This is a genomic window from Streptomyces coeruleorubidus (assembly GCF_008705135.1).
In the GTDB taxonomy this organism is placed as follows: Bacteria; Actinomycetota; Actinomycetes; order Streptomycetales; family Streptomycetaceae; genus Streptomyces; species Streptomyces coeruleofuscus.
This window is the reverse complement of sequence record NZ_CP023694.1, coordinates 9,142,621-9,197,643: the sequence shown is the minus strand read 5'-3', so window position 1 is coordinate 9,197,643 and position 55,023 is coordinate 9,142,621. Positions and strand designations below refer to the sequence as shown.

Annotated in this window: 55 protein-coding genes and 7 pseudogenes (2 of these 62 cut by a window edge); 25 read left to right on the top strand and 37 right to left on the bottom strand. The window is 68.7% G+C overall.

Going from position 1 to position 55,023, the window contains the following annotated elements:
• The 4 genes in view from CP976_RS41930 to CP976_RS41920 are tightly spaced (at most 12 nt apart) and all read left to right on the top strand, a layout consistent with a single transcriptional unit that may run on beyond the window.
• Positions 1-166, top strand: the 3' portion of a protein-coding gene (locus CP976_RS41930; protein ID WP_150485054.1) for a DUF6338 family protein. It extends 485 nt beyond the left edge of the window; only the last 166 of its 651 coding nucleotides appear in the window; the start codon falls outside the window, past its left edge; the stop codon is at positions 164-166.
• Positions 166-330, top strand: coding sequence for a hypothetical protein (locus CP976_RS43170; RefSeq protein ID WP_167537518.1), 165 nt, complete (start codon positions 166-168; stop codon positions 328-330). The genes CP976_RS41930 and CP976_RS43170 overlap by 1 nt, the downstream gene beginning before the upstream one ends.
• Before the next feature lie 3 nt (positions 331-333).
• A complete protein-coding gene (locus CP976_RS41925; protein ID WP_150485053.1) occupies positions 334-3,852 on the top strand; it encodes a CHAT domain-containing protein in 3,519 nt (1,172 codons plus the stop codon).
• A gap of 12 nt (positions 3,853-3,864) precedes the next feature.
• The gene (locus CP976_RS41920; protein ID WP_150485052.1) at positions 3,865-4,152 is read left to right on the top strand and encodes a hypothetical protein; all 288 of its coding nucleotides are present in this window, start codon (positions 3,865-3,867) and stop codon (positions 4,150-4,152) included.
• Here CP976_RS41920 and CP976_RS41915 read toward each other — a convergent pair.
• Genes CP976_RS41915 through CP976_RS41895 form a run of 5 tightly spaced genes read right to left on the bottom strand, consistent with a single transcriptional unit; the run spans position 4,133 to position 8,191 of the window.
• Complete coding sequence (locus CP976_RS41915; protein ID WP_190146966.1) at positions 4,133-4,723, bottom strand: hypothetical protein; 591 nt, start codon at positions 4,721-4,723, stop codon at positions 4,133-4,135. The genes CP976_RS41920 and CP976_RS41915 overlap by 20 nt on opposite strands.
• On the bottom strand, positions 4,720-6,030 hold the full coding sequence (locus tag CP976_RS41910; protein ID WP_150485051.1) for a hypothetical protein: 1,311 nt from the start codon (positions 6,028-6,030) through the stop codon (positions 4,720-4,722). The genes CP976_RS41915 and CP976_RS41910 overlap by 4 nt, the downstream gene beginning before the upstream one ends.
• On the bottom strand, positions 6,027-6,821 hold the full coding sequence (locus CP976_RS41905) for an ABC transporter ATP-binding protein (protein WP_150485050.1): 795 nt from the start codon (positions 6,819-6,821) through the stop codon (positions 6,027-6,029). Before CP976_RS41905 ends, CP976_RS41910 begins: the two co-directional genes overlap by 4 nt.
• Before the next feature lie 33 nt (positions 6,822-6,854).
• Positions 6,855-7,655, bottom strand: a complete 801-nt coding sequence (locus CP976_RS41900) for a hypothetical protein (RefSeq protein ID WP_150485049.1) — start codon at positions 7,653-7,655, stop codon at positions 6,855-6,857.
• On the bottom strand, positions 7,652-8,191 hold the full coding sequence (locus CP976_RS41895; RefSeq protein WP_150485048.1) for an RNA polymerase sigma factor: 540 nt from the start codon (positions 8,189-8,191) through the stop codon (positions 7,652-7,654). The genes CP976_RS41900 and CP976_RS41895 overlap by 4 nt, the downstream gene beginning before the upstream one ends.
• A 214-nt stretch (positions 8,192-8,405) precedes the next feature.
• Between CP976_RS41895 and CP976_RS43345 the strand changes: the two genes are divergently transcribed.
• Positions 8,406-8,666, top strand: a complete 261-nt coding sequence (locus CP976_RS43345; protein WP_229876011.1) for a hypothetical protein — start codon at positions 8,406-8,408, stop codon at positions 8,664-8,666.
• Between the two features lie 566 nt (positions 8,667-9,232).
• Positions 9,233-9,422 (top strand): annotated as a pseudogene (locus tag CP976_RS43340) (IS5/IS1182 family transposase); the annotation flags it as partial.
• A 9-nt stretch (positions 9,423-9,431) separates the two neighbouring features.
• On the opposite strand, the gene CP976_RS41880 reads toward CP976_RS43340, so the two are convergent.
• The 4 genes and pseudogenes from CP976_RS41880 to CP976_RS41865 all read right to left on the bottom strand — a co-directional run bounded on the left by CP976_RS41880 (position 9,432) and on the right by CP976_RS41865 (position 12,009).
• Positions 9,432-10,118, bottom strand: coding sequence for a haloacid dehalogenase type II (locus CP976_RS41880; RefSeq protein WP_150485047.1), 687 nt, complete (start codon positions 10,116-10,118; stop codon positions 9,432-9,434).
• Positions 10,119-10,316: 198 nt separating this feature from the next.
• A pseudogene (locus CP976_RS41875) lies at positions 10,317-11,114 on the bottom strand (IS5 family transposase).
• 5 nt (positions 11,115-11,119) lie between these two features.
• On the bottom strand, positions 11,120-11,299 hold the full coding sequence (locus CP976_RS41870) for a hypothetical protein (protein WP_150485046.1): 180 nt from the start codon (positions 11,297-11,299) through the stop codon (positions 11,120-11,122).
• 275 nt (positions 11,300-11,574) lie between these two features.
• The gene (locus CP976_RS41865; protein WP_150485045.1) at positions 11,575-12,009 is read right to left on the bottom strand and encodes an Rrf2 family transcriptional regulator; all 435 of its coding nucleotides are present in this window, start codon (positions 12,007-12,009) and stop codon (positions 11,575-11,577) included.
• A 128-nt stretch (positions 12,010-12,137) separates the two neighbouring features.
• Between CP976_RS41865 and CP976_RS41860 the strand changes: the two genes are divergently transcribed.
• The 3 genes and pseudogenes from CP976_RS41860 to CP976_RS44170 form a co-directional block, all read left to right on the top strand.
• Complete coding sequence (locus CP976_RS41860) at positions 12,138-12,893, top strand: SDR family NAD(P)-dependent oxidoreductase (RefSeq protein ID WP_150485044.1); 756 nt, start codon at positions 12,138-12,140, stop codon at positions 12,891-12,893.
• A 271-nt stretch (positions 12,894-13,164) separates the two neighbouring features.
• Positions 13,165-13,479: pseudogene (locus CP976_RS44775) on the top strand (phosphotransferase); the annotation flags it as partial.
• Positions 13,480-13,538: 59 nt separating this feature from the next.
• Positions 13,539-13,646: pseudogene (locus CP976_RS44170) on the top strand (DUF6221 family protein); the annotation flags it as partial.
• An 18-nt stretch (positions 13,647-13,664) separates the two neighbouring features.
• Here CP976_RS44170 and CP976_RS41850 read toward each other — a convergent pair.
• The 4 genes from CP976_RS41850 to CP976_RS41835 all read right to left on the bottom strand — a co-directional run bounded on the left by CP976_RS41850 (position 13,665) and on the right by CP976_RS41835 (position 15,441).
• On the bottom strand, positions 13,665-14,249 hold the full coding sequence (locus CP976_RS41850) for a hypothetical protein (protein WP_150485043.1): 585 nt from the start codon (positions 14,247-14,249) through the stop codon (positions 13,665-13,667).
• The gene (locus CP976_RS41845) at positions 14,246-14,623 is read right to left on the bottom strand and encodes a PadR family transcriptional regulator (RefSeq protein ID WP_150485042.1); all 378 of its coding nucleotides are present in this window, start codon (positions 14,621-14,623) and stop codon (positions 14,246-14,248) included. Before CP976_RS41845 ends, CP976_RS41850 begins: the two co-directional genes overlap by 4 nt.
• Before the next feature lie 192 nt (positions 14,624-14,815).
• Positions 14,816-15,187: a fic family toxin-antitoxin system, toxin component gene (locus CP976_RS41840; protein ID WP_150485041.1), complete on the bottom strand. Its 372-nt coding sequence runs from the start codon at positions 15,185-15,187 to the stop codon at positions 14,816-14,818.
• The gene (locus CP976_RS41835; protein ID WP_229876008.1) at positions 15,184-15,441 is read right to left on the bottom strand and encodes a hypothetical protein; all 258 of its coding nucleotides are present in this window, start codon (positions 15,439-15,441) and stop codon (positions 15,184-15,186) included. The genes CP976_RS41840 and CP976_RS41835 overlap by 4 nt, the downstream gene beginning before the upstream one ends.
• Positions 15,442-15,491: 50 nt before the next feature.
• Here CP976_RS41835 and CP976_RS41830 point away from each other — a divergent pair, with 50 nt between their 5' ends.
• Positions 15,492-15,809, top strand: a complete 318-nt coding sequence (locus CP976_RS41830; protein ID WP_229875995.1) for a lamin tail domain-containing protein — start codon at positions 15,492-15,494, stop codon at positions 15,807-15,809.
• A gap of 910 nt (positions 15,810-16,719) precedes the next feature.
• Here CP976_RS41830 and CP976_RS41820 read toward each other — a convergent pair.
• Entirely contained in the window at positions 16,720-16,947 is a 228-nt protein-coding gene (locus CP976_RS41820; RefSeq protein ID WP_150485039.1) for a hypothetical protein, read from the bottom strand.
• Positions 16,948-17,188: 241 nt separating this feature from the next.
• On the opposite strand from CP976_RS41820, the gene CP976_RS44165 reads away from it, so the two are divergent.
• Together CP976_RS44165 and CP976_RS41810 are read left to right on the top strand one after the other, a co-directional pair.
• A complete protein-coding gene (locus CP976_RS44165; protein WP_229875993.1) occupies positions 17,189-17,359 on the top strand; it encodes a hypothetical protein in 171 nt (56 codons plus the stop codon).
• Between the two features lie 335 nt (positions 17,360-17,694).
• The gene (locus CP976_RS41810; RefSeq protein WP_150485038.1) at positions 17,695-18,588 is read left to right on the top strand and encodes an alpha/beta hydrolase; all 894 of its coding nucleotides are present in this window, start codon (positions 17,695-17,697) and stop codon (positions 18,586-18,588) included.
• A 206-nt stretch (positions 18,589-18,794) separates the two neighbouring features.
• On the opposite strand, the gene CP976_RS41805 is transcribed toward CP976_RS41810, so the two are convergent.
• Positions 18,795-19,295, bottom strand: a complete 501-nt coding sequence (locus tag CP976_RS41805) for a hypothetical protein (protein ID WP_229875990.1) — start codon at positions 19,293-19,295, stop codon at positions 18,795-18,797.
• A gap of 701 nt (positions 19,296-19,996) precedes the next feature.
• Between CP976_RS41805 and CP976_RS41800 the strand changes: the two genes are divergently transcribed.
• Positions 19,997-20,992, top strand: a complete 996-nt coding sequence (locus CP976_RS41800) for a DUF7847 domain-containing protein (RefSeq protein ID WP_150485037.1) — start codon at positions 19,997-19,999, stop codon at positions 20,990-20,992.
• 349 nt (positions 20,993-21,341) lie between these two features.
• Here CP976_RS41800 and CP976_RS41790 read toward each other — a convergent pair whose 3' ends face one another.
• From CP976_RS41790 to CP976_RS41780, 3 genes are all read right to left on the bottom strand, one after another.
• Positions 21,342-21,884 (bottom strand): GNAT family N-acetyltransferase, encoded by a 543-nt coding sequence (locus CP976_RS41790; RefSeq protein WP_150485036.1) that lies wholly within the window; start codon positions 21,882-21,884, stop codon positions 21,342-21,344.
• 423 nt (positions 21,885-22,307) lie between these two features.
• On the bottom strand, positions 22,308-23,297 hold the full coding sequence (locus CP976_RS43165; protein WP_167537517.1) for a hypothetical protein: 990 nt from the start codon (positions 23,295-23,297) through the stop codon (positions 22,308-22,310).
• Positions 23,294-23,824 carry a SigE family RNA polymerase sigma factor gene (locus CP976_RS41780; protein ID WP_150485035.1) on the bottom strand — a complete coding sequence of 177 codons (531 nt, stop codon included), beginning with the start codon at positions 23,822-23,824 and terminating at the stop codon, positions 23,294-23,296. Before CP976_RS41780 ends, CP976_RS43165 begins: the two co-directional genes overlap by 4 nt.
• Positions 23,825-24,989: 1,165 nt before the next feature.
• Between CP976_RS41780 and CP976_RS41775 the strand changes: the two genes are divergently transcribed.
• A complete protein-coding gene (locus CP976_RS41775; protein ID WP_229875988.1) occupies positions 24,990-25,343 on the top strand; it encodes a matrixin family metalloprotease in 354 nt (117 codons plus the stop codon).
• An 11-nt stretch (positions 25,344-25,354) separates the two neighbouring features.
• Positions 25,355-25,744, top strand: a complete 390-nt coding sequence (locus tag CP976_RS41770) for a DUF6281 family protein (RefSeq protein WP_150485034.1) — start codon at positions 25,355-25,357, stop codon at positions 25,742-25,744.
• A 275-nt stretch (positions 25,745-26,019) separates the two neighbouring features.
• On the opposite strand, the gene tpg is transcribed toward CP976_RS41770, so the two are convergent.
• The 3 genes from tpg to CP976_RS41760 all read right to left on the bottom strand — a co-directional run bounded on the left by tpg (position 26,020) and on the right by CP976_RS41760 (position 29,931).
• Entirely contained in the window at positions 26,020-26,328 is a 309-nt protein-coding gene (gene tpg, locus CP976_RS44770) for a telomere-protecting terminal protein Tpg (protein ID WP_373304890.1), read from the bottom strand.
• Between the two features lie 180 nt (positions 26,329-26,508).
• Positions 26,509-26,685: a hypothetical protein gene (locus CP976_RS43160; protein WP_167537236.1), complete on the bottom strand. Its 177-nt coding sequence runs from the start codon at positions 26,683-26,685 to the stop codon at positions 26,509-26,511.
• A gap of 6 nt (positions 26,686-26,691) precedes the next feature.
• On the bottom strand, positions 26,692-29,931 hold the full coding sequence (locus tag CP976_RS41760; RefSeq protein WP_167537516.1) for an nSTAND1 domain-containing NTPase: 3,240 nt from the start codon (positions 29,929-29,931) through the stop codon (positions 26,692-26,694).
• Positions 29,932-30,362: 431 nt separating this feature from the next.
• On the opposite strand from CP976_RS41760, the gene CP976_RS41755 reads away from it, so the two are divergent.
• Positions 30,363-30,728 carry a hypothetical protein gene (locus CP976_RS41755; protein WP_150485032.1) on the top strand — a complete coding sequence of 122 codons (366 nt, stop codon included), beginning with the start codon at positions 30,363-30,365 and terminating at the stop codon, positions 30,726-30,728.
• A 422-nt stretch (positions 30,729-31,150) separates the two neighbouring features.
• Positions 31,151-31,246, top strand: a pseudogene (locus CP976_RS41750) (IS5/IS1182 family transposase); the annotation flags it as partial.
• Between the two features lie 16 nt (positions 31,247-31,262).
• Here the strand turns inward: CP976_RS41750 and CP976_RS41745 are convergent.
• From CP976_RS41745 to CP976_RS41735, 3 genes are all read right to left on the bottom strand, one after another.
• Complete coding sequence (locus CP976_RS41745; protein WP_150485031.1) at positions 31,263-31,796, bottom strand: CbrC family protein; 534 nt, start codon at positions 31,794-31,796, stop codon at positions 31,263-31,265.
• Between the two features lie 194 nt (positions 31,797-31,990).
• On the bottom strand, positions 31,991-32,209 hold the full coding sequence (locus tag CP976_RS44155; RefSeq protein WP_229875978.1) for a hypothetical protein: 219 nt from the start codon (positions 32,207-32,209) through the stop codon (positions 31,991-31,993).
• A 191-nt stretch (positions 32,210-32,400) separates the two neighbouring features.
• Positions 32,401-33,366: a helix-turn-helix transcriptional regulator gene (locus CP976_RS41735; protein ID WP_150485029.1), complete on the bottom strand. Its 966-nt coding sequence runs from the start codon at positions 33,364-33,366 to the stop codon at positions 32,401-32,403.
• Positions 33,367-33,458: 92 nt separating this feature from the next.
• Between CP976_RS41735 and CP976_RS41730 the strand changes: the two genes are divergently transcribed.
• On the top strand, positions 33,459-33,824 hold the full coding sequence (locus tag CP976_RS41730) for a VOC family protein (protein ID WP_150485028.1): 366 nt from the start codon (positions 33,459-33,461) through the stop codon (positions 33,822-33,824).
• Positions 33,825-34,243: 419 nt separating this feature from the next.
• On the opposite strand, the gene CP976_RS41725 is transcribed toward CP976_RS41730, so the two are convergent.
• Complete coding sequence (locus tag CP976_RS41725; RefSeq protein ID WP_150485027.1) at positions 34,244-34,846, bottom strand: tetratricopeptide repeat protein; 603 nt, start codon at positions 34,844-34,846, stop codon at positions 34,244-34,246.
• Positions 34,847-35,295: 449 nt separating this feature from the next.
• Positions 35,296-35,889, bottom strand: coding sequence for a hypothetical protein (locus tag CP976_RS41720; RefSeq protein WP_150485026.1), 594 nt, complete (start codon positions 35,887-35,889; stop codon positions 35,296-35,298).
• Between the two features lie 387 nt (positions 35,890-36,276).
• Here CP976_RS41720 and CP976_RS44765 point away from each other — a divergent pair, with 387 nt between their 5' ends.
• Positions 36,277-36,360, top strand: a complete 84-nt coding sequence (locus tag CP976_RS44765) for a DUF6207 family protein (RefSeq protein ID WP_359038108.1) — start codon at positions 36,277-36,279, stop codon at positions 36,358-36,360.
• 426 nt (positions 36,361-36,786) lie between these two features.
• Here the strand turns inward: CP976_RS44765 and CP976_RS41705 are convergent, their stop codons facing one another.
• From CP976_RS41705 to CP976_RS41690, 4 genes are all read right to left on the bottom strand, one after another.
• The gene (locus CP976_RS41705) at positions 36,787-37,605 is read right to left on the bottom strand and encodes an ABC transporter permease (RefSeq protein WP_150485025.1); all 819 of its coding nucleotides are present in this window, start codon (positions 37,603-37,605) and stop codon (positions 36,787-36,789) included.
• Positions 37,602-38,594, bottom strand: coding sequence for an ATP-binding cassette domain-containing protein (locus CP976_RS41700; RefSeq protein WP_150485024.1), 993 nt, complete (start codon positions 38,592-38,594; stop codon positions 37,602-37,604). Before CP976_RS41700 ends, CP976_RS41705 begins: the two co-directional genes overlap by 4 nt.
• A gap of 60 nt (positions 38,595-38,654) precedes the next feature.
• Positions 38,655-39,503 carry a DUF4097 family beta strand repeat-containing protein gene (locus tag CP976_RS41695; RefSeq protein ID WP_150485023.1) on the bottom strand — a complete coding sequence of 283 codons (849 nt, stop codon included), beginning with the start codon at positions 39,501-39,503 and terminating at the stop codon, positions 38,655-38,657.
• 81 nt (positions 39,504-39,584) lie between these two features.
• Positions 39,585-40,109 (bottom strand): toxin-antitoxin system HicB family antitoxin, encoded by a 525-nt coding sequence (locus CP976_RS41690; RefSeq protein ID WP_150485022.1) that lies wholly within the window; start codon positions 40,107-40,109, stop codon positions 39,585-39,587.
• Between the two features lie 524 nt (positions 40,110-40,633).
• Here CP976_RS41690 and CP976_RS41685 point away from each other — a divergent pair.
• Positions 40,634-41,158, top strand: coding sequence for a hypothetical protein (locus tag CP976_RS41685; RefSeq protein WP_150485021.1), 525 nt, complete (start codon positions 40,634-40,636; stop codon positions 41,156-41,158).
• Positions 41,159-41,818: 660 nt separating this feature from the next.
• Here the strand turns inward: CP976_RS41685 and CP976_RS41675 are convergent.
• Positions 41,819-42,313: a GNAT family N-acetyltransferase gene (locus CP976_RS41675; protein ID WP_150485019.1), complete on the bottom strand. Its 495-nt coding sequence runs from the start codon at positions 42,311-42,313 to the stop codon at positions 41,819-41,821.
• Between the two features lie 461 nt (positions 42,314-42,774).
• On the opposite strand from CP976_RS41675, the pseudogene CP976_RS44150 reads away from it, so the two are divergent.
• Positions 42,775-43,074, top strand: a pseudogene (locus CP976_RS44150) (aminoglycoside phosphotransferase family protein); the annotation flags it as partial.
• 266 nt (positions 43,075-43,340) lie between these two features.
• Here CP976_RS44150 and CP976_RS41665 read toward each other — a convergent pair.
• From CP976_RS41665 to CP976_RS41640, 6 genes are all read right to left on the bottom strand, one after another.
• On the bottom strand, positions 43,341-43,835 hold the full coding sequence (locus tag CP976_RS41665; RefSeq protein ID WP_229875977.1) for a GNAT family N-acetyltransferase: 495 nt from the start codon (positions 43,833-43,835) through the stop codon (positions 43,341-43,343).
• A gap of 147 nt (positions 43,836-43,982) precedes the next feature.
• A complete protein-coding gene (locus CP976_RS41660) occupies positions 43,983-44,921 on the bottom strand; it encodes a MerR family transcriptional regulator (protein WP_150485017.1) in 939 nt (312 codons plus the stop codon).
• A 172-nt stretch (positions 44,922-45,093) separates the two neighbouring features.
• The gene (locus tag CP976_RS41655; RefSeq protein WP_150485016.1) at positions 45,094-45,711 is read right to left on the bottom strand and encodes a DUF1707 SHOCT-like domain-containing protein; all 618 of its coding nucleotides are present in this window, start codon (positions 45,709-45,711) and stop codon (positions 45,094-45,096) included.
• 235 nt (positions 45,712-45,946) lie between these two features.
• Positions 45,947-46,858, bottom strand: a complete 912-nt coding sequence (locus CP976_RS41650) for a helix-turn-helix domain-containing protein (protein WP_229875975.1) — start codon at positions 46,856-46,858, stop codon at positions 45,947-45,949.
• A gap of 82 nt (positions 46,859-46,940) precedes the next feature.
• Positions 46,941-47,924, bottom strand: coding sequence for an aldo/keto reductase (locus CP976_RS41645; protein ID WP_150485735.1), 984 nt, complete (start codon positions 47,922-47,924; stop codon positions 46,941-46,943).
• Between the two features lie 44 nt (positions 47,925-47,968).
• Positions 47,969-48,991 carry a zinc-dependent alcohol dehydrogenase family protein gene (locus tag CP976_RS41640; protein ID WP_150485014.1) on the bottom strand — a complete coding sequence of 341 codons (1,023 nt, stop codon included), beginning with the start codon at positions 48,989-48,991 and terminating at the stop codon, positions 47,969-47,971.
• A 165-nt stretch (positions 48,992-49,156) separates the two neighbouring features.
• Between CP976_RS41640 and CP976_RS41635 the strand changes: the two genes are divergently transcribed.
• The 4 genes and pseudogenes from CP976_RS41635 to CP976_RS41620 all read left to right on the top strand — a co-directional run.
• Entirely contained in the window at positions 49,157-50,044 is an 888-nt protein-coding gene (locus tag CP976_RS41635) for a helix-turn-helix transcriptional regulator (RefSeq protein WP_150485013.1), read from the top strand.
• 851 nt (positions 50,045-50,895) lie between these two features.
• Positions 50,896-53,664 (top strand): alpha/beta hydrolase, encoded by a 2,769-nt coding sequence (locus CP976_RS41630; RefSeq protein WP_150485012.1) that lies wholly within the window; start codon positions 50,896-50,898, stop codon positions 53,662-53,664.
• A 129-nt stretch (positions 53,665-53,793) separates the two neighbouring features.
• Positions 53,794-54,054, top strand: a pseudogene (locus CP976_RS44760) (IS5/IS1182 family transposase); the annotation flags it as partial.
• Positions 54,055-54,390: 336 nt separating this feature from the next.
• Positions 54,391-55,023: the 5' portion of an oxidoreductase gene (locus tag CP976_RS41620; protein ID WP_150485011.1), read on the top strand. It continues 183 nt past the right edge of the window; the window shows 633 of its 816 coding nt (coding positions 1-633); it begins with the start codon at positions 54,391-54,393; its stop codon lies beyond the right edge, outside the window.

The following is a 55,023-nucleotide window of genomic DNA, read 5'->3' as shown; positions in this document are numbered from 1 at the left end:
CCCGGCCGAGCTGTACCTCGAATCGGCGCGCGTGATGGGTGCCGACGGGGCGTTCGGCGCGCGCGTGCACGGGACGGCGGGCCTGCGGCTGCGGGCGGAAGACTTCGATGTGCTGGAGTTCGTCGAAGCCGGAGAACCGGCGGCCGTGCCGGGAGAGGAGCGATAATGGCGCACGAACCCGAGCTCTCGCACGAAGCCGAGCTCACGCCCGAAGAGGCGGCGCTGCTGCAGGAGGCCGCGGGACGCGGCTACACCCCGAAACGCACGGTCGCCGAGCCGGACGAGGCGCCCGGCGGCCCGGCCGGCACCTCGAACGGCAACGAGGACTGACGCGTGGGCGGCGGGCCCGCGAACGGTCCGGCCGAGCGGTTCTGGGAGGCGTTCCAGGTGGCCCGGCACAGCGCGGACCCCGCGTCGGTCGAGAAGGCGATCGAACTCGGCCATGCCCTGCTGGCCGCCGAGGACGTGGCCGAGCGCCGCTCGGTCCTGTCCGATCTCGGGGGCCTGCTGCAGACCCGCTACCACCAGACCGGAGACTTCGAGTTCCTGCAGGAAGCCGTCCGGGCAGTCACGGAGGCTTACCTCCTGGCGTACGGAAGCCCGGAGGATTCGGCGAGCTACGCCAACAACATCGGCATGCTGCTGCACACCGCCTTCCAGCGGAACCAGGACCGCGGAACCCTGGCCGACGCGCTGGACTGGAGCAGGACGGCCGTCGACGAGGAACCATCCACGAGGAAGGCGTTCTACCTGGACAACCTCGTTGTCGCGCTGCGGACGGCGTTCACCGTGACGAAGGACCTCGCCCCCCTGGCGGAGGCCGCCGAGCACGCGCGGGCCGCCGTCGCATGCTCCACCGATGACGTGTCCACCGCCAGGAGTCTGCACTTCCTCGCCGTCGTCCTGCGCGACTGGTCCCATGAGACCGGGGAGACCGGTGTCGTGGAGGAAGCCGTCGACGCCGCGCGGCGAGCGGTGGAGCTCACGCCGGCCGGGTCGTCCGACGTGCTCGAACGGTTGAAGATCCTCGCGTACCTTCTCGACGACCGCTACCGGGCTCGCGGAGCGCGGGATGATCTGGCCGAACTGCTTCGCGTCCGGCAGACGTTGGTGGCCCATACCCCGGTCACCGATCCGCGGCACTCGCAGAACCTCGTCGAGCTGACGACCACGGAACGAGACTGGGCCGCGCTCACCGGCGAGGGCCCGAAATCGGACCGTGGCTGGGAACGCGCCGACACCGAAGCCGAAATGTGCGGCCGGTACGCCGCCGAGTTCGAGCAGACCCGGGACTCGGCCCTGCTCGAGCGGGCGATCGAGCTCGGACGTTCGGCGGCGGCGGCGACCCCCGCCGGGCACCCCCGCCGCGGCGTGCGGCTGGACCACTTCGCCACGGCGCTGGCCACCCGGGGTGAAGCGTTCGGGGACCGCGCCGCGCTCGCGGAGGCCGTCATCATCGAGCGGGAGGCGGTCGCGTGCACGTCGGCGGGCCATCCGCTGCGCGTCCAGTTCATGGGCAACCTCGCCGTGAACCTGAACGCGTTGTTCCACGCGACCGGAGACCTGGCCCACGTCATGGACGCGATCGACGTCGCTCGCCGTGCCGCCGAGGCCACCGCCGGGCAGGGTGACCACCCGCGTTCGCTCGGGATCCTCGCCGTCGTGCTGCACAAACGGTTCAGGGTGACCGGCGAACTGCAGGTGCTGTCGGAGGCGGTCGACCGCGCGAGGGAGTCCGTCCGCCTCGGCGCGAGCCTGGTCGCCGGGCAGGCCCAGCGGCTCTCCAACCTTGGCACCATGCTGTCCGACTTGTTCACCAGGACGGGCGAGGCGAGCGTGCTCGACGAGGCGATCGACGTGCACCGCGCGGCCGCGGATGTGACGGCGGACGACGACCCGGGCCGGGCCGTGCGGCTGGCCAATCTCGGCGGTGTCCTGGGGATGGCCTACGAGAGGTTCGGCGACCGGAACGCTTTGCAGGACGCGATCGCCGCGCGTCGCGCGTCCGTGGCCGCGACTCCGCAGGACAGCCCGCACTGGCCCGGGTACACCGCGAGTCTGGCCGCCGCGCTCGGCGACTGGTGCACGAACCCCGTCGCACCCGCCGCCGCGCGACGGGAGCCGCCGGATCCGCAACTCCTCGCCGAGGCGGTCGGCCTGGCCCGGAGTGCGGTGCAAAGACCCGAGCAGGACGCCTATTCCCGGGCGGGTTTACTGACCCTCGTCGCCAACGTCCTGGCGCTCGGCTTCCGGCACCTCGGCGACGGCGACGCGCTGACCGAGGCACTCGGCTGCTACCGGGAGGCCGCGGCGTCTGCCGGATCGCCGGCGGAAAGCCGGGCGGAAGCGGCGGACCGGTGGGGCGATCTGGCCGCCGAGGCCGGGCATTTCGACGTGGCCGCCGAGGGGTACGCCGCCGCGGTCCGGCTGCTGCCCCGGCTCGCCGGGCGCCGCCTGGGCCGCGAGGACGCCCAGTACTGGATCGGCCGGTTCGCCGGGGTCGCCGCCGACGCGGCCGCGTGCGCGCTGGCCGCCGGCGACGAGGTGAGCGCGGTGACCCTGCTCGAATCCGGGCGCTGCGTGCTCGCCGCCCAGGCACTCGACAGCCGCGGCGATCTTTCCGACCTGCACGAGCGGGCACCCGAGCTGGCCGAACGCTTCCAGACGCTCACCGCGGAGTTCGAAACCGACACCACAAGCGACCGCGTGGCCCTCGCCGACGAGCTCGACGCGGTGACCGACCAGATCCGCGCGCTGCCCGGGATGGAGCGGTTCCTACGGCCCCCGCTGCTCACCGACCTCACCGAGCAGGCACACGAGGGCCCGATCGTGTACGTCAACGTCAGCCGGCACCGGTGTGACGCGCTGATCATCACTCCGGACGGGGTCCGGTCACGCGCACTGGACCGGCTGAGCGAAGAGGCCGTGAGCCACCGCGTACGCGCTCTGGACACCGCGTTCACGAAGGGGCGGCTGGCCGCCGAGCAGGCGATCCATGACACGCTCGAGTGGCTGTGGGACACCATCGTGGGCCCTGTGCTCGGCGAACTGGGGCTGACGGCGGAACCGACGGCGGATGGTCCGTGGCCAAGGATCTGGTGGGCTCCGGTCGGGCCGCTCAGCCTGCTCCCCCTGCACGCGGCGGGTCACCACCGCGACGGCGGACCTGTGCTCCTCGACCGCGTCGTCTCCTCGACGACGCCGACGATCCGCGCCCTGGGTCACGCCCGCGCGGGCCGCCGCGACGACCGGAACGAGCCGCGGCTGCTGGTGGTCGCGATGCCGCACACTCCGGATGCCCCGGACCTGCCCGGCGCACAGGCCGAAGCCGACCACCTGGCCGCTCTCATGCCCGGCGCCACGGTCCTGGTCGGCGCGGACGCGACTCGTGACGCCGTTCTCGACGCCTTGCCGGCCAGTGGCTGGGCGCACTTCGCCTGCCACGGGTACAGCGACCCGGACAACCCTTCGGACAGCCACCTCGCGCTGCACGACCACGACCGCGCGCCGCTTCGGGTGCTGGACCTTTCCCGGCTGCGTCTGCGGAACGCGGAGTTCGCGTTCCTGTCGGCCTGCGACACGGCCCGCACGACTGCGCGCCTGTCCGACGAGGCGCTCCACCCGTTGGCGGCTTTTCAGATAGCCGGTTTCTCCCAGGTGGTCGGCACGCTCTGGCGCGTCGACGACGTGGTGGCGCCAGCCTTCAGCCGGCAGCTCTACGGCAAGTTGATCGCGGACCGATCCGGTGCGTTGTGCGCGTCGGCGGCGGTCCATCGCACGGTCAGGCAGCTCAGGGCGAAGTATCCGAACCTGCCGTCGGTGTGGGCCGCACACGTCCACGCGGGCGCCTGATGACGCGCAAAGGTGAAGACGAGGGTCAAGGCGGAGGGTCGCCCGGCAGTGCTGGTGCTGTCGGGCGACTTCGACGCGAGCGGCATGGACATCAGCCGCTCCTTCGTCGAGATGACCAGCTGCTGGAAGAAGGTCCACCGCATCGGCCTGGAAGAGGGGCTGATCACCCGGCACGGCCTGCCGGTGCTGCGGGGCAAGGCCACCGACTCCCGGGCCGCTGACTTCATCGCCGCCCACCCGGAGATCCACGCCCGAGGTCAACGACACCACACGAGCTCCGTCACAGATCTCCGGCTGTAGTACGTGGGCCTCGGCTGACGTAGGCGGCGGTTCCGGCGGCGGTGAGTGCCGCTGCGACCACGGCCGCGGGTCGGCTGTCGGAGGCCTGTGTCTGCCAGGTCAGCGCCTCCCCCGCGGTGCCCATGCCCGGGAACGCCGCCGCGCCGAGCGTCCACCCGAGAGGCAGGAACCACGAGCGAGCGGTGCCGACCGTGGCCGTCCCCAGGGCGGTCAGGCCCAGCAGGCCGGCCGCGTCGCGGACGACACATCCGAACGGCCCGAACCGCGTGCCGGTGAGCAGTGTGGCCAGCAGCAGCATGAGTACGCATCCCAGGGCCGTGGCCAGGTGGGACATCCGCAGCCATCCCCACGGCCTCGCCGCCGTGCGGTCCAGGGTGTCGTCGGGGCCTCCGAGCGTGGTGGTGGCGACGGCTACGAGGAGCAGGACCGTCAGGGCGAGTACGGTGCTGCTCACCTCGCCCTTAACGCTGAAGGCCGTCGCCAGCAGCCAGGCGATGGCAGTGCCCGCGACGGCCGCGCCGAGCGCCGCCGGCACCTGGCGCGAGCGGACGTAGAGCGTCAGTCCTGTCATCGGGCGCCTCGGCTGAGGAGGTCGGTGGTGTCCTGGCACTTCTGGGCGGCCTGATAGACGGCGATCACCCGGGCTTCGGCCTCGGCTCCCGACAGTGCCTGCAGTCCCTTCCAGAGCTTGACGGCGTCCGGGTCATGGAATTCGAGGCCATCGGGACCGGCGGTCGGCTCCCGGTCGAGCAGCCAGTAGGCCGCAGCGGTGGCGACTGTGAAGTTCCGGTTGTCTCCGCAGCTGAGAGGGCTGGTGAACACTCCGGTGAGCATCGTCGGTTCGAGCCGTCCCGGGTTGGCGAGGTGACCGTGCTTGTCGACCGTGATACTCATCAGCGCGGTGTCGGCCCGCGACCTCGGTGACGTAGGAGGAGAGAACGTGGAGGTGTCCTCATGTGCCTCGACGATTGATGTTTTCGTCAGGAGTTCCAATGCGTGCCGGGCCTTGGGGGTTACCTCGGGCAGCAACCCTTCGTGCGCCCGGCTGACGCAGACCCGCGGGGTGTCGTCGGTGCACACCAGTTCCTGGGCGACCGGGTCGAGCGTCCCTTGGTCGTAGGCATCGCCGGTCGGCACCACCAGGGCCGTGGCCGTGGCCCCGATGGCCAGTGGCAGCAGCGCGGCGAACGCGAACTTACGGTCCTGGACGGCGAAGAGCACGACGCCGGCCACCGCAACGGCGGCCATCCAGAGTGCCTGGGCGGCGCTGACTCCGCCGTCGACGGTGTCGTAGTCGCTGAACATGCTCATCCCCATGGCCGGGGAGAACGCCGCCGTGAATCCGCCGTCCGGAAGGGCGTGGGGCGCGAGGATCAGTAGTGCGAAGCCGATCACGGCCAGCGCGGGTGCGGTGGCGAGCGCCGGCACCAGGCGTCCGACGGCCAACCCGAGCCAGACCGAGGCGATCATCGCGACCAGCCCAACGGCCACGACGACAAACGCGGCCGGCGGCAGGTAGCGCGCCGTGTCGGCGATCCGTGGTGCCGCCGCGAGGAGCGTGACCAGGTAGGCGACGAGCACCGCCAGGGCCGTCGTGGCCAGGATCGGCACCATGCGCTGCGGTCTTGGGCGGGGCACAGCGGCGAGCAGTTCGGCGACGTTCGCCCGGTGCTCGCGATAGGACTGCCAGGCGCCGGCGGCCATCGCAAGGGGCGAGAGAACCGCGAGGTATTCGCGCTGCGTCATGGCCAGCGCCATCCACCCCGTGGACCATCGCCCCGCGGTGGCGTGGAGGACGATCGTGCCGGCGACGGCGATCAGGAGCGCGGCGCCGAGGGCGGCCGAGCGCCGGAGCTCGATGCCGAGGATGCGGTTCATGCGTTGCTCCGGTGCTGGCGCAGGAGTGCGGAGTAGCCGCGCTCCGCCGGGCTGTCGCCCGCGTCGCCCTGCCCACCGCGGGCGATCAGGTCGTCGGGGGTGCCCTGGAAGAGGAGTCGGCCTTCGTTCATGAGGATGACGTCGGTGCAGGCAGCGACGACGTCCTCGACGAGGTGGGTGGAGACCAGGACACAGCTGTCGGCGCCGAGGTCACGCAGCAGGTCGCGAAAGTCGAGACGTTGTTCGGGGTCGAGTCCGACGGTGGGCTCGTCGAGCAGTAGCAGTTCGGGGTCGTTCACGATGGCCTGGGCGATGCCGGCCCGGCGCAGCATGCCGCCGGACAGCGTCTTCATCTTGGCGTCGGCCTTGGTCGTGAGACCCACCCGATCGATCGCGCGTTGTACGGCGTCGGGTATCGCGGTTTTGGGCATATCCTTGAGCCAGGCCATGTACGCGACGAACTCGCGGACAGTGAACCGCGGGTAAAAGCCGAACTGCTGCGGCAGATACCCCAGTTTGCGACGCACCTCGCGCAGGTCGGCACGGCCGTCCACCTCCGCGCCGAGCAGCGTCAATGAGCCGCTGGCGGGCTTGACGACGGTGGACAGCGCGCGCATCAGCGTGGTCTTGCCGGCGCCGTTCGGGCCGAGCACACCGTGCACGCCGGCAGTCAGCGTCAAGTCGAGTCCATCGACGGCCAGGTGCCGGCCGGCCCGGACACGCAGTTCTTTTGCGTGGACGAGCCAGGGATGAAGGGTGGGAGCCGTTTCGGCAGCACGCACCGCTCGCATGAGTCTCTCCTGTTGATCCTGTTGATGGGGGGGTCAGTTGCCACTGGTCAGGCGGCGGAAGTGCGTGGCGGCGAGCGGTGTGATCGCGGCAAGGGCCACGGTGGCCACCACCCAGTCGGCGGTGCTGCCCGGCTGCAGTACCGGGGACAGGGACTGGGCCGCCACACTCGGCAGCAGGACTGCCGCGGACCAGACCACCGCGAGTCCGATCGCCGCGCGCCGTACGCCGATGAGGGCGCCGAGCACGAGGGTGGCCCCCGTGAACGCCAGGCACGGCAGCAGAGTGAGGGCCAGCGAGGTTCCGGTGCTTACACCCGCCACCAGCAATGCCGGAAGCACGACGACGAGCACCGCGAGCGTCCGCCGCAGCACCATGGCCAGGCCGGCTGCCGGTGTGGTGGCGATCAGTTCCCAGGCGGGGTCGATCCGCCGGCTCCAGGCCACCGCGACGCCGGGTAGCGGAGCCACCGGGGCCAGCAGCAGCACGAGCGACGGCATGCTCGGCTCGGCGGAGTCCAGGAGTACGCCACAGCCCAGCACCGCGACGGTCACCGCGAGCCAGGGCAGCAGCGTCCACGCGAGCCAGCGTCGGTGCACGGCCGCTGCCGGTGTGCATTGCCGGGTCGGCGACGGGCTCGCTTCGATCGCCTGGCCGAGCGAGACGGCGACACGGTCGAGCAGATCCGTCGTGGCAGGGGTGGCCTTGGCGGCCAGTGACTCACGGCAGTGGGCGCACGCGTCGAGATGGACCTCGATCGACCAGAGCGCGGCGTCGTCGAGTCCGTGCCCGCCGTCCGCGTAGCGGGCCAGGATCGTGGTGGTGGGATGAGTCATGAGAGCGCCTTCCGCAACGCGATCCGAGCCCGCCGCGCGCGGGTTTTCACCGTGCCCTCCGGCATACCGAGCAGCACCGCCGTCTGACGGACCGACAGGTCATCGAGCACCATCGCCTGCAGCACCTGCCGCAACTCCGGTGGCAGCCGCAGCAGCGCCTGTTCGAAGTTCTGGTCGACGCGGTTCGCCATCACTTCGTCCTCGGCGGCCGGCGCGGTCGTATCGAGCAGGGCAACCGTCGGCACCCGCTCCTGCCGGGCACGTCGGCGGAACGCGTCGACGAGACGGTTCGCGGCGATCGTCCAGAGCCAGCCGACCGCACTGCCCTCGGTCACGGAGCCCGCATAGCTGCCGGCCGCACGCCAGACCGCCAGGTAGGTCTCCTGGAGCACGTCGGCGACGACGTCGTCGTCGGCGCAGCGGCGGCGGAGCCGCACCGCCAACCAGGGCGAAGTACGCCGATACAACTCGTCGAACGCTGCCCGGTCACCACCGGCGACGCGACGCACGAGTTCTGCCTCGTCGAGGTCTGCCATCCGTTTCACGATCAGGGAGACGAAACGACCGTCCATTCAGGTTCTCGGACGCTTCGGCGGGCTACCGAAAGCAACAGCGCTTCACGCCGAGCGCGAGGTCGTCCAAATCGCCGACCGGCCCGAATCGCACCGTGGGCAGCTGCCCTGGATAGCCTCGCGTACGCGGGCCCCGCGCTCGCCGGCGTCGTTACCGGGCGCCAAGTCGACCCTCACTGTGCAGGGGTTCGCCGAATTCGCCGGAGTCGTCGGCCTCGACGACAGCGCCCCCGACGCCCACCCGGCCGTGATCACTGGTTACACGGCCGCCCGGAACCGCCCATTGACCCGCGGTCAGAAACTGTCCGACAAGGCCCTCGCCGCCGTCCGAGCACCGGTCGAGCACGGCTTCGCCCACCTCAAGAACTGGCGGGTCCTCGGCAAGTCCGCACCGACCCGAAGTGGGCGACCGCCCTGGTGCGGGCCCTGCTGGTGCTGACGAACCGCGAAGTCTCCCGGTGACCGATGATCTACGCCGAAGTCATCCGCCCACGATCAGGACGAGCACTCCGGCCCCCGTCACACCAGACCCGTGACCAGCAACTTCACGATGCACAGTGCTCATTGGATGTATCGCCAGAGAGTTAACCGATGATCGTCAGGATGATTCCGATCACTCCCCACGCGATGCCGGTCCAGACGAGAATGACGGCCTACCGTGCCAGTGCCGTACCATCCGGCGCCGAGGCTGCGCCGGTCGGGTGGGCCGTAGGCGATGCCAAGGCGGCGGCTGCGATGGTGGCGGCCGCCATCGCAGCGAGGGCCTGCACGAGTTCCGCCCCCGGCGCCGCCAAGGGTTTCAGCGAGGGTGTCGATCGCACCGGGGACGCCCTCGCTCAGAACAGGACATTCCACGGTGGCGCGGCGCGAACAGTAGGAGACCAAAGGCGTCAGCCCAGAGGATCGAGCAGCTCGCGCTGGGCGCTAACCCCGGGCCCAAAATCTAGTGCTGTCCTTGTCCTCATCAACCCGGCCGCCGACCTCGACGAGCTAGCCGCGCGCACCCCGCGCAGCGGAATCGAGTCCAGCGAACGCCTTGGCCGCCGCAGGTGGGTGATCGGGCCGAGATGTCGTGGCCTTCGGCTACCGCAAACTCACCCACCGCTACGAGCGTAATTCCCGCAACTACCTGGCCTTTCTCGGGCTGGCCGCCGCGCTCTGCTGCTACAAGCGCCGCGTCCGCCCCACCGGTTAGGACACGGTCTTAGGCAGTAGGGTGCGGCAGGCCGAAGAGGACCGGGAGGTCGGCGATGTCGGTGATCCGCTCGTAGCCGAGCCAGTGCTCGTCGTGCTCGAAGCCGCGGTCGACGTACACCTTGTTCTTGATGCCCATGATGGCCGCGGAGCGGTGGTCATACATCGGGCTCGCGGAGACGTGCACGAGCTCGTCGGGTGTCACGCCGAGCTTGTCAAACATGTACTCGAAGGCGCGGAGTCGCGGCTTGTAGACGCCCATCTCCTCGGCGCTGATGACGACCTCGAACGGGGCCTTGAGGTTCTCCGCGAGGCGCCCGGCGTGCGCGGTGTCACTGTTCGTGATGATGACCAGCGGGACCTCCTCGGCCAGGCGGTTCAGCGCCTCGGTGACACCGGGGTACGGGCCCCAGGTGGGGATGATCTCGTACACCGCCCGCGCGTCGTCCTCGCGGTACTCGAGACCGACGCTGCGCGAGGCGCGTTCCATGGAACGCGCGACGACCTGGTGGAACGGCTGGTACGCGCCCGTGCACTCGTCGATCCGGTACGCCTTGCAGATCCGCAGGTACTCATCGGCGACCTCGGCTGGCAGTCGGTCGCCCAGGACCTCACGCATCGTGTCGTTGATGCTGAACTTGATCAGCGTTCCGTTCATGTCGAACGTCACGAACTTGGGCTTGATGTCGAATCCCACTGGTCCTCCTGGTGCTTCAGCGGAGCAGCCTGGCGCCGCTTTGTCGATTGTCGACCATGTGCATCGAGTGTCGATTAGGTGGAAACGATTGTCAATACCTTGAGGGGGCGCTCCCTCGAACCGCTGTCCCCCTGTCCTACTGTGCTCCTCTCCGTCGTAGCCATGAGGCTCCTTTCTGTTTGGTGACCAGACGTCGTGTCAGTTGGTGAGTCGGCGTTGGCCGATGAGGACTGCGGCTATGCCGACGAAGGCGAGGAAGCGCTCGGCCTTGCGTTCATAGCGGCGGTGCAGGCGTCGGCATCCGGCCAGCCAGGAGACCGTCCTCTCGACCACCCAGCGGCGGCGACCCAGCCGCTGCGAGGACTCGATGCCTTGCGCGCGATGCGGTGACGGACGCCTCGCTTGCGGAGCCATCGGCGCAGGTGGTCGTAGTCGTATCGCTTGTCGCCATGGAGCTTGGCCGGTCGCCGGCGGCGCGGGCCACGCCGGGAGCGGATGGGCGGTATCCCGCGCACGAGCGGTTCCAGGCCGAGGCTGTCGTGCATGTTGCACCGGAGATGCCCAGTGACAGGGGCAGACCGTTCCGGTCGGTGATCAGGTGGATTTTCGATCCGCTCTTGCCGCGGTCGGTCGGATTCGGTCCGGTCAGTGGCCCCCTTTTGCCGCCCGGACACTGACAGAGTCGATCGCGCACCGCGACCAGTCCAGTTCACTGCGGGCGCCGATTTCGTCGAAGACGACCCGGTGGAGGCGAGCCCACACCCTAGCCCGGCTCCACCGGGCGAAGCGCCGGTAGACCGTCGGCCAGGCCGGGCCGAACACCGGGGGCAGCTGCCGCCAGGTGCAACCAGAGGTGGCTACGAAGATGATCGCGGCGAGGCATTCGCGGTCACCCGCCCGCCGTCGGCCGCCGCCCTGCGGACGCTTCACCTCAGTCGGTGGCACCACCCGCCGGAACAGGACCCACAACTCATCCGGCACCAACCGCTCGATCAGATCCCTCACGCACGGCTCAACTTACGAGCACACCAAAGGAAACGACGTCTAAGGAGCCGCTCCGCGACGGTGAGCTCGTCCCGCTCGGCCCGCACCTCCGCCAGATGCTTGGCCAGCTGTTCTTCGAGTCCATCCAGCTCCGCGCGCCGCACGGTGATCCGTTCCAGCAGCTCGGGAGCCAGCATGCACCGGATCCTAGAAGGCCGCCCGGTCACGGTGAGTGCGAACCGACAGCTGGTCCTGGAGCGAGAGATGGCGGTCCACGGCCGGGTGCTCACATCCTCCCGGACGGCGGAATCGTCAATCGGTCACGCCGGACCGGGCGCTCGACCAAGATCATTACGAGCGCGTAGGACACGGTCTGGTACCGCACCAGCCATTGGCGTGACTGGTTGCCAGGCTGTTCGCCGGCCTGGGCATGGATGGGGATTTTGGTGATGTCAGGGCGTAACGGGGGGGGCTAGCGAGATGCCGCGAGTACGTCCCGGAGTACGTTCTCGAGCGTGACGCGGGCCAGCTCGCGTCTCAGGGTCCCCTCGATGCCCTCGTAGATGCTCTGCATTGCTGGCTGGATGCCGTGACCCACCACGCATCCCTGGTCCGGGGTGGTGCGGTGCATTGCGAACAGCGGGCCGGGTTCCACTGCCTCGTACACGTCGAGCAGGGTCATCGACTCCAGCTCGCGTGCCAGCGACCAGCCTGCGCCCACGCCCCGCCGGGACTCCACGAGCCCGGCCCTGCGCAGCTCGCCGAGCAGCCGTCTGATCACCACGGGGTTGGTGTTCGCGCTGGTCGCGATCTGCTCGGAGGTGGCGACCTCATGGCCCTGACGCTGGTAGAGACCGATCCAGGCCAGCGCGTGGGCGGCGATGGTCAGCCTGCTGTTGGCACTCATGGACTCCTCCTCTCGGCCGCAACGCTTCATGTTACGACAGCACAGTCGTAACAGTGAAGGTTGCAACAGCCTGTCGTAACAAATAACGTTGCGACTGCCAGGAAGGATCAATCAACGAGGTGAGAAGAATGAGCAAGCCACTCACGGGCAAGGTCGCCCTGGTCACCGGGGGGTCCCGCGGACTGGGAGCCGCGACCGTACGGCTGCTGGCCGAGCAGGGCGCCGACGTCGCCTTCACCTACGTCAGCTCCGAGAAGCAGGCGCAGGCCGTCGTCGACGAGGTGCACGGCAAGGGAGCCAAGGCCGTCGCCTTCCAGTCCGACCAGGCGGACACGAGCCGGGCGCTGGCGCTGATCGACGACGTGGTCGCGCACTTCGGCGGCCTGGACATCCTCGTCAACAACGCGGCGATCTCGGTGGAGCAGGGCCGCACGGTGGACGACCCGGACACCGACACCGCCGCACTGAACCGGATGCACGCCACCAACTACCTCGGCGTGATCGCCGTCATCCGGGCCGCCTCCCGAGTGCTGCGCACGGGCGGCCGCATCATCACGGTGAGTTCCGGACTGGGCTCCCGGGTCGGCGTCCCCGGCCTTGCCGACTACTCGGCGACCAAGTCCGGGATCGAGAGGTACACCATGGGCGTCGCACGCGACCTCGGGCCCCGGAACATCACAGCCAACGTCGTGGAGGCCGGACTGATGGAGGGCGGCATGGAAGGGCCGGGCCCCGAGACCCTTAAAGCCCTGGTCAGCTCGCTGTCCCTGCAACGCGTGGGGCACCCCGACGAAATCGCCGCGGCGATCGCCTTCCTGGCGAGCCCCGCCGCGTCCTACGTCACGGGCGCGGTCCTGGACGCCCACGGCGGCTACAACGCCTGAACCCGAACCCCTGCCGCGCGCCCCGAAGGACATCGCGCCTTCGGGGCGCGCACCGCCGACGACCCACGACAAGGCGTACGACTCGAAGGCCGTGCGCGGTGAGCTGCCACACCGCTGCATCCTGGTGCTACTCCCCTGCACCGGCTCCCCGAAATCAAGGGCCCGGGCAAGCTCCGCTAGTCGCCGAGCAGACCTTCGCTCTGCTCCACCAGTTCAAACGCCTCGCGGTCCGCTGGGAACGACGTATCGAACTTCAACGACGCCCTCGTCTCGCTGGCTTGCAGCCTCATCTGCTGCACTGCCCGTGCCGACCCCGGTGCGGTGCGGTGAACCCTCCGAGCGCTTCCCCAAGCACTGGACCGTGATGACATGGGTTCCCGGCGAGCCGCTGGATCACGGCTCGATCAGCCGCGGCGCCCACGCGGCCGACACGCTGGCGAGCTTCCTCCGGGCGCTCCATGTGGAGGCGCCCGCCGAGGCACCGATCAGCTCGGACTTCGGCGCCCACCCCAAGAAGTGCACCGACGGCTTCGACAACTTCTTCCAGGCCGTTGAGGCCGATGAAGCGAGGACCTCGGCCAGGGCGCGGCGGATGAATTCGCCGGTCGTGCGGAATGGGCGTGTGCGCCATGCGTAGCAGCCACGGATCACTTCGGCCCTGTCCCAACGGCCGCCGGCCTGGCCTACGCGCTTCGAGTTCTTTCCCAGTCATACGCCGAGCACCCCGCCTATCGCCAGGAATGGCGCCCCTAGCCGTCAAGGAGACAGACCTCAGTTGACGCCGGGCGCGGTGCTCTTCCTGCCCCGCGCATCGGCGACGGCATACGGCAGTCCGGGAAGGAGCAGCGCCGGGGCCACCCACAGTGGCAATGTGAACAGTTCCTCGTCGCCGCCCACCCATTGGGAGAGCAGCACTGCGGGCAGGCCGACGGCAAGGGCGACCGCGAGCGTCCTACCGAGCCCCAGGCTGCCACGCCGCAGCTCCCAGGCGATCGTGACCGCTGCGACGACGGTCCAGAAGGCGACATCGTTAACGCTCACGACCCGTTCGGTGGTCCACCGGAGCAGGCAGGTGGCCAGTATCAGCCAGCCGATCACGAAGCAGATCATCGCCGTCGTGCGCAGCAGCCGGCGGGCGAACGGAGCGCGGGCCCGGGCCCAGGAGGCGGCGAACTCTTTGACGTCGTTGCCCACGACGTCCTGGGGTGTGCGGCCTGCGGCCACCGCGTCGTCCAGGTGAGCGGAGAGCTCGTCGAGCATCTCCCGGACGGATCTGTCGTCGATGCCCCGGTACTCCCAGTTGCTGCGGCAGACCGCGAGTATCTGCTGGTTCGTCATGGTTCGCTGGTCCGTCATGGTGCGCTTCCCCCCATGGGTTCGGTGGCAGTCAGGATCCGCCCCACACGCCCGCTGAAGGCGTGCCATACGGCCCGGCCGCTCGCCAGTTCGATACTTCCCGCTTCGGTCAGGCGGTAGTACTTGCGCGGGGCGCCACCGCTGGCCGACGGGGCGCGGTATGAGGAGACGAGCCCCTCCCGCTCCAGCCGGGTGAGCAACGGATAGATACTGCCTTCGCTCACGAGTTCGAGCCCGTTGTCGGCGAGCGCCGCCACGAACTCGAAGCCGTAGCGCGGCCGTTCGGCGATCAGCGACAGCAGGCACAGATCGAGCACTCCGCGCAGCAGCTGAGTACGACGCTGATCACTGGTAGCGGGCAGCCCCTTTGTCATGCGGTACAAGATAGTCAGGCATTGCCATGCGCCGCAAGATACTTGCGGCGCATGACAAGGCTCCGACGGCGCAGGTACTCGGGGCAGGTCCGACTCAAGCATGATGGGCCGGACAAGTGCTGGCTGGAGCCCATATGTGGATGCCGCCGGATCGCATGCGGTCGCGGGTAGCGATCACCACCCGGCCCGAGGTCAGGGTTTCCAGGTACGGAGGAAAGAAGCGATCCGGTTTGCAGTGCAGCGCGGGTTGTTCAGCTCGTGGGCGAGTGCGGTCAGCTGTTCGCGGGTGGGGCTGACCGGAATGTTGCTGGCCTCGAGGTACATGACGGCGACGGCGCAGGCGACGGTGAGGTTGGAGCGTTCCAGCCAGCGGCAGCGGCCCAGGTTGTGTACGAGAGCGCCGGCGCGGGCGTAGGCGCCGTCGTAGACGGGCGTCTCGAGGAGTTCGCCGCGGTGGCGGGCGACGGCGGCTATGGGGACGCCGTAGTCGTCGGCGGCCGGGTCGCGGTGTCCGGCCCTCTCTGTCACTTCGAGGATCCAGGATTCGTCGACGTGCAGGATCACGCGGCGGCGCCGGGCTGCGGGTCGGCGTACGGCGCGTCGAGCTGCTGCTCCAGGTCGTCGAGGAACGTGCCGTGCTCATCGATGAGCCGCTGGGCGGCTGCCATGCCAGCAGCGCGTGCGCCGGTGGTGTCCTCGATGATGAGCCGCTCGACGTACTTGTTGAAGTCCAGGTGTCGAGCGGCCGCGGCGGTCTTGCCCGCGGCGAGCACATCCTCTTCCAGCCGGACCTGCGTCTGCTTCTTCGTGGAAGTCATGCCCTCATGGTAGCAGGGTGGTAGCACCGGGGTTGCAGGAGTACCTGACCGTGAAGAACTACTTGTCCTCCTCGACGATCAACCTCAAGGGCTATGTCGCCAAAGACGCCCCAGGCAACCGCTTCATGTTCCCTTCGAGCCACTATCTGCAGCCCCGGCGACTACATCAAGCTCCGCGGCGGCCAGGCACCGACTCCGACACCAAGAATGTGGTCTACCGCGACAACTGCAACTTCCTGTGGAACAACGACAAGGACACCATCTATCTGTACAAGCCCTCCGGCAACCGCCCGGACGTGCACTCCTACAGCAGAGGCGCGAATGATCGCGACGGCAAACGGATACATCAGCTTCCACAGTTGAGATAGCACCGGGCGCCGTCTTGCCTGCCTGATCGACACCACTGGTGGCCGGTTGCCAGGCCAGCCCACGGCCGTTTACTCACTCGGTTCGACCGGCGTCAGATCGAGCCCGGGCATGCGACCCGGGCCAGGACGGAGCCACTGCCAAGTACATCTGAGCGAGGCCGTCGGCTGAGATGCGCTGGAACTGCTGCTCGGTGGCGCCTTGCTCGTGGGCGGCGAAGAAGAGGTCCCGCCAGCGCGGCGGTGAACCAGGCCCTGGACCTAGCGCGGGCGACCAAGCTACCAGTGGCCGCCGTGCGGGAGCCGCTCGCCCGGTTCACCGCGGCGGCGGTCCCGTTGATGTGAATCTCGACCCGGCCGTCGCCGCCAACGGGTAACTGCTCAACGCCGACGGGGAGGTGGAGAACACAGCACGCCTGAAGGCGTCTCTGGCAGCGTTCGGCAGGCCGTCCGCGCGGCCATCGCCCACGCCAGTCCTTGGTGGACGCGGCACCGCGCGGCCCGGGCCACCTCGCAGGATGCGCAAGCGCCCTGTCCCCGGCATCTGGAAGACACCGTTGGCGAATCCGGTCCGCTGAGCCGAGGCACGACAGCTGTCACGTCAGCATGCTTGTTGTCATCGAGAGAACGACAGGCGAGCGTTGGTGACGGCTTTCCGCCGCTTGCTCCGCTGTGGAACACCGTGGACGAGGATATGATCACCAGCAAGGCGGGGTCGTAGCACAGAGGTAGTGCGCCGCGACATCATCTCGGAGGACGTCGGTTCGAATCCGACCGCCCCGCCCCTTCGATGGTCTCCACGTCGGTGAACTCCACGCCCAAGCCGTTTGCCCGAGTGTTGGTAGTGCGGAAGAACACCTCCGACAGGCTCTCAGCCGCGATGCACTGGAGCTACTGCTCGGTGACACCGGTGTCACGGGTTTCGAAGAGACGGCCCGTTCCAGCGCGGCGGCTGAGCCTGGGTGACGTCATGGAAGCGGGCGTCATCGGTCGTCTCCAGCGCGGCCGTGGACCGGAAGCGGGCCCTGGTGGAGACGACCAGGCCGGCGGTGATCGCGGCCTTCTTCTTCGCCCTCGCGCGGATCTGGCAGGCTGGCCCCGACGTGGTCAACGAGGCGGCGGGCCATGCGCGTTGGCTCATGATGACTACAGCGTTGAGGGAGAGGGCCGGCATGCGGCTGACGATCGATACCGAGACGGACACCTACGAGCAGGCGTTCGCTCTGTGCAGACCGCTTACGGGCTGCGTCCCGCCGTGCCCGCCGACTGGCCTGACGCCCCGGCCTCCGAACCCCGTCCTGGCCTGGAGGACCTGAGCGAAGAGAACCTGGGGCAGGGCTGGACGGACCGAACGCTGTTTGAAGTGATCGCGTCCCTGATGTTTGCAGCGCCGCGCCGGCCCGCTCGGCGTCCACCAGCTGCTCCAGCGGGACGAGCGGGCACGGCTCTATCGCATCGACCGGGTGCTGGTGGAAGGGCTCCAGCGGGCCTACGTCCTCGCCGATGCCCGGCCTGACCTGCTGCGCCGCGAACCGCCCGTCCGCGACACCTGAGGCGAGGACGAGTTCGCATCGGCCCATGAGATGCCTGTCACCTGCTCATGTCGCAACGGCCACGACGCATGCCGATCTGCTGTGTCCCATGGCGATTCGCCCACCCCGCCTCCGGTAACACCATCGGCGCTTCACGAGCTCGGCAAGGTCGACGTGCTGACACTCTGCCTCTCCTGACCGTCTTGCTGATCGCCTTCCTCACATCGCCGCCGTCGAGACCGCACCCTGCCGTCCGGTTTCGCCCGGCTCCCTATCCGCCTATTGCGCGAAGACGAGTGAGCGTTCATTATCAGGAATCCTGTTATTTTAAAGTTGCAACGAAGGGTGGCCGAGGCATGCTGCTGAGTCCGCGAGTCCAGGCCAGAGGGATCCAGCTGCTGCTCGGTCGGGTGATGTCGCGGGTCCACAAGGACCTGCGCTTCTCGGACATCCCGAAGCGCACCGAAGCCCTCCACGTGGAGACCGGCGCCGGCCCGGTGCCGTGCACGGTCTACCGCCCGCCGTCCGACACCGGAACTCCTGCCCCCGTGTACGTCAACTTCCACGGCGGCGGCTTCGTGGTCGGCCGCCCGGAGCAGGACGACCACATCTGCCGTTACATAGCCGCCGCGGCCGGCTGTGTCGTGATCAACGTGGACTATGCCGTCGCCCCGCAGCGGCACTTTCCGGTGCCCGTCACCCAGGCGTACGACGTCACCGCGTGGGTCGCCGAGAACGGCCCCGCGGGCGGCTGGGACGGCTCGCGCCTTGCCGTGGGCGGACACAGCGCCGGGGCCAACCTGACTGCCGCCGTCTGCCGCATGGCCCGGGACCGCGGAACCTTCTCGCCCCGGCTCCAGATCATCGACTCCGCACCGCTCGATCAGATCGCCGACCCGGCCACCAAACAGTCCCTCATCGCCAAGCCGCTGCTCAGCCCTCAGCTCATGCGGGTCTTCACGGCCGCCTACGTCCCCGACCCCGCCCACCGTGCCGATCCCCTTGTCTCACCCGCACTGGCCGATGATCTCGCCGGACTTCCTCCCGCCCTCGTCATCACCGCGGAGAACGACCGCTTGCGCGATGAGGGCAACGCTTACGCCAAGGCTCTGGAGGCCGCCGGCGTTCCGGTCGTCCACCGTGTCTTCGAGGGAGTCGATCATTACTTCACCCACACCGGTCCGGTACCGGCGGGGAAAGCCGCCATCGACCTGATGGCAACCACCTTGCGCACCGCACTCAGCGCCTGATGCCAGCCGGTCCGGGCAGGCGAAACAGGCTGCGGTGGGACGGGACCACGGAACAGGAGGGTGTCCGGGCGGCCGGCCTCCTCCGGCCACCAGGACAGCATCGTTGTCGCACCACCACCCGCGGCATCCTGCCGTGCGGTCGATGACATTCTCCCCGGATGACCCGGGCTCTTCGAGGTCTCCTCGATCCGCCCATGACTCCCGGGTCAGGGCCCTTCAGCCGGCCGCTGGAGCGCCCGCCAGCGCGGGGCGTCGTCATCAGGACTGTCCGGAGAAGCGAAATGGAACGGCACACCAAGGTGGCCGGCCAGCGCCCGGCCGGCCTTGGCGGCGGCAACGCCAGGCGGATCACCGTCCGGACGGTGGTAGACGGTCGCCAGGTGGCTTTCCCCGTCTGGGGCGTCCGAGACCGCGACCAGGAGCACGAACCAATCGTGCACGGTATCGCCGTCCCACACCGCCTCCACTGCTGCCACACGACCCGAGAGAACCGCGGCGCGAGCCGCAAGTGAGGCCAGGTCGAGCGGATCCGGCGGCGTGCGCTGCACTCGGTCGCCGAGGACCTCATATCGGGCGTGGACCACCCGCTCGGCCTGGTGCAGGCCCACCTCCAGGGGGCGCAGTGCCTCCCAGACGGACCTGACCGCCGACAACCGCCGATCGCGCAGCACGTCAGCATCGACCTCTCGGCGGGTCTGTTCCTCCATCAAGGCCCACCAGCCGCTCACTGGGGCACGAGCCGGGATCTCAGGGCATGCGTCATACGCCCGAAGGTACGTCAGAACACAGAGTGCGACCGATCTTCGGCTGGTGGTGCTGTCGAATCTCGCGAACACCGCACGCGGATCTCGTGGGCTTGATGCTCCCCAATCGGTGTCGATGCGCTGCCCAATCTTACGGATGGAGCCACCCGCCGCAGGCTGATCCTGCAGCAGGGCGCCCGGCGCCCTCGAGAAGTGGGCCACCGGCGACACGGGCTGGCTCCCGAGCAGTAGCGCCGTGAAGCAACCACGTGATCCGTCGTCGTCCATGCCCGGACCGCACGGACGCCAGGAGACGACAGACAGGGGGACGGCGGAGTCGGTTCTCGCCGACACGCCGTTCACGATGTACGGCATGTGCGTGACGTGCATTCTCGCCACCCCCGGCTAAAGCGCATCCGCCGCGAAGGCCTCGCGGCCGCCCTGGCCAAGCCGCCAACACTCCCCGCTGGCCCCCCGCCCGACCTGGGCTAATGTATGCCGCCCCGAACAAAGGAACGGAACACGGTATGGCGCACCAGGGGTGGGGACCACAGGGGCCGAACTGGCCGCAAGGACCGTACGGTCCGCAGGGGCCATACGGTCCGCAGGGGCCATACGGTCCCTACGGCGGTGGCGGCTGGCAGCCGCCACCGCCCAGACCGGGCGTGATACCGCTGGCACCGCTCGGGCTCGGGGCCGTCTACAACGGTGCGTTCTCGACGATGGGGCGGTACGCGCGGCAGTTGTTCGGCGCGATGGGCGCGGGCCTCGCCCTGCTCTTCGCCGCGACGGCCGCCGCGTTCGCGCTGGCCTACCTCAGCGTCGAGGACGACTGGCAGGTACTGATCCACGCCGACGAACCGACCTGGGCCATGGTCAGCCCGATCGTGATCTCCGTCGTGGTGGCGTACGTGGTGCTGATGCTGCTCACCCTGCTGGTGAACTCGTTCCTCTCCGCTGTCAGCCCGGTGGTCCTGGAACACGCCGTGCTGGGCCGGCGCACCACCTTCGGTGCGGTATGGCGCCGCGCCTGGGCCCGTACACCGTCGGTGCTCGGCGTCACGTTCCTCATGTATCTGCTGATCGCGATCCCGGTCGCCCTGTTCTTCATGCTCTGGATCAGCCTGATCGCCCTGCTGGTGGCGGCCGAAAGCCCCCTGATGGCGCCGGGGCTCCTGTTCTTGCTCGGGCTGCTGACCCTGCCCTTGGTGACGTGGCTGCTGGTGTCCTTCTCGTTCGCGCCCGCCGCCGCGGTCCTTGAGTCGGCCGGCCCGATCACCGCCCTGAAGCGCTCGTTCCGGCTGGTCCGCGGTGCCTGGTGGCGCACGTTCGGCATCCTGTTGCTCACCTGGGGCATGGTGGCCGTCGGAGGGTGGATCGTGCAGATCCCGCTGGTGTTCGCTAGTCCGCAGCCCTCCTACGACGCCTACGGCCCGTACGACGAACCGCCCGCCGACGTCGGCGAGTTCTTCACCGACGTGTACGGCGACGCGCTGCCCGGCCTGTGGACCTATCTGGTCCTCACCGTCGTCGTCACGCTGGTGGTCCAGCTGCTCGCCACCGCCTTCACACAACTGGTCAGCACTCTGCTCTACATCGACCAGCGCATCCGCCGCGAAGGCCTCGGCGAGAGCATGGCCCGGGCGGCCGGCTACCAGTAGACCGGCACGAAGGCACAGGAGGCAGGAAGCACACGGAAGGGCGGCCGGGCACCCAGCGGTACCGACCACCGGGCCGCCCTGTTGCCGCTGCCGGACCAAACTCCTGCACCAGTGCAAGAAGGTGTAGCGACCGAAGGTCGCGTTCACCCCAGTAACGGGGGTGAACAGTCAGGACTTAATGGAAGTCGGCCACCCCGGCCGTTGCGATGTGTATCCCCATGGCGACGATCATGGCAGGCGCCTTGGCCGTTACAGGCGAAAGTCCGCACGGAGACATCGAGCCGTGGCCACCAGGCACAGCACGACAAACTCGCGGTCCGCTACGAGGCTACCGTCGTCGTTGCCGCCTTCAACGAGTGGTGGTGACGTACTGGTCCGACTGCAACTCGAACACCCGGACTCGCCGACCGCAGGTGGGATTGACGGTCTCACGGACCGGACGCATCCCCAGTTTGGTCATGATCCGTTCGGAGGCGTCGTTGCCCACTTGAGTGATGCTGACGATCCGCTCCAACCCTCGCTCTTCGAACCCGAACCGTACAGCGGCCGCAGCGGCCTCCGTGGCCAAGCCCTTCCCCCAGTGGGAACGTCCCAGCCGCCAGCCGACCTCAACCGCCGGCAGTACCTCCGGCAGGAAGTTGGGCACCGAATGGCCAGTGAACCCGGCCAGCTCGCCAGTGGACCGGATCTCCACGGCGAACAGGCCGAAGCCCTGTGACTCCCACTCGCTCTCCCATGCCTGGACCCCGTCGCGAGTCTGCTGTTCGTCACGGACGCTGCCGTCACGGATCCACCGCATCACCTCGGGGTCGGCATTGACGGCAGCCATGGGCGCAACGTCTTCCTCGCGCCAGCGACGCAGAATCAAACGGGGAGTCTCAAGCGTGACCATCCAATCATTCTGGATCACAAATGGGCTCGCCGTCATCCTCACCAGGCACTTTCGATACACGCCCCAAAGGGTGTTGCAGAATTCTCCGGTCGTCGATATCCCGCCATGACCGCCGAACCGGAAGACCGTCGTGAACAGCCCTATCCGAGCGTGATCTGCCGACGGGATGATGCGGACCTTGACCCCAGCCGGCCGCGGCAGCCCGCCCCAGTGCTTCCGCACCGACCGCGTGAACCCGGCCCCGTCGACCCCGGCTTGATCGCTGAGAGGTCGATCGCCGGGCCCTGGTTGGCCTGTGTGGCGGCCCCGGAGGAGCAGGCACGCCGAGTCGGCCTGCTTATCGGCCGGCTGGCCAGCGCGGAGCGGGCGGGCTGGCCAGCCGTGCTGGACGCCTCGGAGTACCACAGAGCCCTAGCTAGTCCCCTACGGCAGGGTCTTGTCGTACGTCTTGTCTGTGTCCGAGTCGTAGACCAGCTTGCCGGCGGCGTCGAAGCCCTTGATGTGCGGGGTCTTCGTCACCTGCCGGTTCAGGACGCCGGAAGCGACGAACCAGCCGTGGTCCAGGGCGGCCGTGGCGCTGCCGTCGCCGTAGTCGACGGTCACCTTGGCCACGGAGGGGTCGACCATGCCGATCACGCCCCAACGGAAAGGGAGCTTCCACTTGCCCTTGTCGATCAACGACTGCTGGTACAGGTCACCCGCGTTCGCGTCGGGCACGACCGGACCGGTGTCCGGCCCGTAGGCGTCCTTCGTGCTGGTGCTGATGCCGGCGGACACGCCCTCCTTCACGTTGCAGATCACCCGGAAGCCCTCCGGCCGCTCTGCCACGCCGACGACGTGGATGCCGTCGCCGGGCGAGTTGGAGACGCCCGTGCTCTTCGCCGCCAGGATGATCCGGTAGCTCTCGGCCTTGGCCAGGTCCCCGCTGACCGCGCTTCCCACGTGCTCCTGATCGAGGCACTGCTCCAACGCGTCCGACGCCTGGGCGAACGTGATCCCGTCGAGCAATTGCTCCTCCGAGACGGGCGGTTGAGGTCCGGAGCTTGTCGTCGACCCGGAAGTCGACGCGGTCTGCGGGGCGCTGACCGACGACATCGGCGTCGCCGTGTCAGCGCCCCCTCCCCCGTTTCCCCCTACCACGGCGTACGCCCCCGCTGGCACCACGACCACCGCCGCCAGCGCCGCCCCGACCGCCGCGACCCGCCGCCGTTCCGCCACGCCCCGCCGGCGGATCGCCGGGTACGGCGCGGGCGAAGGCTGGATGGTGTGAGCGTCGTCCGTCATCAGTTTCCTCACCAGTTCCTCGAAGTCCCGCTCGTCGTCGGGCTCGTGCGCCGTGTGCGCCTCGTCGGCCCCATCAGCTCCGTGGTGCGCCTCACGTGCTTCGTACGCTTCGTGTGCCTCGTGGTTCACCTTCCACCTCCCAGTCCGGACACCGTGCGGCCCTCGCGCACCAGCCCCGGATACACCCGCAGCTTCGCCAGCCCCTTCGAGGCCTGGCTCTTGACCGTGCCGGGCGAGCAGCCGAGTACCTCAGCCACCTCCGCCTCCGACAGGTCCTCCCAGTACCGCAGGACCACCACCGCCCGCTGTTTCGGCGGCAGCAGGGCCAGCCCGGCGAGCAGGGAGCCACGCTCCTCCACTCGGCCGACGGCCTCGTCCCCGCCCGCCCTCTCGGGCGGGGCCGCGGTCAGCGCCTCCGTCACCCGCCGCTTGCGGAACCGGTCGCTGTTGCAGCTGACCAGCATCCGCCGGACGTAGGCCTCCGGGTTGTCGCTGCGCGCGATGCGCCGCCACGACCGGTACGCCTTCGCCAGCGCCGTCTGCGTCAGGTCCTCCGCGTGGTGGACGTCACCCGTGAGCAGGTACGCGGTCCGGACGAGCCGTGACCACCGCGCCCTGACGAAATCCTGGAACTGGCCCTCAAGTTCGGCCTGCATCAAGCACCCTCCTCGCCCTCCAGACCACCATTGGGGCGGAATCAGTTGCCCGTGACTTCTGGAACCGTTCGAATGACGGCATGGAGAGGGTGCCGAGAACGACGCCGAGACACCACGCCGAACTGGCAGACCACCAGGTCGAAGCCTCCGTTGATGGGCATCTCCGGAATCGGCCAGGGGCGCTCGTCGCCTCATTCGTGCAGTTGTCCAAGGCCGTGCTGACGAGCGCGGTCGCCGCAGGATGTCGCCACTTGCCTCTCGCAGTACCCGCAGGCAACCCCCGCTCACCGCTGGCCAGGCTACGGTGGCCGACGGCGCTGGCACTGCCTGCCGAGCCGCTTCTGCCTGCGGCGACCGCGCTCCCGCTGGCGGCCGGCTGCCCGCGTCACAGCCGCCTGCTCCGAGATCGAAGAGGCGGTCCCGCGCAACGTGCGACGGTAGCGCGGGACCGCAAGCCTCGGCCGTCCTGTCGGACCGGGCAACCGGACCGTACGGCGGCAAGCCGACGAATGCCCGCCCGGAGGTCCGTACGGGCGACGGCACCCCGGCTCACAACTCCCCGTCGAAGCGGGTCAGTGCCCCGTCGTGCATGGGGAAGTGGGGAGGCACCCAGACCACCATTCCTCGGTGCGGCGTGCGCCGCGACACCGGCTCCAGTGCTGCGTAGGTTGGCGCACTCATCGCCAACCGCAGACCGCCGTACGACGACCGCGCGGCCCCCGCTTGGGCTGTTGCGCTTTGCCGTCTTCAGCCTTGAGAAGAGCTGGTTGGTTTCAAAGGCCGAAGCGCGAGACCACCGCAATCGGCGCCGCCAACGGCTCCACTCCCGGCTCCGACGTCCCTGACTCCCTGGCCCACCCTGTGACGACACCGCAGGACCTGTCGCAGGAGTCGGACAGTGCGGACGCGGACGCGTCGGACGCCGACCCGAACGCCGTCGAGGTAGCGGACGTGGATGCCCCGGCTCTCCTGGCGCGTGCAGCGACGGTGCCTACGGCGGCATGCCGGGCGGCCTGTCGCGCACCGATGCCATGTGGGCGTTTTACGACGCCATCGACAACATCACCGACAGCCGCAACAACTGCTGATACGGCGACTCGGTCGGCGCGAAGGCGAACTTCCTGTCCGAAACCTGCTACGAGGCCGACATCAACAGCAGCTCCCAGTGAACCGACCGGGCGAGCTGAGCGCCTGGGACGCGGGCGACCTCAAGGGCAATCACGTCGCCGTGGCCTGCTCATGGACCTGGCCGATGGCCGGCGTCAAGAACGACCTTCGCGAGGCCGATGTCCGCTTCAGCACCCGCGATCAGGACTTCACGAACAAGCCGACCAGCAAATGCTCGAACAAATACGACATCCGCTCCGTCGGTACTCATGAGGCCGGACACGTCTTCGGACTGGGACACGTAGGTTCGGGACACGAAAACCTCACCATGTACACCAACTCGTTCACCTGCAACACGAAGGCCAGGACGCTCGGCAAGGGCGACGTCCTCGCCCTTCGCAGCATCTACTGAGGAGGCCGTTCATGAGTTGGGCCAAGCGATCCGTGACCGCGGTACTGACGGCAGCCGTAGCGGCGTCAGTTGCCGCCTGCACGTCAGAGGGCAGCAGTGCGGAGGACGCGGCGTCGTGCGTCTACCAGGTGACGTACGACGGGCGCACCTACCGGGATGTCGCCAACGCGGAGTTCACGGTCGGCAGTAAACTCGGGGCAGCGACCAAACCGCCGTGTGACGACACCGGCGGCCAGGACGAGGAGCCGGCCACGACTGAGATCGCCTACGCTGTGGACGGTATCTCTCCGAAGGTGGCCATCGCCGTCGGGGATTCACCCGACGACGTGCAGTTCGTCGCTGTCTACTCCGGAAATGAATTGCCGCCCGAGGTGGAAAAACTGATCGCCAGGTCATGGTGAACGGTGCGGGGCGTCGCTGGACCGGACAGGCCTCTGACGTCCCGCACCTGCCTCCCGCTCCATCGAAACCGCTCCCTTGCGGTTGCCGCTCTGTTGGGGCGCGGTGGGTCGCACTACAGAGAGATGTCGATCTGTTCCACGTCGGTGAACTCCACGCCCAGGACGTGAGCGCGGGTGTTGTTGTTCCGGAAGTACATCTCTGCCAGGCCTTCGGCGGCGATGCGCTGGAGCTGCTCGTTGGCACCCTGCTCGCGGGCGGTGAACAGCCGGTCTGCTCAGCGCGGCGGAAGGGCCCGGGTGATGTCGCCGATGCGGGCGTCGTCGGTCGTGCCCGGCGCGGCGGTGAACCCGAACCGTGCGCGGGTGGAGACGACCAGGCCGTCGGTGCTCGCGGCCCGCTTCTTGGCCTTCGCCCGGATCTGCGGCTGCCACCGCTTCTTGACCTCGCGCTCCGTGCGCTCGCGCAGGTCCCGGCGGGACCGCCTGAGCTTGCCCGCGACGTACCGCTCCACGGTGTGCTGGGACACCCCGAGGAGATCGGCGACCGGCCTGGTGCCCTTGAGCTGCTTGACGAGGTACTTCATCTGCGCCAGGGTGCTCTTGGGAATGGGGCGGGTGAACGCCTCTTCCAGCGCGCCGTCCCCAAACTGTCCCCGATCGGGTCCACCATCGTCGGCTACTCCCCTTCTCCGGCTCTCGGGTCGTTCTTGATGAGGTTGAGGTCGACATCAAGCAAGACGACGGCGATGGACATGCTGGGCGGGTCACGCACCGCTCGAAGGATGCCAGCGTTTGATGCGGCTGCGCACGGCAAGGACGGCCAGCGCGAGCAGGACGGGCTCGGTGAAACGGCTCGCCATCTCGGTGTAGGTGCCCCAGGTGGTGAGGCCCTGGCTGCTCGAGGGGAGCGCCACAGCGATCTGCAGGACGTCGCGGACCATGGACGCTCAGCAGGTCCGTTGGTAGGGAAAGCTCGGTATGTAAGCCCTCCAGTCTCGGCCGGACAAGCCGCTTCCTGCCCGGGCGCACACGGCTTTGGCTACCAGGTCGGGCGCTACAGGGTAGGTGCGCGGTGGGGTGTGGTCGCCACGGACTGTGAGTGTGGCTCCCTTGCGGCTGAAAGCGAGGGAGCCTACCCGATCCCCGGATGTAAGCAGACCGTCTCCGAGAGGCCTTGTCGTCGTCGTATCCCACAGCCGCACGGTGCTGCCGCCCGCAACGGCCAGGATGCGGCCGTCGGATGAGTAGGCGAGTGCTGAGACCGCCTGGGGGGCTTTGTTCTCCTTGCCTGCGGAGAGAGCGTCGAACATGGTGAAGCGGTGCTTGAGCGCGCGGTCCCAGATGGTCACCCACCCGTACTCGTCACCGACCGCCATCCGGTCCCTGCGCACCGGGTCAGCAGCAACGGAGGTCAGGCGGGTAGTGGCTTGGCCTCCGGGTTTGACGGGCGAAGATGCATCCTCCGAGGCGTGGGTTCTCCAACCAGGATCCACGGCGTTACCCAGGTACAGGGAGCGCACGACGGGCGTTGAGGCGGGCTGCTGCTCTATGTACCGGATCACTTTGTGGCGCGGTTCCAGCCGCACGTCCGAGACGATTCGGCCGTGCAGCGGGTATCGGTAGACCGGCTTGCGGGGGTTGCTGAGCCGCCATACCAGGATGGCCCCTCTATCCGCGTGGGTAAGAAAATCTCCATCGGCTGTCACGGTGACCGGAGATTGTGGGGATGTGCGGATGGGCGGCCCCTCTTTACCGGTTCGCACGTCCCAGGTACGTATCCGGGAGTCGGTGACGACGATCAGGCGTTCCTTGCCCAGATACAGGGGGTACGGCTGGACGCGGTCGGGGGGATGCGGGCCACAGGACAGGCGAACGGCGAGGGCCAAGGGGCCCGTGCTGCGGAAGCGGCGCTCAGTGCCGCCATCCCATAGTTGGAGTTCGCCGGAAGGCGTGCACTCTGCCTGATGCTTCCGGTCCTCGCGCGAGGTGCCCGAGGTCTGCGCGGATCCATGCGGCGGCAGTCTGCGGTGCCGTCGCAGATCCCACAAGGCTGTCAAGCGGCCGTTGTCGTCGTGCAGAAAGAGCATGTCGTCTGTGGGCCCGAAGCTCAGCGTGCCGTCGGTCAGCGTAAACGGAAGGTGGGTCGCCGCGCCGGACGTAGCGTCTCTCAGCTGCCATCTGCCCGCGGCGAGAAGCAGCAGCCGCCGCCCGTCGGGAGAAATGCGCACCAAGGCGTCGTCCTTCCGGACGGGCACCGAACGGATGAGCCGATGCGTGCTCAGGTTCCACAGCCGTACCCGACCGGCGCCACCGGAGACCAGCATGTCGCCGTCGTTGCTCAAGAAATGGCCCAAGGCAGGGTCATTGACAGCCGTGCCGGGCTCAGTGAAGGCGTCCTGCTCGGGCTGGGTCAAGGCACTCATCAGGGCAGCCCTGGCTTCCAGGGTGGGGCTGATACGCCAGGCCGCGACGCTCAGCCGCAGCGCGGTCTGAGGTTCGGCATAACGCAAGCTCTCCGCGACCGACGCGACCCGCCGGGATGTCGCCTCAGCCAGCCGCCGCTCGCCGAGGCGGTTCCACTGCCAGGCCACCAGACCTGCGATCACCGCTAGTGCAGCGGCTACACACAAGGAGGTCCTCAGTCGACGAAGCCGCTGCGCCGCCCGGCGAGTCGCCCACTGCTCGTGGTCGCGGGCGTCAAGGCTGGCTGTGAGAAAGGCGTGCTCCAGACCTGTCAGCTCCCGGCGCTCCAGATGCTCGTCGGCGGCGGTCAGACGGCTGCCCCGGTATAAGGCTCCTGGATCTCGGCCCAGTTCCTCCCAATTCTGGGCTGCTTCGGTCAGTCGCCGGTGCAGACGCAGGCTTTCGCGGTTCTCGTCGATCCATCCGCGCAAGCGCGGCCAGGCCGCGATGAGGGCTTCGTGCGCGAGGCTGAGCGTCTGCCCGTCGAGTGTCACGAGGCGGGCCTTGACCAGCCGCTCCAGAACCTCACCGGTGGCGGCGAAGTCGTCTGCGTTGTCCAGGTCCAGTTCCTTGAGCGACACGGGCCGGCAGGTGTCCTGCGCGCCTTCTCCTGGAGTGATCAGCCGCAGAAGGATGTGCCGGGCTGATCGGGCCTCGTGGGTGGACAGGCGAGTGTAGAGCTGCTCCGCAGTCTGGGCGAGAGCGCCCGCGACGCCTCCGGCGGCTTTGTAGGCCGTCAGGGTGAGGGCACGTCCCTTGCGTCGACGCCAGGTCTCCAGCAGGGCGTGGGACATCAACGGCAGCCCGCCGGGTTTCTCGGTGACGTCCTTGATGATCTGTGCGGTCAGGTCCCGCTCGACGATCAGACCGGCGGCAGATGCGGGTCTGACGATCGCCTGACGTAGTTCGGTGGGACTCATGGGTCCGACGAGCAGAATGGCGCGGCGCAGTGCCGCGGCCCATGCATGGTGCTCGGCGCAATGGCCGAAGAAGTCCGCGCGTACCGCGATCACGGCCCGTACGTTGTTCTCCGGGTCCGTCGCGGTCAGCAGCAGGTCCAGGCAGGCCCGTCGTTCCGCGGGATCGGCGCAGAGGCTGAACAGCTCCTCGAACTGGTCGACTACGACGACCGTGTCCCCGAGCTCATCGCGCGCCTTCATCACGGCGGCGAGGGCGGACAGGGGTGTGGGACCGGGAGTGAGGATGCGGATCGCCGCCGGCCGCCTGTCCGTGGCTGCTTCGCTCCGCAACAGAGGAATCAGTCCCGCACGCAGCAGAGAGGACTTGCCGCTCCCAGAAGCCCCGACGACAGCCACCAGACGATGGGCATGCACCCACTCGGCAAGCTGAGCCGAAAGCTCGTCCCGGCCGAAGAACATTTCAGCGTCGGCAGGTTCGAAGCGGGCCAACCCACGGTAGGGCGCAGCCTGTGCATCCTCCCCGTGCTGCAGTTCGGCGGCCGCCCCGCGGGCCGCCGCGTGCCAGCGTTCTTCCCACTCCGAGACATCCGCACCGCACGCTTGCACATAGGCCAGTACCACCGCGAGGGACGGCAACCGCTCCCCCGACGCCGCCCGTGACAGCGTGGCCGACGAATACGACGTGCGCTGCGCCAAAACCCGGTAGGTGAGAGCCCCGCCTTCCCGACGCAGTTTGCGCAACTCGAAAGCGAACGCCTGAACCGGGCCTGCCGCCGGGTCCAGCTCGCGTTCTCTACGGCCCATCCCTCCCCCGCCCATCCGTCGGTACAACGTCGAGCCTCACCGCCGGCTTCCTGACGCAGCTCGCGCAACTCGAACGCACAAGCGCTGAACCGGACCCGGCCCCGGATCGAGGTCCGCCTCCGGACGCCCCATGTCGCTTCCTGCTCCCCGTGCCGCCCCGTGTGCTGCAGCGGCGTCTCATCCCAGCACGCGCCCCACCACCGCGAAAGACACCATCTCGCCAACCCGGGCTTGTGACCTGCTTTGTTTCACGCCCGGGACACGGCTGTGCAACAACCCTCAGTCCTATGAACTCGATGCCGAACCAACCGAACGGCACGCCCCGGGATCCGACGGCGTGCCGACGTGGGCACAAGCCGTGCCCGTGAATCGAAGGTCGGATCGCGCCATCAGCCGTGCGGCAGGTGGCTACCGTTGAAAGGTGATTTCCCATGCGGACATCGCACAAGTTCGGCCTGGCAGCGTCGGCTGTGGTGCTCGGCTTGGCCGGCACCCTCACCACCACCGCCTCGGCGCAGCCTCAGGTGGCGGCGGCGCCGTCCGACTGCCCGAAGTACTACTTCTGTGGCTACAAGCAGGCGAACTTCAAGGTCCTGGCCTTCAAGTTCAAGGACTGCTACCTCCAGGAGATCCCCGACGGCCTGAAGGGCGGCGGGTCCTGGTACAACAACCAGTCAGCCGGGACGAAGGCCCGCATGTACGACAAGAACAAGAAGCTCATCTACACCACCCCGGGCGCTCCTTCTTCGGATGCGCGAGCCGACTGGCGTCCCGTGTGGTACGTCGACGCCTGCTGAGCGTCTCGTCCAGACCATCTGATCGCTGAATGAACGGTTCGCAACCGTCGCTGTGCGACGGTCTCATGGCAGGTGCCGGACCGGATGGTACCGGTGAAGTGTGCCTCACCAAGAACGGTCGGCACATGGAGCACTGCGCCCGTTACCAATGACGAGGCACGCCAGCACCCCAGCCCAACTGTCGGGACGCTGGTGGTAAATCTGGGACCTGCATGACGACGGCCTGTGCGACCCCGTAGGGGTTGTGCAGGCCATCGTCGTCCTGGACGAGATGCGAGAGCGTCACCGCTACGAGGTCGGATGCACTCAGCCGCGGCACGCCGTCGAATCCGGCGTGCACGCCGCCACTGCCTGGCCCGACACACCGCCGAGCAGTACACCGGATGCGCCTGGTGCCGGAGGCGCCGACTGGTCCGCAAGGCGGAGGCCGGCGCCTGCACCGGCGCTACGAACGCAAGGCGAGCCACTTCCTGGCCTTCACCAGCATCGCCTGCACCCTCATCTGCTACCGACGACTCGCCCAGCAGACGACTTCTAGGATGCGTCGGCGTAGGCGAGATGGGTGCCGCAGACGGTGCAGCGGAAGAGCATGGCGGTCGCCCCGTCGCCTAGGTGGGCCAGGAAGTGCTCAAGCTGGTTTTCGTCGTGCCAGCCGTCGAGACGCATGTCGGTCCGCAGCTGGTCGAGGGCTTCGGGATGCGCCGACAGCTCGGTGTGTCCGACTTCGCCCACGAAGGCGGCCGCGTCCTGGCAGTGGACGAGCCAGTGCGGCTCCTGCCAGGCGTGGAAGCCAGGGGTGCGGCGGGTGACCTCGTGCAAGACGTCTTCGCTGACACCGTCGAGCCCGTAAGAGTCAGCGAATTCACCCGCGAAGCGTTCAGCCGCACTCCCGTCTGCGATGCACCACGGGCAGAAACGTCCGTTGACCTCGTGTGCGGTGTAGAACGTGGCCGTGTAGATCCATCCCCTGTTGCGCTTGCAGCAGGCGCACCTCTCGGCGGCCGCACGGATGGACCCGCTTGCCAGAGGGTCTGGGTGAAAGCGAAAGAAGGGCAGGCTGGCACTCATCGCCGGTTCCCGATCTGCGCCCCGGTGGCCATGCCTGCTGATCCCATGGAGAGCAGTCTGTCCGCGAGCGGTTCCCCGATCAAGCGCGGCGTCGGACTCCTCGTGGCTGGCTTTTGTCGGTGAGTCCTGACACCTGTTGTCGATCGGTGGTGGCACCGCCCGGTGTTGGCGGAGAGTAATATCGCCGAGTTTTCTCACGGCCTGAGCCTGTCCTGCCGCACATCGAAGCAGACCAGTCCCATGGACTCTGCCACAGCTGCCGCGTAGGCCGACGCCTCCTCGGCCATGCTCCACCGCAGGGGGAAATAGATCAGCGGACCGCTGGCTTCGCCGATCAACGGACCGGTCGACCAGGGCGAGGTGTCCTCCTCGTCCTCGGTGATGCCGCACCACCGCTCAAGCAGTGCGGCCACGTAAGCCGTTATGCGTTCCGACGGAGGCTCTTCCACCTCACCGTCGATGTAGCGGTCGTACAGGTCGCTGAAGACCCGGCCGGCGGTCTTGTCGTCTGCCGGCCTCTCGCCTTCCCAGACAGCAAGGTCGAACCTCAGCCAAAAGAAACGACGCCTTTGGTGTCTTATGACCGCACCCTAGATGTTGCGGGTCAGGACGTTGGTGACGGCGCATAGTGGTGGGCAAGAGCGGTGGCGAGGTCGCGGAGGTGAGCCCTGGCTTCGGTGGGGCCGTGCACAGTGATGGCGCTCCCGAACGGCAGTAGTGCTCGCACGTCCTCCAGCTGCAGGAAGCGGATCGTTACCTTGCGGCCTGCGGCGGATTCTTCATGGTCGTCCCGGACGAGTCGTAGGCCGAAGATCCGTTGCGCTCGCTCGATCTGGGTCTCGTCGATGGTGGCGCTGACCTCTATCGCGTGGTTGTGTTCCCACTGATCAGTGAGCGCTGCAGCGACGGTGGCCAGGGTCTGGTTCTCGCGGATCCGTCGTGGCTGGTCGACTTCTTTCCATGTCGTGATCCGTTCGAGTCGGTACAGCCGTGGCACTCGGGCACAGTCTGCGACGAGGTACCAGATGCCGGCCTTGGCGAACAGCCCGTAGGGATCCACGACCAGGTCTCGTGGGCATGACTCGCGTGGGCTGTCGTACTCGATCCGTAGCCGGCGGCCTCGCCGCACTGCGCCGATCAGCGAGGCCGGAGTCGTGCCGGAAGCTCGTGCTTGACGCCAGGGACGGCTGTCCACGTGCACTACGTCGGTGAGCGGCAGGAGCTCATGAACTCGACGTGGCTGTGTAGCGACGATCTTGGAGAGCGCGCGCTGGCTTTCGGCCGATACGTTGAGCTCCGCACGTTGCTTCTCATCCAGCCCAGTGAGCGACAGATGATCACGCTCGCCCGGTGTGAGTCGCGTGAGGTCGAGCCCGGACCCGGGCAGCATGGTCACGCCTCCGAGGCGGCCCCGGTGTGCGGTCACCGGCAGACCGGCGTCGCGGAGCCAGTTCAGGTCTCGGGTGATGGTTCGAAGGGACACCCCGAGCGCCGAGGCAAGTTCCTGTGTGGTGACGGCATCCCTCGATTCGAGGAGCAGCAGCAGGGTGAAGAAGCGGTCTGGGGTCACCCACCAATTTTTTCAGGAATTGCGACACGATGCGGCGCATATCCCGGTCAGGCTGGTGGATGCGTACCTACGACCTGTGAGAAGGAACAACCATGACCACATCCGTCGTGTCCATCGTCTACGTGAACGACGCTCCCGCCGCAGCTCGTTTCTACGGCGACCTCCTCGGCATGCGCCCCTCGTTCGAGACTCCGGGATACATCGCCTTCGACCTCGGGCCAGGCGCTGACCTCGCTCTGTGGTCTGGCCAGTTCGAGGATCTGTCACCGGACGTCCCGCGCACCAGTGAGGTTTGCCTGGCCATCGACGGTGGACCCGACGAGCTCAACGCGACCTTCAAGCAGTGGCAGTCCAAGGGGGTCACGATCCTGCGCGAGCCTCACGATGCGGGGTTCGGGCTGACCTTCCTCGCAGCCGATCCTGACGGGAACCGTATCCGCGTCGCACCGCAGGACTGAAAGGCCGCAATGCGGCAGGCGCGCACGATACGTGTCGCGCCTGCCGCCGTCTGGCTTCGAGAGGACGAGGAGTGCCCCACGCGAATGCGTGGGGCGACCGGTGCTGGTCGCTCAGAACAGGACACTCGACGATGACGACTCCCGCGCCGCCGGTCACCGAGCCCGCCCCTCCGCCATGACGTGCCCGGGCGAGCCAGGTCGGGCTGTGCGCCAACACGCTCTCCTGACGAGTCCCCGAGGTGGCGAATCGGCGCGGCGGCCCCGTTCGGCGCGCAACACCAGCGAGCGCACCCCAGATCCCCGGCCGCGCCCGCATCGCCCCTCCCGCTCCCTTTACCCTCACTTCCATCAGGGCTATGGGCGAAGGCGGCTGCAGCGGGGATGTCAGTCGATGAGCCGGTCGACGCCGTGACCGTCGCTTACTTGGTCAGTACGAGCATCCTGCCGCCGCAGTCAGGGCAAGCCCGCACGAACGGCCCGGCCCGGCCGCCTGAAATGCAAGGACCGCACAGGACCGTGCGGCAGTCCGCGCAGGTCCATCCGCCCCCGATGGTGCCGATGACAATGTCCGCGTCCTGGTCGTCGATCTGGCCAAACCGGGCTGCCCGGCCGCATGTGCGGCAGTAATCGGCGCCGATGTTCGGCAGCATGTCGAGTGCCTGCCGGTCGCCGAGCGAGGCGGCCTTCGCGATGTGTTCCGCGGCGTCGTCGAACTCGTCCAGGCGACCGAGCGACATGCCCAGCGCGAAGTGTGCTGCCGCGTGGTCGGGCCGCATGGCCAGGCACGCGCGCAGCGGATCGACGGCCCCCCGCGAGTCACCCGAATTGAACAGGGAGGCACCCAGGAGGAACTGTGAATTCGGCGAGTCGGGCGCCAACGTCACCACCTCGCGGAACACGGAGGCTGCAGCGGCGTAGCGGCCCGCCGAGAACTCCCGCTGTCCCCGCTCGAAAGCCTTCTCGGCTGCGGCATCGCGGTCCCCTTGCCCACCAGCGCCTCGCCGACCGAATCGACCGAACATCTCGCTCCTCCATGTCGACGGTGTGCGAGGACCAATCGTTTCGCACTGGCACCGGGAGGGGTCCCGAAGTTGGAGCGCCAAGGTGGCCGGGTGTCACCGAGTAACACCCGCAGACAATGGTCGCGACGGCACCGCGCTCTGGCAACGTCCGGTCCGACAGACCCGCCCTCGCCAGCCTTGACCACCTCCGCTGGCCGAGCGTGTCCGAACGTGGATCGCAGTCGACGTGGCGGTGTCGTTGCCCGGGCCGTGCCCGTTGGGCCGGTGCCACTGGTGCAGCGTGTTACTAGCGGTCCAGAGCTGGCGTCCCCGAGCGTGAAGGTCAGGCCGCGCCTCCCATCTTCTGGTGCACTCCGCATGTCATGAACGCGGACTGAGCAAAGTTGGGGGAACCGCGTGTGCTGCCTGGTCACCGGGAGGGGCGTCGGCAGGTGCCCCTTTCCCTGCGCTCACGCCGGTGCGGGCACCTTCTCAGCTGTGTGGCGGCGCTTCCAGTACGCGACGGTCAGCACGGCCAGCAGCGGCCCCCAGAGGATCAGCGGCGCGTAGCAGACATAGAACCAGGCAGCCTCCCAGCCGTTGGCCCGGCTTGGAAAGCCGTCCGGCAGGTCGTCGCCTCGGATCGTGGTGCCCCTGATCTCGGAAGCGATGAACAGGAGGGTGAACAGGAGGGTGAGGATCGTGGCCCCGACGGCGCCTGGGATGACGGCTGCCTTCGTCGGGACCCGGCGGCCGCGCAGGACTGGGACCCAGCGTGGGAACACCTCGCCCCAGCGGGCGATCAGGCCGATCGCGGTGAACGCGAAAATTTCAGACATTATCGACAGAGAGATGATGTACGCCCCTCCGACCCCAAACCCGTCGTCGAACGCGGCCGGAAGCCGCCAGATACTCGATGGCAGGACGGCTAACGGCACGGCGTAGGCGACGAGTTGCATCCGCCGGGACACTCCGGCAACGGGCTCGTGGGCCGCCCGCCATGCAGCGCGGAGTCGTCCGGGGCGGGCGGCAGTGGGTTCTTCGACGCGCAGGAGCGGATGCATATGCGGTCCTCGGTTTCGGTGGACTGGTGGCCGACACGTTCAGCAATGAAGATCCCAGTCAGGGGGCCACCGAGGATCGCTCTGCGGGTTGAACTCGCTCCGCCTGATGGCCGGGGGAGCGGTAGACCACAGGATGACGGCAGGGCGCCACCTTCACGTCGACGCCCCCACTGACCAGTCGCCCCGGCCGGTGCCCCACGCCTGGGGCTGGCCATGGCCGGGACCCTACTCGGTCGGGTGAACACGGCGGGATCGGAGAACTTCTGCGGACGCCGGCGCGTAGTGCCAGGCATGAGGCAGATCGCTGACGCGCATGTGGCAGAGTCGGACCTGGCCGGTGGTGGAGGTCGCGGCCGCCGATGATGAAACGCGCTCGCGGTCCAGGAGCTGCTCGCCGCACGGTGCGCCATCGCACCGGCGGACCGCACGACTCGGGAGCCCGGCGAGCCCTGTGTACGGCTGCGCTGCTGAGTTCTGCCTGGCCTGCCGCACGGACGCGGAACGCGATTCGGCCGGTGAAGTGGTGATGGGCCGCACGCTTGGCTGAGCTGGAGAGGTTGAGGAACCAGAACGCGCCCAGGCCCCGGCCGCGTCCAACGCCATCGCCATCGCCGCCATCCTCCTGGCTCTGCGCGATGCCACCGGTGTGCGGCCGCACTGCTACTTCGCCTGGGCCGAAGGCAGCCCGCTGAAGCACATGTTCCGCTCCTTCCTGCTGGGGCGTGGTGACACCGCCCCGGCCGCCCGCGTGATCATCCGCAGCAACGAACCCGACCCCGACCGCCGCCCCGGCATCCATGTCGGCAGCTGCGGATGCCGGTGGGGCGGCGTATGCCGACACGGTGTCGGAATACGCCGCCCTCGAGCGGGACGAGCTGCCGGAGGCAGTCCGAGCGGTCACTTCGGGTCGCGGTTGAACACCGCCTTCGACCAGCGGTAGCCGAGCGCCGCCAGGCCCAGGCACCAGACGATGGTGATCCACCAGTTGTTGCCGATCTCGGTGCCGAGCAGCAGTCCGCGCAGCGTCTCGATGGCGGGCGTGAACGGCTGGTACTGGGCGATCGGCTGGAACCAGCCCGGCATCGCGTCGACCGGGACGAAGGCGCTGGAGATGAGCGGCAGGAAGACCAGCGGCAGCGCATTGTTGCTGGCTGCCTCGGCGCTGGGGCTGACCATGCCCATCCCGACCGCGATCCAGGTGAAGGCCAGGGCGAACAGCGCGAGCAGTCCGAACGCCGCGATCCACTCCAGGGCCGTGGCATCCGTGGAACGGAAGCCGATGGCCACGCCGACGGCACCGACGAGAGTCACGCTGATGACCGACTGCACCACGCTGCTGATGACGTGTCCGTTGAGCACGGAGCCGCGGTGGATCGCCATGGCGCGGAAGCGGGCGATGATGCCCTCGGTCATGTCCATGGAGACGGACACCGCGGTGCCGACCAGGGTGCCGCCGATGGTCATCAGCAGGATGCCCGGGAGGAGATAGGCGATGTAGTCCGAGCGATCGGCGCCGTCACCGCCGATGCCCGCGCTCATCACGTCGCCGAAGACGTAGACGAACAGCAGCAGCAGGACGATCGGCGTGAGCAGCAGGTTCAGGGTGAGGGACGGGTAGCGCCGCGCGTGCAGGAGGTTGCGGCGCAGCATCGTGGAGGAGTCACGCAGGGCGAGGGAGAGCCGGGCCGGGCGGGCGGGAGCCAGGGGGGTGCTCATCGGACAGCCTCCTTGGGCTGGTCGGTGCCGCCGGTCAGGGCGAAGAACACGTCGTCGAGGTCGGGGGTGTGCATGGTCAGCTCGTCGGCCTCGATGCCGGCGGAGTCCAGCCAGTCGAGGATGGAGCGCAGTTCGCGCTGGCTGCCGTCGCTGGGGATCTGCAGGGCCAGCGCCTCGTCGTCCCGAGTGACCTCACGCAGCGCGGAGGCGGCTCTCTGGTATGTGGACGGGTCGGTGAAGCGCAGACGGACATGGCCGCCGGGGATCAGCCGCTTCAGCTCGTCGGCGGTGCCCTCGGCGGCGATCTTGCCGTCGTTCAGCACCGCGATGCGGTCGGCGAGTTCGTCGGCCTCTTCCAGGTATTGGGTGGTGAGGAAGACGGTGACGCCGTCGGAGACGAGTTCGCGGATGATCTGCCACATGTTGTGGCGGCTGCGCGGGTCGAGGCCGGTGGTCGGCTCGTCGAGGAAGATGATCCGCGGGTTGCCGACCAGCGTCATGGCGATGTCGAGGCGGCGCTTCATCCCGCCGGAGTAGGTGGAGGCGGGCTTCTTCGCGGCCTCGGTGAGGTCGAACCGTTCCAGCAGTTCGGCGGTGACCTGCCGTCCCTCGCGTTTGGAGAGGTGGTGCAGGTCCGCCATGAGGAGCATGTTCTCCTCTCCGGTGATCAGCCCGTCCACGGCGGAGAACTGCCCGGTGACGCCGATCGCGGCGCGTACCCCGTCCGGGGAGGTGGCGAGGTCGTGGCCCGCGACTTGTGCATGTCCGCCGTCGGCGGTGATGAGCGTGGAGAGGATTTTCACGGCGGTGGTCTTGCCTGCGCCGTTGGGTCCGAGCAGCGCGAACACGGACCCGGCAGGGATACGCAGGTCGATGCCGTCGAGGACGGTCTTGTCGCCGTACGACTTGCGCAGACCGACGGTGGATACGGCGGCCGACGACTGGGGACCGTCGCCTCGCCTGGGCGTGGGCATGACAGATGAAGGCATGGGGCCCTCCGATCGAAGGCTGAAGTGAGTGGGTGTAGGGGCCGGTTGACGATGTGGTGCTCAGGCCCGGGCGCGGCGGACGTCGATGTTGCCGTACTTGGTGCGGGCGCGGACCTTGACGGTGTCCTCGGTCTGTTCAGGGGTCTCGGACGCGGTGAGGGTGTTGCGTACCTGGCCGGAGTTCGAGCTGACGTCGAGCCAGGCGGCCGTGCCTTCGCGGACGCCGACGTCGATGGCGCCGTAGTTGGTCTCCAACTGGACGTTGCCGCGGGCCACTTCGCCTACGCGCAGGGTGCCGTGGGCGGTGGTGGCGGTGACCGAGTCCTCGGCGCGCCGGATCTCGATGTCGCCGTTGGCGCCGCTCACCCGCAGCTCGCCGGTCGCGGCATCGACGGTCGTGGTGCCGTGCGAGTTCTTCAGGACGGCGGGGCCGTCGACGAGGCCGACGCGCAGGCTGCCGGAGCTGGTGGTGATCTCTGCCCTGCCCTCGATGCGGTCCACGGTGATCGAGCCGTGCGACGCGGTCAGCTGGAGCGGGCCCGTCGTGTCGAGGCGGACGTCGCCGGACGAGGTCTTCACACTGACCTCGCCGAGCCGGCCCTCGCCGAGCACCTGGGCCCAGGCGCCGGTCATGTCGATGCGCGAGTCCGCGGGCAGTTCGACCGTCACGTCGACGGTGCCGGTGCGGCCGAGCCCGCGCAGGTTGCCCTTGGGCGTCCTGACGGTCAGTACGCCGCCCGCGTAGGTGACCTCGGTCTGCTCGGCCGCCCGTACGTCCAGGTCCTTCTTCGGGTCGCGGGGCCGCACCTCGACGATTGTGTCGGGGCGGTCGCCCGCGGTGAACTGGATGGAACCGGCCTCCACGCGTGCGGTGACCGAGATCGGTTCGGGAGTGTCGAAAGAAGGCATGGCTGTCCCGTCCTCTTGAGTCCTTGGGTCGTCCCTGCTGGCGGGACGTGGTGGGGGGTGAAGGCGCTGGCGTGGGCGCGGCTAGCGCACCCAGCCCGTGAAGCTCTGTCCGACGGTCTGGGTCTTCTCCGTCGTACGCGGCCGGGTGCCGCCGTCGACCGCGGCCGACACGGCGCGCACCAGCCACGCGTTGACCGACAGGCCCTCACGGGTCGCGGCCTCCTCGGCGCGGGCCTTGAGGTGGGCCGGCAGGCGTAGGTTGACGCGGGCGGTGCCGCCCTCGTCGCCGTCGGACGGGGCCGGGGCCGGGGCCCTGAGAGGCTCGACGGGCGCGGCCGGCTCCGCGCGGGCGCCGCCGTCGATGGGCGGCGGTGTCACCACGAAGTCGGGGTCGAGTCCGCGCAGCCGTACGTCGACCGAGCCAGGGGCGAGTTCGCGGGTGATCTCGTCCATCGCGGCGGAGAGCACGTTGAGCATGGTCAGGCGGGTCGCCGACTCCAGGGGCGCGATGAGCCTCTCGGCCAGCTCTCGCGCTTCGTCGCCGCCGGCTTCGGCGGCCACCGCGAGTTCGCGGCGGAGGTTGTCGACATACGGGGTGAGGTCCATGACGCCATCATGGCACCGCAATGGCGCCATGCGCAAGCCCGGGTGGCACCTCCTGCGGGGTGAGCTTGAGGGGGATCAGCCTGAGCTGGGAAAGCATGTATAGGGCGCCGGGGATAATTGTGGCGCCATGCGATGGCGCGAGAAGGTGACCCGCCGCTTCCGGGCGCGCGGCTGGGCCGAGCCCAGGCCCTTAACTCAGCGACACAGGGCCCTTCTAGTCGCCCAAGGGGCATCGATGCCGGACCGAGCGAACCTGAGAGCGCCCCGGGTCGGCATCAGCCGACGCCAGTACAGGCGGGAACGCTCTGGCGCGCACCACGGCACACACCACGCCTGCGGCGCGCGCCGACGCTGTGGCGAGTCCCTGGCCTGCACGTCCGCGATTGCCTCCATGTCAGTGGCGCCAGATGGGTTCACTATGGCGTCATTAATGTGCCATAGTGGCATCACTGGCGGGCACCCCTTGGCTTCACATGCCGAGGGGTGCGCGTTTTCGCGGAGTTAGCCATCAAAGGGGTCGGATCATGGAGACAGCACAGAGTCAGGAGCAGGCGGCGCCCGCCGCCTTCACCGCCTTCGCCCGCTTCGTGCTCTGCGGCGGTGGGGTGGGGATCACCTCCAGCTTCGCCGTGGTGGCCCTCGCCTCCTGGATTCCCTGGGCTCTGGCCAACGCCCTGATCACCGTGGTCTCCACGCTCCTCGCCACCGAGCTGCACGCCCGCTTCACCTTCGGTGCGGGCGGGCGCGCGACCTGGCGCCAGCATGCGCAGTCGGCCGGGTCCGCGGCGGCCGCATACGCATGGACTTGCGTGGCGATGCTTGTCCTGCAGCAGATGGTGGCGGCGCCCGGTGCGGTGCTGGAGCAGGTCGTCTATCTGTCCGCCTCCGCACTCGCCGGCCTCGCGCGGTTCGCGGTGCTGCGCCTCGTCGTCTTCGCGCGGAACCGCGCGCAGGCCGCGCCCACCGTTCGCACCGCCCGTTCCGTGCACGCGACCGTGGCCCGCACCGCGGCACCGGCAGGCCCCGCGGTGCTCTGTTACGCCGCCTGACTGGTCCGCCGGGCGGCGTCCCGCGCGGGCAAGTGTCCTCTGAATCGTCGTTAGCGCCGCATTTGCCGCTGACGCCCGTTCAGCCCTGGCAGCGACAGGCCGGTTCCGGGGAAGATCCCATGACCGTAGTTGCTTCAGCGTATCCGTTTCGGCGAGCCGCAGACTCGATGAGCTGCTGATTTAGGGTGTAGATCTCTCCCCACCGCAGGAGGTTGCCGAAGGTCTGCTGGGCGATGTCCCACAGCGTGTCGCCAGCGGCCACGGTTGCCGCCTACGCCACCTGCGCGAAGACCTCACCCGAGGAACCGCAACTGTCACCGCGCTGGCAACTGTCGAGCGAATCTCCGGCGGTGATTCGTGGCGCGCTCGCCGCCGCCTTCACCACCGCCCGGACCGACGTCGACCAGGCTCTCCCCCCATACGCCCCAGGACCTGGACGACCTGAAGGCCGCAGCCGAGAGCTACGGGTACGGCTATCACGGCCAGCAGCCCACCCGCGTTCTGGCCGACCTGGTCACCGACTTCACGAACCTGCGCCCGCTGCTCATCTCTCGCCGGAGGCTTAGGCAGCTGCGGCCATCGCAAGGTCGTTAGGCTTCACACACCGATGAAGCGGTGGCCGCAGGCCTCCCGCAGCCGACCCACGAGCAAGATCAAGGTCTATGGCTGGAGGTCGCGCTGGTACCAGGTGCCTGACCTACCGCCGAGATCGGCCGGCGTGGCAGGGCCAACCGGGACGAACCCGGCCCTGGCCAAGACTTTCTGGGACGCTACGTTGTCGTGGGAGGTGGCCGCCCGCAGTGTGCGCAGGCCGTGCCTGGCGGTCGCAATCCGGCACAGCTCCCGGACGGTCGCGGTCGCCACGCCGCGGCCGGCGACCTGCTCCCCGACCCGGTAGCCGAGTCTGGCAGTGCCGTCCTCCAAGTCGTACAGGTTGAACCTGCCGAGTACCGAGCCGTCCTCGGCGACGAGCAGGTAGAAGGCGCACACGCCGGTCTCCTGCTCGGCCAGCGAGGCGTTGTACCGGTCGGTGAACTGGTCGAAGAAGTCGTCGCCGCGGTCGGAGATCGAGGCAGCGAAGTAGGTGCGGTTCGCCAGCTCGAAGGCCAGGACCGCCGGGGCGTGGCCGGTGTGCAGCCGCTTCAGCTCGGGCATCGCCCGACTCTAACCAGATCGTGCGCTGAGGCCACCTGAGTTTCCGCCAGTGGCAGACAGCCCCAAGATCAGGGCACATCACGATCTACAGCTCGAGTACTAGATGGCGTCAACTCCCCGGACTTGTGCACTTACTGGCGGCGCGGTCGGTGCAACGGAAGTCCGGTTGATCTACGTGTAGGAGTGTGGGGACGGCAGTGCATGAGGCGTCCGAACGTGCCAAGAAGTTTGGGGGGCTTTCCCTCGGATGGGCGAAGAAGTCGATGGACAGCCTCTGCCGCAAGCTGCCCAAACGCTGACCTCGCGCGCGCCGTCATACCGTGGGCCCGTGACGACCCCTCCCCACGATCCTGCCGACCCAGTGCTGGGTTCCCGGAGCAGGAAGTGATCGGGCGGTTGTGGAAGCGGCGACAGACGGAGACCGGTCGGCGCAGGGTCGATCTGGCGATAGCGTGCTCGTCATGACCGCTGAAGACGAGGCGCTGGTCGGCGGGATGGTGAACGCGGGGGGCGGTCTTCCGCCGGGGTGCGTTGGTTGAGCGCCCGGCGCCGCGCAACGCGCGCGCTCTGCATGCCTATCTCCTTGCGCTGAAGGAGCACGGCTTCGACGCGGCGCCGGCCCCTGTCGGTCCCGATGTGTGCCCGGACAACACCGTCTTCCGCGACGGCCGTGCCACTGCCCGTGGGTGCCCATGCTCGATCCCGGATCCGCAACTGCCCTCTGCCCCTCCGGGCTGGATGCGACCGCACGGCTGCGGATCCACCGCGAGACGTTCACGGCTGCTCTGCTGAACTGACCGGAGCGTTCGGGGACACACTCACAGGGCCTTCTTGGTGCTGGGGTCGTCTCCGATGGCCCTGGAACCGGTAGGGGTCGGTGCCGTTCTGTAGCTGCAACGGAAGGTGATTCGGTCGGCGATGGCCAAGCGGAGCCGGGAGTCGTTGCAGATCGAGTCCCACTGGTCGAACGCTCCGAGACCTTCTCGGCGTGAACAGCCTCAGCCGATCCGCAGAAGCCGGGAGAATCTCAGGCATCCGTGCGTCGTATGTGCAGGTGGCCATCGCGGGGGAAGGAGGGCGGCGCTGCGGGCAGGACGCTGTCGAAGTCGTAGCGGCTCTTCTGCGCAACCCGGCACGATGCCAGGTTGTCCACCTGGTGCAGGAGTTCGAGACGCTCCAGCCCGTCGGCTTCGAAGGTGTCGAAGGCCCAGCTGGTGAGTGCCTCCAGAGCGCGGGGTGCCACTCCCCTACCGCGAGCGTGCGCCCCGGTCCAGTAGCCCACCTCGGCCGCCGGTTTGTTGGAGGTGACTTCCTTGAGGACCACGTTGCCCACCAACTGTTCGCGAACCGCACCGGGTTGGGTCTCAAGGACGGCGAAGCCGAACCGGTCCCCCGCTGCCCAGCCCCGCTGCTGGGCCTGCACCCACCGTGCCCCCTCAGCATCGTTGTCCACGGCAGTGCTCGCCCACTGACGCAACGCGGGATCCCGGCTCATCTCGACCAATGCGGCAACGTCCTCCATACGCCAGGGGCGGAGAACGAGAGCGGGTGCGGCCGGCGTCGCGGTCACCTGAAGTACGACGGGGGGCACTCATCAACCGATCATATGCGGCGGCGTTTTCGCCCGACGCCAGCCGCGTCCGGCCCACGCCGCCTTGCGGCCGCCCCGTCATTGCTGTGTCCGGACGCGCAGAGCCTGGAGGGACCAGTCGAACACTGGAGCCAGACTCTCCGGGGCCGGCCAGCCGTTGACCACTGCGAGCAGTTGGAGGTACCGCTCCCTGCGAGGGTCGTTCACGCTCTCCAGCCGAGTCGCAAGCCGACGGCGAAGCTCGGCGTCGTCAGGGCGGCCCAGGAGGTGCGCGTAGTGCGCCGTGAACGCCGCGACGATCGCATCGGCCTGGGGCGAGGCGGGGTCGATGCCAGCGGTCAGGGCCGGGCCGGCCTGGTCACGGACGGCTGCGGCGATGTCGCGGCGCGGGCCCGTCATGTCGTTCCCGGCATGCTCGGCTGCCTGATCCTCGGCCATCCGCCGCACCATGGCGCGGAAATCCGGATCCAGAGACATTTCAGCCAGCTCCACCCACGCCTGGACCTGCTCCGCTTCCGGGTTGTCGGGCAACTCGGGGGTCATCGAGCGCATGACCCCGGCGAATGCGGGGGCGGCGTCAAGACCGCCGAAGGCTGCGTCGAGGAAATCACCGATCAGACGTCGGCGTTCGTCCTCGGAAAGCTGGGCCAACCGGTGCATGAGTTCTGTCTCCTCAGGTGTGGACCCGCGCTCGGCCACCGCCGTCAGCACCGCGTGCCGCAAACGCAGGATGCGGATGTGCACTGCCAGTGCTTCCGCGTGCGCCTCCGCGACCTCGGGAAGCGAGAGTTCGCGGTCCACGACCTTGCGGATCGTGGGGAGGTCCAGTCCCAGTTCGCGCAGGGTCCGCACGAGGTCCAGGCGTGCGACGGCGTTGATGTCGTACAGGCGGTAGCCGGCCGGGCTGCGGTCCGTCGGCGCCACGATTCCGCGATCAGAGTAGAACCGAATGGTCTTGACCGTGAGACCGGTCCGCCGAGCGAGTTCGCCGATCGAGTAGAGCGTGTCGCCGTCCATGCCCCCACCTTTGCGTCTCCCCCTACTGGAGACTCAAGCCCCTTCGCCTGCCAGCAGACAACCACGCCTCATCCACAAGTCGGGACGCCAGCATGGCCGGTTCGCCGCCGGCGACGTCCTGGACCACATTCCAAGATCGTTTCAGATCTTGATCAACACCCCGGCACGCGTCCTAGCCCTGCGTCGGGTTGCTGTCCAGCTTGCGCCGTTCCCGGCGGTTGGGATGGCGGATGACTACTCCTGCCATGCCGCCGGAACCAGTGAGCCGGATCAGCGGAGATCCCGGGAGCCGGTCGGGAGTGGTCTTGTCCGTCAGGCCGCCAACGCCGGGATCCATGCAGCTGGTGTCTACGGCCCAGCCGTCGGGAACGACAATGGTGACACCAGATGTCTCCCCGTACGCCTCCACTGCGACCTCCGTGAGGCGGCACTCGACCCGGGTGAAGTCAACCTTCACACCCCCCACGCCTCCGCGAGCGATCACGTGCCCGGGAACCTCCCAGCACCCGGGGCCTCGAGACGCACCGTACATGCCGCCCTTGAGCACCAGCGGCGGCTGGCTCTCAGTGGAATTCAGCCTCGGTAAGTCGGCGGTCAGTACGGCCAACTCGGCGTACGTTTTGGACGTCAGCGCCTGCTCAAGGCGCGAATCCAGTTCATCGAGATCGATTCGCCCCTCGGCTGCCGCGTCGCGCAGCTGCTCCACCACTGCTTCCCGGTCGTCGTGAGAGGCGCGCAGCTCTTCTGATGGTGCAGGGCGCGGAGAGGGCTCCGGAGGCCGGACAGTCATGGCCACAAGAATATGCAGCCAGCGGACTGAGCGGACTGGGACTGCACATCTCAAGCACTGCCTAGAGCTGATGCGCTGGGGGCGGACCGAACGCTTCGACAAGGTCGACCGCGGCCGCATCCTCATCTCCCTCGACGCCCGCCTCGACTTCGCCGGCCCCTCGGACGCCGATCACCAGGACGTTCGCGACAGCTCGACGGGCGTCATCGCCCGACCAGTCTCAGTGACTCTAGTGTCAGGTGGGCTCTGTGGCCGACGGCTGCGTCGCTGCCCAACTGGCGAGGAGCTTGAACCGGTCTTCGGAAGAGGTGCCGGGCTCGGCGGTATAGACAGTCAGGTCGTACACCGCACGATCGGACAGAGGCAGGTCCATGGATCGGTACACCAGCTCCAGTCGACCGACGTCGGGGTGCTGCAGTCGCTTGATGCCGTGGTGGCGGATGCGGACGTGGTGTGCGGCCCACTGGATGCGGAACTGGGCGCTGAGCGTGGACAGTTCGCCGATGAGCTCGCGCAGGGCCCGGTCGCGGGGTTCGCGACCGGCTTCGGCGCGCATCAGCGCGACAGTGGTCACAGCAGCGGCCTCCCAGTCCACGAAGAAATCGGCAGAGCCCGGATCGAGAAAGATGTAGCGGGCGATGTTCGGTCGGCCACGCCGGTCGACGGTGTCGCTGTCGAACATCGGCGCGTGCAGGGCACGGAACAGCGCGTTGTGGGCGATGACGTCCATGCGGCCGTTCCGTACGAAGGCCGACGACTTCGTCATGGAGTCGAGCATCCACTGGACGGAGGGCGGCACCTCGACATCCCTGCGGCGGCGAGGCGCACGCCGAGCGGGACCGGCTGCTCGGGCCAAGTCGAACAGGTATCCGCGCTCATCCTCGTCCAGTCGCAGGGCCCGCGCGACCGCTTCCAGGACGGTGACCGACGCCCGCATGCGCCCCTGTTCGACCCGCGTGTAGTAGTCGGTGCTGATGGAAGCCAGCTGCGCGACCTCCTCGCGCCGCAGCCCGGGCACTCGCCGCGGGCCGTTCGTGGGCAGTCCGACTTGTTCCGGTGTGATCCTGGCTCGTCGGCCGACGAGGAAGTCCCGGATGTCGGCCCGGTTGGCAGCATGGCGGTCGGGGCTCGAATTCCAGCGATCCACGCCGCGGGCGGGTCGCCGCCCGGAAGAACTCGGCGACGCGACAGCAGGGCGCCCAGGCATGCCGGTCGGCCCGGGGCCGGCTTCACCAGGCATACGCCTGCGGGGCCTCTCCCGGTCCCGGCCAGATACGGTCGAGACGTTCCACGGTCTCGTCGTCGAGTCGCACGGACAGCGCACCGAGGTTGGACCGCAGTTGATCGCTCGTCGTCGCTCCAGTCACCGTGGTGGAGACGACTGGGTTGCGCAACGCCCAGGCCAGCGCCACGTGCGCCGGCTTCGCGCCCAGTTCCCGGCACAGCCCCTCGTACGCTTCGAGCTGATCGCGGTGTGCTTCGATGCGCACCAGCATCGACTCGTCCCGGACGCGTCCCTCAGCGGCGGACTCGAGTGCGCCGCTGAGCAGGCCGGCGTGCAGCGGGCTATAGGGGATGAGGCCGATTCCGAGGTGACGCAACGCGGGGATGAGTTCGAGTTCCACGGCTCGTACGGCGAGGTTGTACAAGCTCTGCTCGGAGGTCAGGCCCATGAAGTGCCGTGCCCTGGCCTCCGACTGGGCGAGGGTCACGTCCCAGCCGGCGAAGTTGCTGCTGCCGACGTAGCTGACCTTGCCCTCGCGTACCAGCTGCTCCGTCGCCTGCCAGATCTCCTCCCAGGGCGTGGCCCGGTCGATGTGGTGCATCTGGTAGAGGTCGATGTGGTCTGTCTGGAGCCGCCGCAGGCTCGCCTCGCACGCGCGCCGGATGTGGTAGGCGGACAGCCGGCGGTCGTTGGGGCCCAGTCCCATCGGCTGGTACACCTTCGTGGCCAGGACGATGTCGTCGCGGCGCCCGCTGCGCTTCAGCCACCGGCCGATGGTCTCCTCCGAGACGCCGTACCCCTTGGCCATGTCCGCCGACTGCGGGCCGCCGTAGACGTCGGCGGTGTCGAAGAGGTTGATACCCGCGTCGATCGCGGTGTCCATGACCGCGAAGCTGGTCGATTCGTCCACGGTGTGACCGAAGTTCATCGTCCCGAGACCGATCCGGCTGACCAGCAGTCCGGAGCGGCCCAGGTGCCCGTATCTCATCTCGTCGCTCATGCACGCACCGTCCGTTCGAGAGGCGTGGCCTGTCAGGGCTTCAGCAGGACCTTGATGGCGCGGCGTTCGTCCATCGCCTGGTAGGCCTCGGCGGCCTGGTCGAGGGGGAGAGTGAGGTCGAAGACCCTGCCCGGGTCGATCTCCCGGTTCCAGATGAGGTCGATCAGCTGCGGCAGGAACCGGCGGACCGGGGCGGGGCCGCCGTGCAGGTGGGCGTGGGAGAAGAACAGCTCCTGGCCGTCGAGGGTGACGTCGTGGGAGACACCGACGTAGCCGACATGGCCGCCGGGACGGGTGGAGCGGATCGCCTGGAGCATCGACTCCTGGGTGCCGACCGCCTCGATGACCGAGTGCGCGCCCAAGCCGCCGGTCAGTTCCTTGATCTTTTCGACGCCTGCGTCACCGCGCTCGGTGACGATGTCGGTCGCGCCGAAGTCCAGGGCCAGCTTCTGGCGGGAGGCGTGGCGGCTCATGGCGATGATCCGCTCGGCGCCGAGCTGCTTGGCGGCGAGCACGCCGAGCAGGCCGACCGCGCCGTCGCCGACCACGGCGACCGTCCTGCCCGGTCCGGCCTGGGCGGCGACGGCTGCGAACCAGCCGGTGCCGAGCACGTCGGAGGCAGTGAGCAGGCTGGGGATCAGGTCGGCGTCGGGGGTGCCCGGGGTGGCGACGAGGGTGCCGTCGGCGAGCGGGACGCGCAGTCGCTCCGCCTGGGCGCCCATCTCGTTCATCCACTCCCGCTGGACGCAGGACGTCTGGTAGCCGGCGCGGCAGTTGGCGCAGGTGTTGTCCGAGGTGGAGAAGCCGCCGACCACGAACTGGCCGGGCTGGACGGTGGTGACGGCGCTGCCGACCTCCTCCACCACGCCCACGTACTCGTGGCCTATCGGGGAGCGAGCCTCGAAGGGCTCGGCCCCGCGGTAGGGCCACAGGTCCGAGCCGCACACACAGGCCGCCGCCACTCGGATGATCGCGTCCGTGGGCTTGAGGATCCTCGGCTCTTCGCGCTCCTCCACCCGGAAGTCACCGGGGGCGTGCATCACGACACCACGCATGGTGGGTTGCTCCTTGTGAACGGGGGTCCGGCCGCGTCGCACGGCCGGGCGGCTGAGTGCCACGTCATTCAGGGAACTCCCGTTTCGCGCGGGCAACCAGTTGCTGTTGAACCATGTACTGGCAGTACATCCCTACGGCCGCGCGGACGTCGTACGGTCAGGGGTGTGGACAACCGTGACGAAGTCCGCGAGTTCCTCACCTCGCGGAGAGCCAAGATCACCCCGGAGCAGGCCGGGCTGCCGTCCGGCACCCGGCGCCGCGTGCCCGGCCTGCGCCGCAGCGAGGTCGCCACGCTGGCCGACGTCAGCGTCGACTACTACGGCAAGCTGGAGCGCGGCAACCTGGCCGGTGTCTCCCCCGCGGTGCTCGAATCGGTCGCCCGCGCACTCCAGTTGGACGAGGTCGAACGGGCTCATCTGCTGCACCTGGCCCAGGCACAGGAAGGCTCTGACACGCTTGCCCGACCCCGGTCACGTTCCAGCCGACAGACAACCCTGCCCAAGAGCCTGCAGTGGGCCCTGGACGCCGTCACCGCCGGGCCCGCGTTCGTGACAAACGGCCGCCTGGACCTGCTCGCCGTCAACCAGTTGGCCCGCGCCTTCTTCGCCGACATCTACGACAGCGACACCCAGCCGCCGAACATGGCCCGCTTCCAGTTCCTCGACCCGGCGGCCCGCCGCTTCTACCCGGACTGGGACCTCATTGCCGACATGACCGTGGACGTGCTGCGCACCGAGGCGGGCCGCAACCCGCACGACAAGGACCTCCACGACCTGGTGGGCGAGCTGTCCACCCGCAGTGACGCCTTCCGCACCCGCTGGGGCTCCCACAACGTCCGCCGTCACGGTACCGGCGTCAAACGCTTCGACCACCCGGTCGTCGGCGACCTCACCCTTGCCTGGCACGGCTCTGCCGTGGACGACGAACCCGGCCTCACCCTCCTCATCTACACCGCCGAACCCGGCTCGCCCTCCGAAGAAGCCCTGCGCCTCCTCGCCTCCTGGGCCGCCTCCCAGGACGGTGCCGCCCCTACCGATCCTCTGGCGCGGTAGCCGGCCTCAAGGGAAGGCGTCGGTCAGGCGGTGGGGCGGTGCCTGCCGCCGTTTCCGTCACGACGCCCCGCACGGCAGTCTGTTCCGCCGTGGGAGGGCAGCAGTCGCGCCACCGACGCCTATCGCCAGCTCGAGGGCGGCAACCACGGCCTTCGACCCGCCGACCGGGTCCTGGCCGAGCAAGTCGACTTCCCCATCACTACGCGGCTCAGCTGCGCATAGCCGGCCGACCGCACCGACGGCCGTGGCGCGCGCCCCGCATCACGGTCTGGGCGGTCGCGGTGAGGCGGGAGGCGGCCGGGTGGGCAGTGCGCTGCGTAGCCCGGGAGCGCCTCGATCTCGGTGAGGGTCAGGAACGGGCGGTCGGCCAGGGCGTGGCCCGCCGGGAGCAGGACGACCGGCTCCTCCGGGCCGAGCTCCATCACTTCGAGACCGGGGGTGGCCACCGTCTGGAGAACTCAGCGCACCCTCGATGCCGTCCTGGTGCAGCCCGATGACGTCATGGCGACCCGCAGTGGCTGACCCTGCAGGCCGCCGAGAGACGTAGACACCGAACCGGTCGGGCCCGGAGGACGTAAGTTCACCACACCGCTTCTGCCTCACCTGCCCGCTGGGACGGGTGAAACCAACTCCCACCTGGTCATCCGGTCGTGCGCGAGGACGTGGCAACCAGCATGCTGCGCGGCGAAGTATCGGAGAGCGATCAGCTGCGCTGGCTTGATCGCATCGCTCGCCCGCTCTCGGCGTCTCCTCACAGACAACCCACAGACACCCCTCCCCCGTCCTAGGTGACGCGAGAGACGCCCGGGACCGACGGGACGTCTGCGCACGGGGTTTTGAGGAGAGGATCATTGATCCGTGCCCGGCGAATATGTGTGACCGCCGTGGCGGTGCTGGCGGCCCTGGCGGGCTCGCCCGGACTGGCACAAGCTGAACAGGCCCAAGAAACGGGGCCGTTGAGCGCGATGGACGACAACCCCCTTCCACCGGGGTGGCGGATCGGCGGGGAGGGCGGGGCGCGCGAGCTGGTCTGGCGTGCCCCGAAGGCCGTGCCCATGGGGGATGCGCGGGTCGAGTTCCGGACCGGGGACCGGCTGCTCGGCGTACCTAAGCCGGCGAGGGACGGGCGGACCTTCCGGCTCACCCTCGGCGAGACGCGGCCCGAGCAACTGACGGACCTTCAAGTGACGGCCGCGGGACGCCGGCTGGACGCGTCGGCCGACGACAAGCGCAGGTCGGGCTCGCGCGTGGCACGAGTGCCCGCGCCGGCGCCCGCGAACGGCGTTGATCCGGGCAAACCCGGCTCGTACCGCACGGTCACCGGGGAGTACGACCTCGACCCGGTGCGCCTGCCCGGGTTCGACAACCCGGTGGAGATGACCGCCAAGGTGGTGGCGCCGAAGGGTGCCACCGGCAGCCGGCCGCTCGCGTTGTTCCTGCACGGCCGCCACGGCACCTGCTACAAGCCGGGCTCCGAGGACGACGTGACCGGCGACTGGCCCTGTGCGGACGGTTACAAGCCGATCCCGAGCTACCTGGGCTATCTGCGCGACCAGCAACTGCTGGCCTCACAGGGCTATGTGACGGTGTCGATCTCGGCGAACGGCATCAACGCCCAGGACTGGGATGCCGAGGACGCCGGCGCGCAGGCGCGTTCCTCACTGGTACGGCAGCACCTCGCCCGCTGGGCCGGCTGGACCGCCCATCGCTCCTCCGCCCCGGCCGTCGTACGCAAGGCGGCGAAGGCGGACCTCTCCCAGGTCCTGCTCGTCGGCCACTCGCGCGGTGGAGAGGGCGTCAACCGGGCCGCCATGGACAGCCTGTACCCACCGCCGGCCGCCGAGGACGGCTACCGGGGCCCGGTGCGCTGGAAGGTGCGCGGGACTGTGCTCATCGGACCGACGATCTTCGGCCAGAATCCAGTCGCCGACGTGCCGTCCGTGACGCTGCTGCCGGGCTGCGACGGCGACGTGTCGGATCTGCAGGGCGAGGACTTCGTCGACGGGACGCGCGGGATCAGCCGGGGCACGGCACTGCACAGCGCGGTCTACATGGTCGGCGCCAACCACAACTACTTCAACAGCGAGTGGACCCCGGGCGAGGCCGTCGCACCGGCCATGGACGACTTCGGGACCGACCCGGAGCAGCCGGACCCGGTGTGCACGCCGGGTGCCGCGACCCGGCTGACCGCCGCCCAGCAGCACAAGGCGGGCGCGACGTACATCGCCGCGGCGGCCCGGCTCTTCCTCGCCGGGGACGATCGGGTGCGTCCGCTGCTCGACGGTTCCGGCAAGCGGGCCCCGTCCGCGGGCCCGGCCCGGGTGCTGACTCACGCGGTCGGCGGCCGCCGCAGCGGTGGTTTCCTGCCGGACGGCGGGGCGAAGGTGACCGGCGCCCGGCTGTGTTCGGCGATCGACCCCGAACCGGCCGTGGCATGTCTGGACCCGGAGACACTCGGATCGTCACCGCACTTCGCGTCGTGGGAGACGGAACGGGAGATCGGCCGCAGTGCGGTGGACCTGAAGTGGTCCGCACCGGGCCGGGCCGCGCGTATCACTCCGGCCAAGCCGCTCTCCCTCCGCGGCTCCCAGAAGCTGGCGCTCCGGGTCTTCGTACCGCCGAACACGACCGGCACGAAGTTCGACGTGTCCGTCACCGACTCCTCCAACCGTCGGGTGAGGCTGGGCTCGGTCCGGGTGGACGGGCTCCCGGGCTCCGAGAACACCGCCTCCTACTGGGCTCAGGAGCTACGTGTCCCGCTGTCTGCGGCAACCCGGGCCGGACTCGATCTCAGGCATGTCAAGTCCCTTGCGTTGACGCCCCGTTCGCAGTCCGGGCAGGCCTGGCTGATGGACGCATGGGGCTGGGCGCCGGGCACTCCCGCGGTGAAGGCGGCCGCGCTGCCGCGTGTCGACGTGGGCCGCACGATCGTCAGGGAGGGCGACTCGGGCACCCGCACCTACCGGATCCCGGTCGAGATCTCCGGGCACGGCAGCGGGCAGGTCCGCGTGTACGTCCTCGACCCGGACAGCGGCCGGTCCGAGAACCGCCTCGTGACCGTACGGCCCGGCAGCCACGCGATCGACGTGCCGGTCAAGGTTAAGGGCGACACGGTCTACGGCGACGACGTGGAGCACGACATCGCCGTAAAGGCCGTCCGCAACGCCGTCGTCGGCAAGTACCGGGGCGGGATCATCGTCGAGAACGACGACCCGGAGCCGGTGATCACCCTGTCGCCGGTCGCAGACCGGGTGACCGAGGGCGAGACGCTGACCTGGCGGCTGTCCGTGGACGCGCCCGCGGCGGTAGACCTCTGGGAGCCGGTGCGGGTGCTTCCGGTCACCGAGGGCGCCGAGCTGTCCACCAAGGACGTGGACCCGCAGTGGCTCCAGGACTCGTCCGGTGACGTGCCCGACCCCGAGCGGCCGCTGTCCGACGCGAGCCTGTGGGTGTGGCTGAACATCCCGCCCGGGAGCAGCAGCGTGGACTTCGTCGTGCCGATCGTGCGGGACCAGGTGGCCGAGCCGACCGAGTCGATGCGCCTGGCGCTGACCGACAGGAACGCCGAGCCGCTGCCGGACAGGCCGGTGCTGACGGGGACGGTGCTCGACAAGCCGTAAGCACGCTGTACGAGGGATTGTGAGCATCCTCTTGTTGCGGGGTCCGGTCTGTCCGGGCCCCGCGCTTCACAAGGTCAGGGGGATCCCGACCGCCCGTGTCCAGCCCCCGGCGCAGCCTGCGCCACTGATCCCCTGGTCAAGGGCCTGCCACCGATCCGTTCCCACCGTGGACGACGGCGACGCCGACAAGGGCCACGACTAATCCCACCTGCGGCGATGGTTAGGCGAGCGTGGCATCACCCACCGCGTCGCCCACAAGGGCATCGAGACCTCCACGCGACCGGGCCGGCACCGCTGGACCGGCGAACGCACCATGGCCTGGCTCGCTGGCTGCCGACGTCTCCACCGGTTCTCGCCTTCACGAGCATCGCCTGCACCTTGTTTTGCTGATCCAGCCTCGATCGCCAACTCGTAGTAGCCACCGGACCAGTGGGTCTGGTCCCGGAAGGCAGCAGGACTCGTCATGACGTGATCACGCGGCAGAGCCCAATCCAGTCCCACCGCCGTCGATGAGTGCGGCGGGTGAGGCGGGGACTGGCGGTGGCGGTCTCGGTCACCGGCTCGTCATCCGCTCGTGATCTTTCCCGTAACGCACCCAACGTCTCCGGATCCTTCTCAGATCTTTCTCGGATCGCCGGGCCAAACCACTTGCCATCGTCCCGACGACCACCCTATGGTCGTACGAACGTAAGACATACGATCGTAATTTAAACAAAGGAGCTCGTGATGGCGGCAACTCGGCCGGTGGCACTCGTGACAGGTGCCTCATCGGGGATCGGCAAGGAGACGGCCCGCGCCTTCGCCACGGCGGGCTTCGAGGTGATCGGAACCGCTCGCAACACCGCGCGAGTCACCGCGCCGGCCGGGGTGACCTACCTCGACCTCGACGTGACCAGCGACGAATCGGTCGCCTCCGTGGTCAAGCAGGTGATCGACCGGTTCGGGCGCATCGACGTCCTGGTCAACAATGCCGGCGTCGGCGCCAACGGCGCCGCCGAGGAGTTCTCCGTCGCCCGGACGCAGGAGGTCTTCGACGTCAACGTCTACGGCATCATGCGGATGACCAAGGCGGTTCTGCCGCACATGCGCACTCAACGGCGCGGACGCGTCATCAACGTCTCCTCCCTCAGCGGGTTCGTCCCCAGCCCGTTCATGGCCATCTACACCTCGACCAAGCACGCGGTCGAGGGCTACTCCGGGTCGCTGGACCACGAGGTCCGCGAGCACGGCGTCCGGATCCTGCTCGTCGAGCCCGGCCCGATCAACACCCCGTTCGGTGACCACAGCGTGCAGGGCGACACCCCATTGCCGCTCTACGCGTCGGGACGGCGCACGTTCGACGAGGTGCTGGCGAAGAAC

What these genes read in the sequence shown, in the direction of transcription:
- CP976_RS41685 (WP_150485021.1), top strand. Translation starts at nt 40,634, where the DNA reads ATGGAGACAGCACAGAGTCAGGAGCAGGCGGCGCCCGCCGCCTTCACC.
- CP976_RS41725 (WP_150485027.1), bottom strand. Translation starts at nt 34,846, where the DNA reads ATGTTCGGTCGATTCGGTCGGCGAGGCGCTGGTGGGCAAGGGGACCGC.
- CP976_RS41640 (WP_150485014.1), bottom strand. Translation starts at nt 48,991, where the DNA reads ATGCGTGGTGTCGTGATGCACGCCCCCGGTGACTTCCGGGTGGAGGAG.
- CP976_RS41865 (WP_150485045.1), bottom strand. Translation starts at nt 12,009, where the DNA reads ATGAGTGCCAACAGCAGGCTGACCATCGCCGCCCACGCGCTGGCCTGG.
- CP976_RS41910 (WP_150485051.1), bottom strand. Translation starts at nt 6,030, where the DNA reads ATGAACCGCATCCTCGGCATCGAGCTCCGGCGCTCGGCCGCCCTCGGC.
- CP976_RS43170 (WP_167537518.1), top strand. Translation starts at nt 166, where the DNA reads ATGGCGCACGAACCCGAGCTCTCGCACGAAGCCGAGCTCACGCCCGAA.
- CP976_RS41720 (WP_150485026.1), bottom strand. Translation starts at nt 35,889, where the DNA reads ATGCATCCGCTCCTGCGCGTCGAAGAACCCACTGCCGCCCGCCCCGGA.
- CP976_RS41860 (WP_150485044.1), top strand. Translation starts at nt 12,138, where the DNA reads ATGAGCAAGCCACTCACGGGCAAGGTCGCCCTGGTCACCGGGGGGTCC.
- CP976_RS41810 (WP_150485038.1), top strand. Translation starts at nt 17,695, where the DNA reads ATGCTGCTGAGTCCGCGAGTCCAGGCCAGAGGGATCCAGCTGCTGCTC.
- CP976_RS41745 (WP_150485031.1), bottom strand. Translation starts at nt 31,796, where the DNA reads ATGAGTGCCAGCCTGCCCTTCTTTCGCTTTCACCCAGACCCTCTGGCA.
- CP976_RS41705 (WP_150485025.1), bottom strand. Translation starts at nt 37,605, where the DNA reads ATGAGCACCCCCCTGGCTCCCGCCCGCCCGGCCCGGCTCTCCCTCGCC.
- CP976_RS41655 (WP_150485016.1), bottom strand. Translation starts at nt 45,711, where the DNA reads ATGACTGTCCGGCCTCCGGAGCCCTCTCCGCGCCCTGCACCATCAGAA.
- tpg (WP_373304890.1), bottom strand. Translation starts at nt 26,328, where the DNA reads ATGAAGTACCTCGTCAAGCAGCTCAAGGGCACCAGGCCGGTCGCCGAT.
- CP976_RS41900 (WP_150485049.1), bottom strand. Translation starts at nt 7,655, where the DNA reads ATGACTCATCCCACCACCACGATCCTGGCCCGCTACGCGGACGGCGGG.
- CP976_RS41760 (WP_167537516.1), bottom strand. Translation starts at nt 29,931, where the DNA reads ATGGGCCGTAGAGAACGCGAGCTGGACCCGGCGGCAGGCCCGGTTCAG.
- CP976_RS41730 (WP_150485028.1), top strand. Translation starts at nt 33,459, where the DNA reads ATGACCACATCCGTCGTGTCCATCGTCTACGTGAACGACGCTCCCGCC.
- CP976_RS41695 (WP_150485023.1), bottom strand. Translation starts at nt 39,503, where the DNA reads ATGCCTTCTTTCGACACTCCCGAACCGATCTCGGTCACCGCACGCGTG.
- CP976_RS41905 (WP_150485050.1), bottom strand. Translation starts at nt 6,821, where the DNA reads ATGCGAGCGGTGCGTGCTGCCGAAACGGCTCCCACCCTTCATCCCTGG.
- CP976_RS41665 (WP_229875977.1), bottom strand. Translation starts at nt 43,835, where the DNA reads ATGGAGGACGTTGCCGCATTGGTCGAGATGAGCCGGGATCCCGCGTTG.
- CP976_RS41770 (WP_150485034.1), top strand. Translation starts at nt 25,355, where the DNA reads ATGAGTTGGGCCAAGCGATCCGTGACCGCGGTACTGACGGCAGCCGTA.
- CP976_RS41870 (WP_150485046.1), bottom strand. Translation starts at nt 11,299, where the DNA reads ATGCTGGCTCCCGAGCTGCTGGAACGGATCACCGTGCGGCGCGCGGAG.
- CP976_RS41690 (WP_150485022.1), bottom strand. Translation starts at nt 40,109, where the DNA reads ATGGACCTCACCCCGTATGTCGACAACCTCCGCCGCGAACTCGCGGTG.
- CP976_RS41850 (WP_150485043.1), bottom strand. Translation starts at nt 14,249, where the DNA reads ATGACGGACCAGCGAACCATGACGAACCAGCAGATACTCGCGGTCTGC.
- CP976_RS41660 (WP_150485017.1), bottom strand. Translation starts at nt 44,921, where the DNA reads ATGGACGGCGACACGCTCTACTCGATCGGCGAACTCGCTCGGCGGACC.
- CP976_RS41645 (WP_150485735.1), bottom strand. Translation starts at nt 47,924, where the DNA reads ATGAGATACGGGCACCTGGGCCGCTCCGGACTGCTGGTCAGCCGGATC.
- CP976_RS43160 (WP_167537236.1), bottom strand. Translation starts at nt 26,685, where the DNA reads ATGGTCCGCGACGTCCTGCAGATCGCTGTGGCGCTCCCCTCGAGCAGC.
- CP976_RS41895 (WP_150485048.1), bottom strand. Translation starts at nt 8,191, where the DNA reads ATGGCAGACCTCGACGAGGCAGAACTCGTGCGTCGCGTCGCCGGTGGT.
- CP976_RS41790 (WP_150485036.1), bottom strand. Translation starts at nt 21,884, where the DNA reads ATGGTCACGCTTGAGACTCCCCGTTTGATTCTGCGTCGCTGGCGCGAG.
- CP976_RS41755 (WP_150485032.1), top strand. Translation starts at nt 30,363, where the DNA reads ATGCGGACATCGCACAAGTTCGGCCTGGCAGCGTCGGCTGTGGTGCTC.
- CP976_RS41915 (WP_190146966.1), bottom strand. Translation starts at nt 4,723, where the DNA reads ATGACAGGACTGACGCTCTACGTCCGCTCGCGCCAGGTGCCGGCGGCG.
- CP976_RS41835 (WP_229876008.1), bottom strand. Translation starts at nt 15,441, where the DNA reads ATGACTTCCACGAAGAAGCAGACGCAGGTCCGGCTGGAAGAGGATGTG.
- CP976_RS41675 (WP_150485019.1), bottom strand. Translation starts at nt 42,313, where the DNA reads ATGCCCGAGCTGAAGCGGCTGCACACCGGCCACGCCCCGGCGGTCCTG.
- CP976_RS41820 (WP_150485039.1), bottom strand. Translation starts at nt 16,947, where the DNA reads ATGAGCCAACGCGCATGGCCCGCCGCCTCGTTGACCACGTCGGGGCCA.
- CP976_RS41845 (WP_150485042.1), bottom strand. Translation starts at nt 14,623, where the DNA reads ATGACAAAGGGGCTGCCCGCTACCAGTGATCAGCGTCGTACTCAGCTG.
- CP976_RS41700 (WP_150485024.1), bottom strand. Translation starts at nt 38,594, where the DNA reads ATGCCTTCATCTGTCATGCCCACGCCCAGGCGAGGCGACGGTCCCCAG.
- CP976_RS41805 (WP_229875990.1), bottom strand. Translation starts at nt 19,295, where the DNA reads ATGGAGGAACAGACCCGCCGAGAGGTCGATGCTGACGTGCTGCGCGAT.
- CP976_RS41780 (WP_150485035.1), bottom strand. Translation starts at nt 23,824, where the DNA reads ATGCAGGCCGAACTTGAGGGCCAGTTCCAGGATTTCGTCAGGGCGCGG.